Origin of the sequence: Paenarthrobacter sp. YIM B13468 (assembly GCF_042788025.1) — a bacterium.
Classification (GTDB): domain Bacteria; phylum Actinomycetota; class Actinomycetes; order Actinomycetales; family Micrococcaceae; genus Arthrobacter; species Arthrobacter aromaticivorans.
Window position 1 is genome coordinate 1 of sequence record NZ_JBHZPI010000022.1, and the last position, 57282, is coordinate 57282.

Here is a 57282-nt window from a genome sequence, read left to right on the forward strand (position 1 = left end):
TGGGCCATCTCCAACCACCTCAAAGGCCAAGCCGTCTGCGATGACCCCATCGACTTCCGCCACGAAGCCATCGTCGGCTCCAAAGTCTGGGGCGACGGGAACCCCGAAGGCGTCCGCCAACGCGCCGCCGAAGAAATGAAACACACCGCACGCCTCGCCAAAGCCCTCGGCGTGGACACCGTCGTCGGATTCACCGGCTCCTCCATCTGGCAATACGTCGCCATGTTCCCGCCCGTCCCGGAAAAAGTCATCGACGCCGGCTACCAGGACTTCGCAGACCGCTGGAACCCCATCCTTGACGTCTTCGACGAAAACGGGGTCCGCTTCGCCCACGAAGTCCACCCCAGTGAGATCGCCTACGACTACTGGACCACCGTCCGGACCCTCGAAGCGATCGGCCACCGCCCCGCGTTCGGCCTGAACTGGGACCCCTCCCACTTCATGTGGCAAGGCATCGACCCCGTGTCCTTCATCTGGGACTTCAAAGACCGGATCTACCACGTGGACTGCAAGGACACCAAGCTGCGCTTCACTGGCCGGAACACCGTTATGGGCTCCCACCTGCCCTGGGGCGACCCCCGCCGGGGCTGGGACTTCGTCTCCGCCGGACGCGGGGATGTGCCTTGGGAATCCTCCTTCCGCGCCCTGGCCGCGATCGGTTACAACGGCCCCATCAGCGTGGAATGGGAAGACTCCGGCATGGACCGCCTCCACGGCGCCCCCGAAGCCCTCGCCGCACTAAAGAAGTTCGACTTCCCCGTCTCCCAGACCAGCTTCGACGCCGCCTTCAGCAGCAAAGACTAGGACAGTACCGACGTGATCCGCACCCTTCAATCCGGCCAGCGCTGCGAGGTGTGGATCGCGTCGGTGACCGGGGAAGCTGAGCTGGTCTACAGCACCGACGGGATCCTGCTGGAGGCGCCCAACTGGACCCTGGATGGAAGCTCACTCATCCTCAACGGGGATGGGAAGTTATGGCGTTTCGATCTGGACGCGGGTTCTTTGGAGCCTATCTCTCTCACCGGAGTCCCGGACCTGGACAACGATCACGTCCTTGCACCTGACGGTCAGGGCATCTTCGTGTCCGCGAACGACGGCCACATTTACCGTGCTTCACTGGGCGGCGGACCGGCGTTGCGCATCACCGAGGACCACGGCTCCTTCCATTTTCTCCACGGCGTCAGCCCGGACGGCAAGGAATTGGCGTACGTGGGGATCGAAGCGGGAGACTTCACGCAGCCAGGTCGCCTGATGACCATAGCGTCCGACCGCGGCGCTACCGCCAGCATTGACGCCGGCCGCTTTGATGTCGGTTCAGGCCACTGCGACGGGCCGGAATACTCGCCCGATGGGAAATGGCTTTACGTGAACACGGAATCCTTTTCGTCCACGCAGGGTCACGCCCAGCTCGCCCGGATCCGCGTGGACGGCACTGGCTTCGAGCGGCTCCTCGCATCCGAAACAGTCGACTGGTTCCCCCATCTCTCCCCCGATGGCCGGTACGCCAGTTACCTTCAGTTCCTCAGCGGAACCGTAGGACACCCCGCGGACCTGCCAGTCGCCGTCGTACTTGTTTCTACGCAGGACTGGGCCACGCCGCTCCATACATGGCCACTTTTCGGTGGCCAAGGTACCCTCAACGTCAACAGCTGGTCGCCGGACTCCCGGCGTTTTGCGTATGTGGCGTACCCGCTTTCTGACTCGACGAAGGACTAAGCACGTGACCCTCAGCAACGGCACCTCCGATGGAACAATCCGCTGGGGCATCCTCGGCACAGGATTTATTGCCGGACTCCAAACGCAGGACCTGAACGAGAACGGCTTTACCGTGCAGGCTGTTGGCTCGCGCTCCCTGGAGTCCAGCAAAGCCTTCGCTGAGCTGCATGGAGTGATGACCGCCCACGGCAGCTATGAGGACTTGGTGGCGGACCCACTGGTGGACGTGGTCTACATCGCCACGCCGCACCCGTTCCATCATGCCAACGCGCTCTTGGCCCTGAACGCCGGCAAGCATGTGCTGGTGGAGAAGGCTTTCACCATGAACGCCCGCCAGGCCCGGGAGATCGTGCACCTTGCCGAATCCAAAGGCCTTGTGGCTCTGGAAGCCATGTGGACCCGATTTCTTCCGCACATGGTCCGCATCCGTGAACTCATCCAGGAGGGCAGCATCGGCGAGGTCCGGAAGGTAGTTGCCAGCCATAATCAGAGCCTTCCGAAGGACCCGGCCCACAGGCTGAATGATCCCGCCCTCGGCGGTGGGGCGCTGCTGGACCTGGGCATTTACCCGATCTCCTTTGCCTTCGACATCCTGGGGGCCCCGGAACGCATTCTTGCCAGTGCCTCGATGACGGCAACGGGCGTGGACCGGCAAACTGCCGCAATCTTTGAGTACTCCGGTGGCCGGCAGGCGCTGGTTGACTGTGAACTCGACGCCGCCAGCGCCAACCGTGCGATGGTCATCGGCACAGAGGGCTACATCGACATCGAGCACACCTGGTACAACCAAGTGCCCTTCACCGTTTTCGGGGTCAACGGTGAGGTGGTGGAGCGTTTCGAGGAGCCCGTGAAGAGCCGGGGAATGCAGTATCAGGCAGCGGAACTGGAACGCCTGATCCGTGCCGGTGAGACCGCCGGCACCATCTTGCCCCCAAGCGAAAGTGTGGCCATTATGGCGGCCATGGATGAAATCCGCCGCCAGATTGGGCTCAGCTACGAAGCGGACGCTGCTGTTTCAGACGCTGTTGTTTCAGAAGAAGGTGCAACGAAATGACTGAATCTGCCCGCCTTGTCGAGCTCCGCCAGCAGGAGGAAGAACTGGTCTTCGCCAGCTTTGACCACCACGACGCCTGGCGCCTCGGCTCGCTCATTGCCAACCACGCGATCGCTTCCGATTACGGGGTTGCCATCGATATCCGCCGGCACAACCTTGTGCTTTTCCGCTGCGTCCTGCATGGAGCCACGGCCGACCAGGAAGAGTGGATCCGCCGCAAGTCCGCCTCGGTGCTGCGTTTTGAACACAGCACAGCGTTGCTGACTGAACAATTCTCCGCTCGCACCCACAGCCCTCTGGGAGGCGGCTGGCTTGCCCACGACGATTACACGCTCGCCGGTGGCTCGTTCCCGATCCGGGTTCGCGGGGCCGGCGTCATTGGCGCGATCACGGTGTCCGGGCTGACCTCGGACGATGACCACCAGTTAGTGGTCGATGGGATCCGGAATTATTTGAAGACGGTGGCGGGGTAGAGACTAGCCGCCCCGCGCCTTCCGGGTCGCGGCGTCGTTGGCTTTCTGCAGAGCTTCGACCAGTTCGTCCTTGGTCATTTTCGAACGGCCCTTGACGTCCAGTTCCTGGGCACGTCGATAGAGATGCTCCTTGGAGGCGTTGGCGTCCACTCCCCCGGCGGTAGGTTTCGTTGATTCAATGCCTTCTGCCGCGTGCTGATCAGAAGGACCCCGTTCTTCCTTCGCCTCCCAGTGGTCGCCCACCTTCTCGTAACTGTGTTTTACCGCGGCAAAGGCAGTGCGGGCCGCCCGGCTCTCATCGTTGTCGTAGGTCTCCATGGCGGAGTCGTAGGTCTTGGCGAAGGTATCCTGGGCCTTCTGCTCAGAGCGCTGCAGCGTGGATGGGAGTTCGTCTTTGCGGGCATGATCGTTCTTGCCGGTCTTAGGCACGGTACTCACGCTCCTTTGTCAGAAAGCCTGATCGTGGACGTGCACCCAGTTTATCAATTGACCACAAGGTCAAGCCTGACCGGGTACAAGTGCTCCCTATACAGAAGTCAACCAACTGCCGGAATATTCTCCTTGATAAGCGCCGCCAATCTTGCAGGTTTTGCCACCGCGGCCCCTGCTCGAACCAGGCCGCGGTCGAGCCTGTCGCGAAGCATGTGCAGAGCGCGGGCTGCGTCTTTACGATGCCCGCTCGTGCCCCGGCGGCTGTCACTGAACTCCCAGGAGGAGAGCGATTCCTTGTGCCTACGGACGATCTCCAGCAACGCGGTGAGGTCCATCAGGTCCTTGTCAGTGGACCTGTACCTCCAAGCAAGTGCCTTCAGGATCAGGGCGGCCTCTACGTCAGGCACGGGCACGGTGAACGTCAAGTCGTCACCGCCAAGCAGCAATACCTTCACTTCGACCACTAACGGGTCTTGGGACAACGCAAAGGACAAGCCCGGGATGGCATCAAAGCCGCGCCCGTTGATGATCTGAGTCTCAACCTTGCCCACCGAGTCATGCGGCACGAGGAGGTCAATGATCATCTCGCCACCTTGGCCGTCTTTGCGGACATACTGGTTTCCTCTGGTGTCTCTGTATCCCTGGGCCAAGAGGTGTTTGTGCAAGTCCTGGCCCACCGCGGTGGTGTGCTTGATTCCGGCGTCGGCATCGGCAGTGCTACGTTCTCTGGCTTCCGGCGTTGGATATGCGTGGAGAAGCAACTGGACCATGTGGCCGCCAACAATGCGATACGAAGAAGTATCGATGCCGGCACCAGCCACATCAGCAAGGGCACGATATCCGAGATCCGAAGCATTGGACATCGAAATAACGTGGATGGCCCTCATACGGCTGTGCCGCTCAGTATCGCCTTCTTCAAATGATCTGCGGCTTCAGGTCCGTCGGGTGCATCGCTCAGGGTAAGTTCCCAAAGGGTCACAAGGGGATCCACAAGCGGCAACCCCTCACGCTCCATATCCGGGGCTGTCCTCCAAAGGGTTTGATCTTCCGGGATGACAGAGATCAGCGTGGCCTCGTCCTTAGTCGCAGGACTGAAACCGGCGTGGCTGAAGTCCACCATCTGACGAACGTAGAGTGTCGCGCTGTCCGGTAGCCGCCATGGTGCATAGATGTCGGCTGCCACGTCGCCTGACACCAACGGTTCCCCGCCCATTTCTTTCGCGTATTTGGTTGCTTCCCGCACCTGCTCATGTAGCCGATCCAAGCCGTACCAGTAAGTGGCAGCACCCCGCGGACCTGGATACTTCTCCAACAGCAGGGACATAAGATTATTGCGATCCGTGGGTGACCATCCGCCGGACGTTCGTTCTACAAGTCCGTCCAGATACTTCAAGTTCTTCACAACTGCCGGTTGGCTGATACCGGAGCATTCTGCCAATTCCTTTTGAATAAGCGGTTCACTCGCCAGCAGGAGGGAGCGGATGAGGGCATAGCGCCCCCAAGCAGGCATCCCCTGACGGATGGGCACTGCCTTGATCGCTATGGCCTGATTCTTGGGGAGCAGATCCTGTCCACTGATGATGATGGAGGCGGGCTCCAGAGTTATGAGGTTCAGCACGCCGGTGCGCGCCGCATCTGTTAGGGACTCAGTCGGACGGACGGTGACTATTAGGTAACTTGACTCTCGGTGGGCAAAGAGCTTGACCAGGGCACTTGGACTTGGTGGGACACGGTAGGTCTTCACTTGGACGACGAGCCTGGAACCATCGGGCAGGGTTAGGGAGAGGTCATTCAGATCACCGCCGTTGACGTGGACATCACTTCTTCGCAGCAACTCGAAGGCCCTGCTCGTTACAGTATCTTCCACTCCAAGCCCCTTGTACTCACTTCTCTGCAAACCGTCAAATAACCATTTCGGGCAATATGCGATTGTGGTTATATTCTTACCGTCTACAGCGCCATAGTCCATTGCTGCGCTATCAGCCTTCAAGGGCGAGTGATGCACCACACCGGTGCACTCATCACCGCCCCTTCAGCACATACCTTCTTTCAGGACGCCCGACGCCGTACTTCAGCCTCACATCCAGCGCACCTTCGTCATGGAGGTACTCAAGGTATCGGCGGGCGCTCACCCGGGAGGTTCCCAATTTCTCGGCAACCTCGGCGGCGGAGACGTCGCCCGACGCCGATTTCAGCGCGGCCTCCACGAGCTCCAGCGTCTCCACGCTGCAACCTTTGGGCAGCGTACGTTGAGCGGAATCCAGCCCGAATACCCGGTTGACATCCGATTGCTCGGCCACGTCCTTGGAAGCGTCCAGCCCTTGGTAAGCGTTCAAATAGTGTTGCAATCGTTCCTGAAGATCAGCCTGCGAAAAAGGCTTAATGAGGTAATGCACAATGCCGCCGCGCAGCGCCTTGCGAACCGTCTCGGTTTCACGGGCCGCGCTGATCACTAACACGTCAAGGTCCGGGGCAACATCCCGGAGCTGATGCATCAGGTCCAGCCCGTTAATGTCCGGGAGATGGATATCCAACAGCACCAGGTCCGGCTGCAGCCGTTGCGTCTCAAGGATGGCCTGCGCGCCGGTGTGCGCTACACCCACGACGCCGAACCCCGGGGTCCGTTGGATGAACCCTGCGTGGACCTTGGCCACCATGAAGTCGTCATCCACAATCAAGACTTTGATCATGATTACACTGCCCCTTTGTTGAATCGTGCGGTGAAAACTGCCCCATGATCGTTGGCTACTGTCAGGTCGCCACCGGAACGACGGCAGATCACCCGCGAGAGCGCCAAGCCGAAGCCGCGGGCATCGCCAGGTCCCGGCTCCTTCGTGGAAAAGCCCTGCCGGAAAATATCCTCAGCGGAGCCCGAGGGCACGCCCGGACCGTTGTCCCGAACCGTGACTGAAACACCGTCCGCTGAGTTGACCACCAACACACTCACCGCCGCCCCAGCCAGCCCCGTGACGGCGTCGAACGCGTTGTCCACCAAGTTGCCCACCACAGTGGTGAGGTCCCGGGACAGTTCCTCGTTGACGCGCGGGAGCCCGGACTGCGGGTCGATCTGCAGTTCAACGCCGCGCTCAGTGGCCAAACTGGCTTTGGCTATCAAGAGGGCTGCGAGTGCCGGGTCCTGGATGCGGCTGGTCACTTCGTCGTTGAGCCGGGTACGGTCCACGGTGGCGCCGTTGACGAACTGCACCACGGAATCGTATTCGCCAATCTGGATCAGGCCGGAAATGACGTGGAGTTGGTTGGCGAACTCGTGGGCTTGGGCACGCAAGGTGTCAGTCACGGTTCGGGTGGCACCTAATTCACTCTCCAGGGACGACAACTCGGTGCGGTCCCTCAGCGTTGTCACCGAGCCAATGTCCCGTCCACGGGACCTGAGGGCCACCCTGTTCATGACCACCAACCGGTCCCCCACGAGCACCAATTGGTCTGGGTCTGATTGTTCCCGGGTGAGTACCACCTTGAGCGCGCGGTCCACGTGAAGCGAGCCAAGTTTCCGGCCTACACAGTCTGCGGGCAGTCCCAGGAGTTGGCGGGCGCTCTCATTTGCTACGGTAATCCGCTCGTGAGGGTCAAGGGCAACCACCCCTTCCTTCAGGCCTTGCAGCATCGCTTCACGGTTTTCCACGAGTCCCGTGATCTCACGGGGCTCCATTCCCAGCGTTTGCCGTTTGACACGACGGGACAGCAGAAGGGAACCCACCACGCCCAGGACACTCGCAACGCCCAGGTAGGTGAGAAGGTTGGGCACCACGTCTTCCAGCCGTTCAAGGGCGGACGGATAGTTCCTGCTGATGGCGGCAATACCGATCATGGTTCCGGAGTCGTCCAGTACCGGCACGTGTGCTGAGAGAACTTTGCCTTCATTGCCGGCCAGGACTCCGGTCCATGCCCTGCCTTCTTTGACCCTGCTGTCCCCGAGCAGAAGTTGCTTGCCCAGCTGGCTTGGATCCGAGGAGGTCACTACCGTGCCGTCCAACTTTGCCAGTGCCACGTGGGAAGAGCCGGAAACAGTGCGAATGGATTCGGCCACGGCCGGGAGGGCTGACCCGTTGCGGGGTTCGGCAGTCGGCAACAGGGCGCGCACTGTGGGGTTGTTGCCCAAGGTCTCTGCCGCGGACAAGGCGCGGCGCCCTTCAGTGCGTTCAAAAGCAGCGGCAGATTGGGCCAGGGAGATGGCTACAACAGCGACCAGGACCGCCAGGACGATCAACAACTGCAGCACAAGGTACTGCCCTGCCAAGGACATTCCTCTTCGTCGAGTCACTGTTTGGATCCTTTGATGATTCCTTTATGCAAGGGCCGCTAACAGTTTCAAAAGTAGTCCGCCTTGGCGTATCGGAACTATACCCTAAGCACGCTGAGCACCAGCGGGGCCAGGCCCTATGAGACGGCAGAGGCGTGAACGCAATGAACTTAAAGATCACTGCGAACACAAGAGTGATGACCGTCACGCCGGGACCTAGCATCAACTCACGGGGGCACAACGCTGATCGCCCTGCACAGAATTTCCATACTGAGAAGAGGAACACCATGCGCCAGATCCGCGCATTGCGAATCGCCGCCGTTGCTGCCGGCATCGCCCTGATGGCCACCGGTTGCGGCGCCACAGGTAAGAGCTCCACTGGTTCGTCCAGCTCCGGCGCTGCAGCCGGTCCCATCACCGGACTCCAGATCATGGTTCCCAATACTCCCGGCGGCGGTTACGACACCACCGCACGTGCGGCCGCCAAGGTTCTCGACGACGAGAAGATCGCCAACAACACGGAGGTCTTCAACCTTGCAGGTGCTGGCGGCACGGTGGGTCTGGCCCGCGTCGTCAACGAAAAAGGCAACGGGGACCTCGCCATGCTCATGGGTCTGGGCGTGGTGGGTGCCAGCTACACCAACAAGTCCGAGTCGAAGCTGACCGAGACCACCCCGCTGGCACGGCTCATTGAAGAGCCCGGCGCCATCATGGTCAGCAAGGACTCCCCGTACAAGACGATCGATGACCTAGTGAAGGCATGGAAGGCCGATCCCGGATCCATCTCCGTGGGTGGCGGTTCCTCGCCTGGCGGCCCCGACCACCTCCTGCCCATGCAGTTGGCAGGCGCACTTGGAATTGACGCCACGAAGGTCAACTACGTCGCATACGACGGCGGTGGAGATCTTCTTCCGGCCATCCTGGGCAACAAGCTTGGCTTCGCGGCTTCCGGTGCAGGCGAATACCTGCAGCAGATCAAGTCCGGCGAAGTCCGCGTCCTGGCCACCAGTGGCGAGAAGCGTCTTGAAGGTGTTGACGCTCCCACGCTGAAGGAGTCCAACATCGATCTGGTCTTCACCAACTGGCGTGGCATGGTGGCCCCTCCGGGCATCAGCGAGGACGACAAGAAGTCACTGATTGCCGCGCTGGAGAAGATGCACGAATCCGCTGGCTGGAAAGAAGCCCTCAAGACCCACAGCTGGACCGACGCCTTCATCACCGGTGACGAGTTCCAGAAGTTCCTGACGGACCAGGACAAGCGGGTGGCGGACGTGCTCACCAAGCTTGGCTTGGCGTGAGCACTTTAGCAACAGGCCTCAAGGGCCGCGCCGAGCTGGGGGTAGCCCTCCTGCTCGGCGCGGTAGGCGTCCTTGTCTTCCTCGACGCGAACGGCCTGGTAACCCCGTATTCGAAGTCGGACCCCGTAGGGCCCAAGGCGGTTCCCTTCGTCGTTGCCGGGCTTCTGGTGGTCTGCGCAATCTTGCTGGCTATCAACGTTCTCCGCGGCGGCAAGGGCGAGGTGGAAGGCGGCGAGGACATTGACCTCGCACACCCCGCCGATTGGAAGACGGTGCTCCCGCTCGCAGGAGCCTTCATCCTCAACATCCTGCTCATCGACTGGGCCGGCTGGGTCATCTCCGGAACTGTCCTGTTCTGGGGCAGCGTGCTGGCACTTGGCAGCCGGCACTATGTCCGTGACGGAATCATCTCTGTTGCGCTCTCCCTGGCCACCTTCTACGGCTTCTACCTCGGCCTTGGCATTGCACTGCCCGCCGGACTCCTGGAAGGAATCCTCTGATGGACGTCTGGTCCTCTTTGATGGACGGTTTCGCCACCGCCCTCACCCCCATGAATCTTCTGTACGCCATGATCGGCGTGCTCCTGGGAACGGCCGTTGGCGTTCTCCCAGGGCTCGGCCCGGCCATGACTGTGGCGCTGCTGCTTCCGGTCACGGCCGCCCTTGAGCCCACCAGCGCCTTTATTATGTTCGCCGGCATCTACTACGGCGGCATGTATGGCGGTTCAACAACCTCCATCCTGCTGAACACACCCGGCGAGTCCTCGTCCGTCGTCACGGCTATCGAGGGCAACAAGATGGCGAAAGCCGGACGGGCTGCCCAAGCGCTCGCGACTGCGGCGATTGGTTCCTTTATTGCCGGCACCATCGGTACGGCCCTGCTGGCAGGACTTGCACCGTTGGTGGTTCAGTTCGCCGTGAGCTTGGGCGCACCGAGCTACTTCGCCATCATGATCCTCGCCTTGCTGGCCGTCACCGCAGTCCTGGGTTCATCCCGGCTCAGGGGATTTGCTTCCCTGGGACTGGGGCTGGCCATCGGTCTGGTAGGCATTGACTCCGTTACAGGCCAGCGCCGCCTGACATTCGGCCAGCCGATGCTGGCCGACGGCCTGGACATCGTGGTGGTGGCAGTGGCCATCTTCGCCGTGGGTGAAGCACTGTGGGTTGCCGCGCACTTGCGGCGTTCACCACTTCACATCATTCCCGTCGGACGGCCCTGGATGGGCAAGAAGGACTGGGCCCGCTCCTGGAAACCCTGGTTGCGTGGCACGGCCTTCGGCTTCCCGTTTGGCGCACTTCCCGCCGGTGGTGCCGAGATCCCCACGTTCCTCTCCTATGTCACCGAGAAGCGGCTGACAAAACATCCGGAGGAATTCGGCAAGGGAGCCATCGAAGGCGTCGCAGGCCCGGAAGCGGCCAACAACGCTGCAGCCGCCGGAACCCTGACCCCAATGCTTGCCCTCGGCTTGCCCACGAACGCCACAGCCGCCGTCATGCTCGCAGCGTTCACCTCCTACGGCATCCAGCCCGGTCCGCAGCTGTTCTCCAGCCAGGGTCCCCTGGTGTGGGCGCTCATCGCCAGCCTCTTCATCGGCAACCTGCTGCTCCTTCTGATCAACCTGCCCCTGGCACCCTTGTGGGCGAAACTGCTGCAGCTTCCACGGCCCTACCTCTACGCCGGCATTCTCTTCTTCGCCACGTTGGGCGCCTACTCGGTGAACCTGCAGGCGTTCGACCTGGTGATCCTGCTGGTGCTCGGAGCCTTGGGATTCATGATGCGGCGCTTCGGGCTACCTGTATTGCCCCTCATTCTGGGCGTCATCCTCGGTCCGCGCATCGAAGGCCAGCTACGCAGGACCCTCCAGCTGTTCGCCGGTGACCCCGCCGGGCTGTGGAGCGAGCCAATCGCCGTCGTCGTCTACATCATCGTGGCTATCGTCATCCTCTGGCCGCTGCTCTTCAAGCTGGTCCGCCGCAACCGTCCGGTGCCAGCAAGCGTGGTCCCGGCCCACCCCAGCGAAGTGCTCCTGGGCGAGGACGACGCCATCCAAGCCGACCAAAACAGCACACGGATCCACCACAACAGCCACCACAACAAGGAGAAGCCATGACCATCGTGGTGGGATACGTCCCCACGCCTGAAGGCGAAGCCGCACTGACCCAAGCCATTGCCGAAGCGAAGAAAAGCAACGACACCCTGTTGGTGATCAACTCTTCCAAGGGGGACGCCTTGGTGGATAACCGGTACGCGCAGGAACCGGAAATCCAGACCATCGAGGAGCGCCTTGCCCTCCAAGGCATCCAGCACATCATCAAGCAGCCCGTCCGGGGCCATGATGCCGCTGCTGAGGTACTCGATGCGGCCGACGAGCACAACGCCGAGCTGATTGTGATTGGCCTGCGCCGCCGCAGCCCTGTTGGCAAACTCATCATGGGCAGCGTCTCGCAACGGATCCTGTTGGAGGCGGACTGTCCGGTGCTCGCCGTGAAAGCAGACTAAACGTAAACCAGGAGATTGTGTTCAGCTAATGCCCTTAGGATTCGTTCTTAGGGGCATTAGCCGTACACAAACTCCAAGGGGGACCACGTGGCCGAGACCATCCGAACCGCAACAGCAGACGACGCCGGAAAACTGGCCGAGCTTGCGGCCGTCACCTTCCCGCTGGCGTGCCCGCCCGGCGCCTCAGCGGCTGACATCCAGGCCCATCTCGAGAAGACGCTGGCCGAGGCGAACTTCGTGGATTACCTCGCCGATCCGCACATCACAGTATTGGTTCTCGACGACGACGGTCAGCTCAACGGGTACACCATGCTTATTGCCAAGCCGGCAAGCGACCCGGATGTAGCCTCTGTGCTCTCGGCGCTCCCCTCCACGGAACTCAGCAAGTGCTATGTCCACCCGGACCACCACGGCCAAGGAGCCGCATCCCGCCTCATGAGGGCCTCCGTCGCGGACGCTGAGGAAAAGGGCGCGGCAGGAGTCTGGCTTAGCGTGAACAGTGAAAACGCCAAGGCGATCCGTTTCTATGAAAAGAGTGGTTTCCAGAGGGTGGGCACCAAGTCCTTCAAACTGGGCGACACCGTGGAACATGACTTCGTCATGGAGCACACGCTCTAGCCAGCATCCGGGCAGTTAGCCGAACAAGTCCCCAGCCAATGGCGGTCGGGGATCGGAGCGCCGCTGCAGGCCAGCCGGCAATCCCGTCACGGTGCCGTTTCCCCCGGACGCCTGGATCGTGATCCGCGAGCGCCCCAGCAGGACGTTTTCTGCCCTGAACTCCCCGAACGAGTCCGGGAGGATGGGCGCCAGGTGGAGGACTTTCCGGGTGAAATCGGGGTCGAATCGCAGGAGGATGCGAGCCAGCTGAATCGGGGCCGCAGCTGCCCACGCCTGCGGGGAACACGCCGTCGGATAGGGCACCGGCTCCGGAAAGTCCGAGCGGTCAAAGCCGCAGAAAAGTTCCGGAAGCTGACCGCCGAAGTGCTCAGCGGCGTCGAACAATCCGCTCGCCACGCGGCTGGCTTCCTTCACGTAGCCGTAGCGCATGAGTCCGGTGGCCACGAGCGCCGTATCGTGCGGCCATACCGAGCCGTTGTGGTAGCTGACGGGGTTGTAAGCACCCATGTCCGAACCCAGGGTGCGGATCCCCCAGCCCGTGAACATCTCAGGTGACATCAGCTGCTCCGCCACAAGTGCTGCCTTGTCCTCGTCCACAATGCCCGTCCACAAGCAGTGGCCCATGTTGGAGGTGCAGGAATCCACGGGTTTCTTGTCTTTATCCAGGGCAAGAGCGAAATAGCCCTTGTCCGGCAGCCAAAAAGCCTTGTTGAACGCCTCCTTGAGCGCTTCCGCCCGATCCGCGCAACGGCGTTCGACGGCGGTATCACCCGCGGCGCGCGCCAGCAGCGAACGCCCAACATAAGCTCCGTAGGCGTAAGCCTGGACCTCACACAAGGCGATGGGTGTTTCAGCGATCCTGCCGTCGGCGAAGTTGATGCCGTCCCAGGAGTCCTTCCATCCTTGATTGATCAGGCCGTGACTGTTGGGGCGCTGGTATTCAATGAACCCGTCGCCATCCCGGTCGCCGTATTTCTCCATCCAGGAGATAGCACGGTCTGCGTGGGGAAGGAGGGAATCGATGATGTCCGTCCCCAGACCCCACCGGCTGAGTTCGCCCAGCAGCGTGACGAAGAGTGGCGTTGCATCGACCGTTCCGTAGTAGGCGGTTCCGCCCAAGGAGAGTCCGGCCGTGACTCCCAGCCTCACCTCGTGGGGCATGCGGCCGGGTTCCTCCTCGGAGTCGACGTCCACTTTGCTGCCCTGAAGCCCGGCCAGTGTTTGCAGCGAGCCAGCCGCGAGTCCAGGGTCCACCATGAGTGACATGTAGGACGCCAGAATCGAGTCGCGTCCAAACAGTGCCATGAACCAGGGCGCCCCTGCTGCGACGGCAGCACGTCCAGGGTGCTCGTGGTCGAAGATCCGCAACGAACCAAGATCGCTCTGGCTTCGTTCCAGGACTTCTTCGACGTTACTGTCCATGACAGCGATCCGGGGAACGTGCTCCGTCCAGGCCATATGCCGACGGACGCCAATCGTGTGGTGCAGCGCCGTGGTTTCCGTAAACGGTTCGTCCGGCCCCTTTCCATTGATCAGGGGAATGGCAATGACGCTGGTGCTCCATTGGCTACGGGGCGGGATAGTGACGTGGAATGTCAGTCCTTCCGGGTTCGCTTTGGCTCCGGAAGCCCGGAACGCCACTCCCCGGCGTTCCCCGTTCGTGTGAACGGACTCAATATGGAGCTCCTTTTTGCGCGCCGTTTTCTCGGTGGATCCTGCCCTGCTTGCCCTGCCGCCCTTGACGTCGAAGAGGTCGGCGAGGTCGGCGTCGATAAGCAACTCGATCTCGCAAGGCGCCGGCTGGCCCGAGTAGTTCCTGATGGTGAGATCGTCCCGCAGCCCGGCGCCCACATGCCGCTGATGCTGCACAACCAGCGGACTGTCGAAGCGACCATCGCTGGAGCAGGCCCGGCCAACATATTCGGCTTGGAACGCGGTGCGGTTGGTGGTGACCAATGGTTCCCGGAGGGCTCCGTTGATCCTCAGGATCCAACGCGACACGATCCGGGTGTCCTGGTAATAACTGCCTTGGGAGCCTCCGCCGTGAATGTCACCTGAATGTGCGGAAATGCAGAAGGATGAACCTTCGACGACGGTCACGGCACCCAGCTCGGAAGCGCCTGCCTCCGTATCGGCGTTCCAAGCAGTCATGGCCCACGAAGCCTTCCTCGGGAAATGTCCTGCTTATCAGTCACAGGTTGATAGGGGCTTGCCTCTGATTGTCTTGCAACTTGCCGTTACCCGGAAGGCCTCCGGCCTTGAATTCTTCGATGACCGCGGCATAAAGCTCCAGATGGTCCGACGCCATCCGTGCTGCATTGAAATACTCATCCACGGTACGCCGGCACTCCGCACGGCTAAGCCCTTGCACGTCCTGCACAAACCCTGCGAGTTCATTGGTCTGCGCCAGGTATCCCGTGACGCCGTGTTGGACTATTTCCGGGGCGGCACCCATGGGGGTGGACAATACAGGGGTTCCAGTAGCCAGCGACTCGATCATTACCAGCCCGAACGGCTCATGCCACTGGATGGGATTGATCATGGCCATCGCTCCGCCCATGAGCTCGTACTTCTCCGGATCTGAAAGTTCCCCTAGGAATTCTTCCTGTGAACCAAGGACCGGCTCCACGACATCGTGGTAATAGTCCTGCTCATCCTTGGCATGCATCTTTGCGGCGATACGCAGCGGCACCCCGGCCTCGCGGGCAACGGCCACCGCTTCCAGCAGCCCCTTGTCCGGGCACATGCGTCCCACAAAGCACGCGTACCCGCCGGAACCGTCGCCCACGGAAACCGTGGAGAGATCCAGGCCGTGGTGAATGACGGCCGATATTTGCAGATCGGAAATGCGGCTGCATTGGTCATGCGAGATTGCGATGATCCCGGTGTCCTTGGCCATGTCCCGGTACAGCCCTGCGTATCTTGGCGTCAGCGGACCATGCACGGTGGTCACCACGGGTACATCCAGCGGCCGGTGGGCATAGAGAGGTCCGGCAAGGGTGTGGTCGTGGATGATGTCCACGTCCTGCATGCCGGCATATGCCTTGATGACGTGGTGCAGCTCGCTGAGCGTCAACCCCAACTCTTCAGGCTCACTCGGCCCGAAGCCACGCAGCAGCGGAACGGGGCAGGTGCTGTCAGACGCCGCAGCCAGGAGTACGTCATGCCCTGCATCGGATAAGGCACGGGCCAAGGCATCCACAACCCGTTCCGTGCCGCCATACCGTTCCGGGGGGACTGGGAACCATGGTCCAACTATCAATCCAATGCGCATGCTGAAGGCCTCCACAAATATGCGAACCCCACGCACGGGATTCACCTCGTGATCATCGCGGCCCCAGACACACGCGATTCTTGGGGCGAAGAGCGCCCCCACCGGCTAACTGCATAACCTGCTTCACACATTAGGCTGGGCACACCAGCCCCGGCAATGGGTGACGAAAATAACAGACTTTTCCGGAATGCGCGCCAGGCCCTGAAGGTTGACCAAAGCATGAAGATTGAGATCTGGTCCGACGTCGCGTGTCCGTGGTGCTACATCGGCAAGCGCCGTTTTGAGACGGCCCTGGCACAGTTTCCGCACCGTGATTCCGTGGACATCGAGTGGAAGAGCTACCAGCTGGACCCTTCAATCCCGGGACACTATGACGGCACGGAGTTGGACTACCTGAGCAAGCGCAAGGGCATGGCTCCGGAGCAGGTCAAGCAGATGTTCGCCCACGTCACCGAGACCGCCAAGGGCGAAGGCCTGGACTATCACTTCGACAAGGTAGTGGTTGCCAACAGCTTCACGGCCCATCGCCTGATCCACCTCGCCGCAGCCCATGGCCGCCAGGATGCCGCCAAGGAACGCCTGCTCAGCGATCACTTTGAGCACGGCAAGGACATTGGCAACCAGGAGTACCTCACGGAACTTGGCGCCGCTCTGGAACTCCCGGCTAAGGAAGTCGCAGAGCTGTTCACCACCGACAAATATTCGGACGCCGTCAACGAGGACATCAATGAAGCCCGCGCTATCGGCGTCACCGGTGTTCCGTTCTTCGTGATCGACCGCAAGTACGGCATCTCCGGTGCGCAGCCGGCGGCGCTCTTCAGCGAAGCGCTGAACCAGGCGTGGCAGGAAGCCAATCCCCTGATCCCCGTGGGCGCGTCCGATGCCGAGGCATGCGGCCCTGACGGCTGCGCAATCTAGCCAGCCACCCGCCGTCGTACGCGAACCCAACTGAGTCGCAGTAGTGCGCGTTATGAGAGCTCAAAACGCGCTCAAGTGCGACTCAGTTGGGTGCGGCGCTAGTTTTTCACAACCTCAAGCTCGACGACGGCCCAGGACAATGCGGGCAGCGTCAGCCGGAGTTCCGAACCAGTAGCCTTGACGCCTTCCAGCGGCTTCAGGCCGACCCGGCCCTGCTGGTCCTGGGTGTTGGTGGTGAACCTGTCGCCGCCCTCGGGGATCTCCAGGACTTCGGCACGGACAACCTGCCGGGCGTCGAAACCGCGCAGGGCTGCCTCGACGTCGGCCGCTTCCTCCAGCCCGCGATTCGCGAAGAACAGCGCAACGCGCCCTGTTTCCTCGTTCCACGTGGCGCTGACGTCCACAAGGTCCGTGCCGCCGAACCGCTCATTCTCGTACTTGTCCGAGTCCACGGAAAGCCGCAGGATCTGGCCCTTGGCGAGCTCAGCCATCCGGGCGAACGGATGGAAAATGGTCTGCTTCCAGGCCGGCCCGTTCTCTTCCGACAGGATGGGCGCGATGACGTTGACCAACTGCGCCTGGTTGGCGATCTTGACGCGGTCGCCGTGGCGGAGCAGCGAGTTCAGCAGGGTTCCCACCACCACCGCGTCCGTCACGTTGTACTTGTCCTCGATGACACGGGGGTGCTCGCGCCAGCCAGCCTTGATCACGTTGTGAGGCTGGTCCTCAGTGTCCAGGCCACGCTGGTACCAGACGTTCCATTCGTCGAAGGACAGGTTGATGTGCTTCTTGTGCTTGCCCTTGGCCCGGACGGCGTCCGCGGTGGCGATCACTGACTCGATGAAGTAGTCGGTGTCGACGGCGGATGCCAGGAAGCTGCCGACGTCGCCTTCTTCTTCGAAGTAGTAGGCGTGGAGGGAAACGTAGTCCACCTCGTCATAGGTGTGGGTGAGGACCGTTTGCTCCCAGGCACCGAACGTAGGCATCCGGGAGTTGGAACTGCCACAGGCCACCAATTCAATGTCCGGGTCCACGAAGCGCATGGCCTTGGCCGCTTCCTGGGCAAGTCGCCCATACTCCTCGGCGGTCTTGTGGCCGATCTGCCAAGGACCGTCCATTTCGTTGCCCAGGCACCAGAGCTTGATATCGAACGGGTCCTTGTGGCCATTCTTGGCGCGGAGATCCGACCAGTAGCTGCCGCCCGGGTGGTTGGCGTACTCCACGATCTCGCGGGCAGCATCCACTCCCCTGGTGCCCAGATTGATTGCTTCCATGATTTCCGTGCCGGCCTGCTTGGACCAGTCCACAAACTCGTGCAGGCCGAAAGCATTCGTTTCCACCGTGTGCCAGGCGCCGTCCAGGCGGCGGGGCCGGGACTCGCGCGGGCCGATGCCGTCCTCCCAGTTATAGCCGGAGACGAAGTTTCCGCCGGGGTACCGGATGACGGTGGCACCTAGTTCCTTGACGAGCTTCAGGACGTCCTGGCGGAAGCCGCTCTCGTCGGCCTCAGGGTGTCCGGGTTCGTAGATGCCGCTGTATACACAGCGACCCATATGCTCCACGAAGGAGCCGAAGAGGCGCCGGGGTACCTCGCCGATGGTGAAATCGCGATCGAGGGTGATGCGTGCGCGGGACATTTGTCTCCTTGGTTGTGTTTTAGGTCTGGTGATGCGTAAGAAGCGGCCGGTCAGGTGCCGGCGAGTCCCGTCGTCGAGATGCCCTTGATGATCTGGCGTTGGAAGAACAGGAAGACGACGATGAGCGGCAAAGCTGCCAGCAAGGCAGACGCCATGTTCTGCGCGTACTGGACGCCGTAGGCGCTCTTGATGGTTTGCAGACCCACCGGGAGGGTCAGAAGGGAGTCGTCGTTGGTGGAGATGAACGGCCACAGGAAGTTGTTCCACGCACCGATGAACACGAAGATCGCGACGGCGGCCAGGATGGGCCGGGACAACGGCAGGATGATCTGCAGGAAGATCCGGAGACGACTGGCACCGTCCATCACTGCCGCTTCTTCCAGTTCATGCGGGATCTGGTCGAAGAATTTCTTGAGGACAAACACCATGGCAGGGTGAATCACCTGCGGCAGGATGATTGCCCATGAGGTATCGATCATTTTGAACGCGAGCATTTGGTAAAACAGCGGAATCATCAGCACGGGTGGCGGGACAATGATGGCCGCGATGATCACGACCATCAGAACCTTCTTGCCTTTGAACTCGATCCTGGAGAGTGCGTAAGCGATGAGAGCGGAGATCACCAGTGTGATTGCCGTGATGGCCGCGGAGGTGTAGAGCGAGTTCCACGTCCAGAGCGGGATGTTCCCTGCCTGGAACACGTTGACGAAAGCGTCAAAGGTAAAGCCCGACGGCGGAACCCAGCTGATCTTGGACGCTGACGCATCCGCTTCGGACTTGAACGCAGTAACCGTGGCCCAGGCGAACGGGATCAGCCAGAGGACGGCAATGAAGGCGGCCACCGTGACTGCCGCGATCTTGCCCACTGTCGGTTTTTTGCGCGGCTGCCGTATGACTTGGCGGTTTCCGGTGGCTGGAGTGGAACGGGTGAGGGTGATTGCCATGGCTATGCGCTCCTGCGGCGGGTGATGACGAACTGCAGCGCGGAAACCAGCACGATCAGTCCGAAGAAGATGTAGGAGATAGCTGCGGAATACCCCAGCCGGTATCCGGTGAACCCGGTTTCGAAGATGTACTGGACCACGGAACGGGTAGATCCGCCCGGACCCCCTGCTGTCATCTGGTAAATCTGGTCAAAGACCTTCAGGGAAGCCAGGATCTGGAGCAACACAATCATCACGGTGGTGGGCGTGAGCTGCGGCAGCGTGATGGAGAAGAATTGGCGCCAGGCGCCGGCGCCGTCCAGTGACGCTGCTTCATAGTGCTGAACGGGGATGTTCTGCATTGCCGCCAGATAGAGCAGGAAGTTGAAGCCCACAGTCCACCAGAGTGTCGCGATCACGATTGACCACATGGCCACATTGGGATCGTTAAGCCACCCCACTTTTCCGATGCCGAACTTTGACAGGAAATCGTTGATCAGGCCGAGCTGCGGGTTGTACATCCAGACGAAGAACAACGACACAACCGTGGAGGCCAGCAGGAATGGGGCAAAGTAGGAGAGCCGCCACAGCCACTGGGCTGGAAGGCCGATGTTCAACAGCGCCGCCATGACCAATGCAACCAGCACCAAGGGAACTGTACTGATAACTGTGAAGTACAACGTGTTGCCCAGTGAACGCCACATGCCGGCATCGGCAAAGGCTTCGGCGTAGTTGGAAAAACCGATGAGAGCGTCGTTGGCGCCTGTCAGGGATTTGCCCGTGAGGCTCATGTAAAAGCCGTGCAGAATGGGCCAAACAAGGAAGACGAGGAAGAACACCAGGAAGGGCGCTGCAAATGCCCACCCGTTCAGGGTGTCCCTGCTTCTTCGGAGAGATAGCCCGGACTTGATGCCTGGGCTGGGTGTTGTCCGTGGTTGGCTGGTCTGCCGGGACAGTGTAGAGGAACTCATGAAGGACTCCTTTGTCGCTCGGTGCGCTGGTGCCGGTCAGACCGGATTGGGGCGGGATAGGAGGTCGTTGGTGCGGGTCACGAAGCTATCCCACCCGGTGCTTGCCTTATCGCGCCCCAGAAGCACGTTCTGGATATGCTCGGCAAAGTAGGTCTGCCAGTCAGAGCCGGAGCCGCTGAACCACGCCTCGGGATCGTAGGCGATGATGTCCGCCGCGTTGGCGTAGTGGATCTGAGGCGTGAGCTGGCCGTAGGCCGGCGACTGAACCACGGGCTGGAACGCCGGGATATGGCCTGCCTCAGCCCACAACAGTGAACCCTTCAGAACGTCACTGACGAACTTGTACGCATCCTTCCGTTTTGTTTCATCAACGGCGAGCTGCCGCGGGAGGACGAAGGAATGCGAGTCGGCGTAGGAGGCGGGTGTCCCATAAAGAGTGGGGATGGTGACGGCGTCAACCGGCAAGTTTGCTTTCTTCATAGTGGGCAGTTCCCAGCCTCCACTGAAGAGCATTCCCGAATCACCACGGACGAATTCTGCAATACCGGTGTTAATGTCGCCGCTCTTGGCCGCGATGGTGTCGTCGAAGAGCGACGCCATGAACTCCAGCGATTCGATCGCAGCGTCCCTATCCGCCTCCATCTGACGTCCGGGCGTGAGGACAATTTCCGCTCCGTGCTGCTTGTAGAGCGTGTAGAACAGCCGCCACATCTGCGAGCCCAGGTTCAGGTAGCCAAAGGACAATCCGTGGGCCTTGGTGACCTTTTGCATCTCCAGCGCCATGGCCTTAAACCCCTCCGGGGAGCTCACTTCCTGCAGCTGGCCGTTGCTTTCCAACAGCCCGGCTTTACCGGCTATGTCAGTGTTGTAGAACATGATGAACGGGTGGGAGTCCAGCGCCAGGGAAAAGACTTTTCCGCCTTGCTGGCCCTTTTCCCAGATGCGCGGCGCGAAGTTCTCCGGCGTGATGCCATTCTCCGCCAGCAGCCCCAGATCCCAAGGCTCTATGAGGCCGCCCGGGGCATATCCCGGGACTCGGCTGGCATGCATAATGGCTACCTCTGGAGGTCGGCCCCCGGCAGATGCCATGGCCAGCTTGGTGTAGTACGGCGGGCCCCATGCCAGCACGGTGGGGTGCACTTTGAAGCCGGGATTGGCTTGGTTGGCATTGGCGATCATCGTTTGCATCTTGGTACCGTCCCCGCCGGACAAGAGATGCCAGAAGCCGATCTCCCTGACGCCGGTGGCTTGGGCCGCACCTCCACAGCCTGTGAGGCTAGTGGCCAGAAGCCCGCCTCCGAGGAGGGCCGATCCCGTCAATAACTGTCTCCGGGACAACTGTTTCCCGGTTAAAGATTCAAACTGCTTCACCCGTCACTCCTTTGGAAGGGTCCGCTGAAAAGGACACAACTGCTGCTCAAATCCGGCTTCGGTGCATCCCCACTGCCGGGTAAAAGGGTGACCCGGGGGTGACGCGGCTCTCACATTACATCGTTGTAAAAATTGAGGCAAGAGAAATTGTTAGCGCGCACAGTTAAATGTCAGAGACCGCTTAGCGGGTGCTGTCCCGCTCAACAATGGTGTAGTCCACCGTGACGACACGTTGTCCGTGGGTCCTGTCCGCCATGCGCTCAGTGAGGAGGCGCAGCGCTTCGGTGGCGATGGTCCGCTTGTCGAAAGACACGGTAGTCAGCGAGGGAACGGCGTAGCGCCCGTCCGTGACGTCGTCGAATCCGGCCACAGCGATGTCCTCAGGGACACGAACGCCCCTCTTCCACAGCGCATTGAGGGCGCCAATGGCCAGCGAATCCGTGAAACAGAACAACGCCTCCGGCAGCGGGTTGGAATCCAGATAGCGGGCCAGTGATTCGGCTGCAGATCCAGGCGTCCACAGTCCGCACGAAATCAGCAGGGATTCATCGCGTGGGATCCCGAGGATGTGGAGCGCGGCCTCATAACCCCGTCTCCGTTGAATCGAGGTGGCAGACTGCCTGGTCTTGTTAATGCCCAACACCGCGATACGCCGACGCCCGGATTTGGCCAGGGCCAACGTCATATCCCGCGCCGCCGCGAAACTGTCCACGTAAACGCGGTCCGCAAGCTCCTGAGCCACTTCGCCCAACAGCACAACGGGAGGCAAGGCCACCCCAACTTTGACGGCACTTTCATCCAGCACCACCGGGTTGAGAATGAGCCCGTCGATGAGGTTGGAGCGCGCCCGGGTCATCAGCTCCTGCTCACGCTGCGGATCGGAACCTGTTTCCTCGATCTGGACGCTCCAGCCCTGCTCGTGGGCCACTTCCACAATGCTCTGGGCCATTTCAGCGGAGAACGGAGTTGCCAGGTCCGGCAGCGCCAAAGCGATGACGCCCGAACGGCCGTTGCGGAGCCCGCGCGCGGAAAGGTTGGGAACGTAGTCGAGCTCCTGCATTGCCTGCTCGACCCTGAGCCGCGTTGGAGCGCTGACCGGCACGATTCCGTTCATGACGTTCGAGACGGTTTTCGGCGACACTCGCGCACGGCGCGCCACATCCTTGACCGTTGCCCGCAACAGTCCCCCTCATGAATTTAGTGTCCGGTTCCCACGATGTTACGCGAGTTTGTCTACACCTCATGCTCCCGGGAAGGGGCGGTTTCCAACGATCGTCGCAACAGATCTGCTGTGAACACATGTGGTAAGCGGTGAGCTCAAAAGGCTACGGGCGCGGCTTGTTGTACGCCATGCTCACAAGAACGGACAGCGCAGTCGGCGAGATACACTTCCGGATGGACCGACGAGGTTCAGGCGTTATTGTCTGGGCTTCGTCGATTTGATGTTCGGACTGTTCACGGCATGGATAACTGTCGCGAATACGGTTGAGATCAATGGGCAATTCCTGGACTACCAGGCAGCGGGAAAACACGTACCTGTCGGTTGGATCGCAACCGTTGTGGCTGTGATCGTGGGATTCAGTGTGTTGTCCCTTGCGGGCCTCTTCATTGGAATCTGGAATTTACGCGGGTTAGGCACGATGAGCCCGGCACCGCTGGTTGCTGCCATCGTCTACTCATTGATATCCATCGCGATGATGGCGGTGTTCCTCAGCGAATTTGGCGGCACGTTTGGCTTGGTCCTCCTGCATGCTTTGGTGGTCTTCATGACGGTCAGGATCCTTCGTCACGAAGGCATCAAGTCCCTCAGGGACGTTCGCCAGCGAATCGTTTGAAGTGCAAGATACCCAGTGGCTAGGCAGTTGGTTTAGCGCTGCCGTCCCGTTGCGGGATCCCTTACCGGACGGTGAATTCAGCGCTGGCGGAGCTGACGTCTCTAGTGTGAGCATATGACCGAGCTAGGTCGAGAGGTATCCGTCGAGATCGAGATCTCACAGTCCTGCAGTTTTACGGTCATAAGGGCGTCTTGCTCAAAGACATGCAGGTGGGTTCAGAGAAGGAGCCGGCGCCCGCGGGCGGGATCGCCTATCGGATCAGATGGTCACTTGTCTGACTAGAACACGATCGAGTCGAAGACGGCGCGTGCCTCCCTCATCAGCTCCGGATTGATCGATTCGTCGATATGGCCCACCGCGGCGACAGCCCGCTGGCCGTTCAGGTCGACCACCCGGTAGGTTTCGTGTTCATTCCGAGTTAAGTACCAGCGTGAGCAACGTTGTGTATCTTCTGAGTGGATGCATAACTGACCGCCGTTGCAGGCCGTGATGTCCACGTTGCCCTCGACGGAGTGGTCGAACTCGAAGCCGGAGTAATTGCCTACCATGACCTTGGCGGGAGGGGTGCTTGCCGTTGACGACTGCGCCGCCATCGCGTCAACGAAGGCCTCGGCCGACGGACCGGAATCGGCAAGGGCGCCCCTCCAGGTGCATGCGTCCTTCGCCACATAGTACGCGCGCGAAAGAGTTATGTAGACGGCCCATTCAGCCGGGTGATCCGGGTCGTCCTTGCCCAGGCTGTGGCCGTCGAGAGCAAACCAGCCGTCTGGAACGGTGATCTTGAAAGGTTCCGTATAGCCGGCGACGGGGACGAGGTATGTGCCGGCGTCGATGTCGCCGCTCTCCGGCAGAGGTGGGACCGTGCCGGTGTCGCGACTCTCTGGCAGCGGCGGGACCATGCGGGCCTCCGTAGTCGGAGAACTGGCGGACGGCAGGGGGACGTTACCGGGTTCATACTCGCACCCGCCGAGACATCCAATCAGGGCGACAGTCACCAACGGCGCGAGGTGGCGCGACCGCTGAGCGGCGGTTTCGCGCGGTGTCACAGAACTCATTGATCCACCAGCCGCTACAAGGTGCTGTGAGGCCCCCAACCGGGTGGCCCCGAGGGCGGCCCGAGATTGGATGCCGTCGCCCCAAGTCTCCTCCGGCAGAGAACCCATGACAATGAAGAACATTAGAGACAGTTTTCACCGCCCAGGTCTAACTAGCCGGAGAGACTGGCGGTAGGTTACGTCTCTTAACCCTTCGGATTCGAGACGTCTCACTGGCTCAGCGAGCCGACGGTTGCAGCAGCTCATTTTTGTGACTTTCGGCGATAAGTGGCGGCGCTATTTGGCGCATTAGCTCAGCCCGCAAGGGATCGGCTAGCGTGCAGTGGCGCGTCTATCGCTTCGTCGATATCGGTCGCGTTCAGGATGTAGAACCCGGCTACGACTTGACCAGCCGCGTCGTAAGGGCCGTGAGCAGTGCCGGCCAGTCGGACGGTGCGCGCGTGGTCACTCGGCGTGAGCGCCTATTCCGGCTGCCGTGTTCGACCAGTCTCATAATGAAGGGCGCCCTCGTGTTGCAAAGCGAACAATCGGTCGGCAACTTCCTGCGTCTGGGCCTCGCTGGAAGATATAGCGAAGAACCGCGGAGAGATGAAATCAAGAAGGCATCCACGCGCAGCAAGTTCAGATCCTAGAGGCTGCCACCCAACTTTGGTAGCCCCTGGTTTACGACTCCTGTCAGGAAAGAGGTTGACGCCCATTACCCAAAAGCTGTACTGTTTAGTACAGCTTGTACCAGTCGGTACAACTTAGCTTGCGAAGGAGCCATCATGTCTCGTCCCCCTCTCCCCCCGTACACCGAAGAGACCGCTATCCAGAAGGTCCGTGCCGCCGAGGATGGCTGGAACACTCGTGATCCCGAGCGCATTTCCCTCGCGTACAGCGAGGACAGTTGGTGGCGCAATCGGTCGACGTTTGTGCAGGGTCGCGCCGCCATCGTCGAATTCCTCGCCGACAAGTGGGAGCGCGAGCTCGACTACCGGCTCATCAAGGAATTGTGGGCCTACACCGACGACGTCATTGCCGTCCGCTTCGCGTACGAGTACCATGACGCCGCAGGCCAGTGGTTCCGCGCATACGGCAACGAGAACTGGCACTTCGACAAGGATGGACTCATGACACACCGACACGCGAGCATCAACGACCTCGCCATCAACGAGTCCGAGCGCAAGTTCTTCTGGGACACCTCCGGGCCCCGCCCCGCGGATCACCCCGGCCTGAGCGAACTCGGACTGTAATGCCACGCACCCTCCTCGAACGCCCGGACGCCGTGCGCGCCCTCGCCGGTGTCTTCCGCCGGCGAGGGTTTGAGAGCAGCTCCCTGTCTGTCATCCAGCAGGAGGCCGGGATCGGTCGCGGCAGCTTGTACCACTTCTTCCCGGAGGGGAAGACAGACATGGCCAGGGCCGTGCTGGACCAGGTGGGCGACTGGTTCGAGGATGAGGTTTTCGCCCCGCTTCGTTCCGCAACAGACGCCGCTGAGGCGGTCTCGGCTATGACTAAGGCGGTCGCTGACTACTTCGTCTCCCGCGAGAATGTCTGCCTATTCGCCGCAATGACACTCGGCGAGGAGAAGGAGACGTTCGCCGGTGAGGTCAAGGCCTACTTCGTGGACTGGGTCGACGCGTTGGCCGCCCTGCTGCAGCGCGGCGGGCTCAACGCCGGGGATGCGCACGAGAACGCATTGGACGCCGTTGCCATGATCCAGGGTGGACTCATCCTTACCCGCGCCTATGGCGACGAATCTACCTTCCTGGGGGTCATGGAACGTGTCGAGCGTCGTCTGCTCGCGCAGCTCAGCTGACGTCTGGATGCGCCGCCCCATCTCACTTCTTGGAACCCGGACGTCCGGTAAAGGATCGGCTAACGGGCGCGAACTGCTTCGTTGATACCGTGGTCGGATGGGAGAACCGGAACAAACGTGGACCACGCTGGGCCGGCGCGTGTCGCACCAGGGCCGGGTTAGGTTAGTCGAACACACGGTCGTCCTCGCCGACGGATCAGAAGCACGGTACGAGGTCGACGAAAGCATTCCGTTTGCGGTGGCGACACTGGTCGTGGACGGCGACGCTGTCTTGCTCACCCGTCAGTACCGATACCCCATCGGGCGTTGGATCTACGACCTGCCTGCTGGAGCTGGACAAGCAGGCGAGCCGCCACAGTCGGCCGCGCTTCGAGAGCTCGAGGAGGAGACCGGGCTTATAGCCAAGGATCTCCAACCCCTCCACCTCTACTACATGAATCCGGGTCGCTCAGCTTGGCCCGTACACGTTTTTATCTGCACTTCGGGTACAACTGAAGGTCACGCCGACCAGTCTGACCCAGCCGAGCAAGTTCGCCTGGTCCGTATGCCCGTGCGAGAGCTGGATGCACGCATTGCCAGTCAAGAGATCGTCGATCCGACGCTCATCGTCGCGCGTTCAGCTGCAGCAGCTCAAGGAATGCTGCCACCCGTCCAAGCAATCGCGGCCGGTGAAGGATCCCCTTGTGGGATCCAATGAGTACACGAGCCTGACACCCCTCGGTTCCAGCCTCCATATGCCGAAAAACCTGACAGCAAAGACTCCCTGAATTTCCTCTTGCATCCGAGCCGAGCCCTTGCAATCCCATCAAGGGTCCTCTATCACCCCACAACATTGGTGCGGCTGGGATTCCGCTCGCGCCCTGATAAGTAGCGTCCACAAATAGATCCCGATTCGGACACCGGCACCTATAGATTTTCGGGTCGAAGTCGGAGCTGGGCGTCCGACCGTCCTGGTACCGATCACGGTTCCTCCGTCGCCAACGGCCCTGATCAGATCTGGCTCATCGTCTAGGAAAGCGGCATCCATGGCCGAACCAAACGTTTCTCCTCGGGCGTTCTTTGCAAATGAATGTGCCACTTGTCCCTCGTGGATTCCCCGTGCTGTGAGTTGCAGTCGCGCTCGCAAACGAAACGAATCACAGAAATTAAACGAGGTCAACGGCCTCAGAAACAATGGCTCTCCCAGCGTCCACGCCTTCTCAAGCTCTTGACTGTGGCGCATCACACCTTTACAGTTCTGATATATGAGTCATATGTCACAGTTTGCCGACCTCGACTATAGGTCGTGATCTCGATGGGTCGGCACAAGGGCGCTGGTAACGAAGGCCTTGCCATATGAATCTCGAAAGCAGTGATACATGACGACGCCGAAATCATCTCGCGTCCCGCGGCCATGTCGGCTGGCATCGAGCCAGTCGGCATCGTCCACCGGGCGCTAAGGGCTGCGGCTGTCCGAGCATCTAAGCAACGGCGCTCTGGTGCCGTCAGCGGTTTGCGCTGAAGCCAGAAGGGAACAAATCTCAATGATCCATCCGACCAAGACGACGGCCTCCGTCGACACCCCCATACCAAAAGAGACCAGCTCCAAGTTCAAACGCCGCTTCATGGTGCGGCTTGTCGCAGTCTTCATCGGCGGGATGTTCCTCGACGGTTACATTCTCGGAATCATCGGCCCTGTCACCGGACTCATGCGGTCAGATCTCCAGCTCGACGCGCTATCGCTGGGCATGATCGCTGCAGGCCCACTGGTTGGTATCTTCGTAGGCTCCCCGCTTGCCGGCTGGGCTACTGACAAGTTCGGACGCAAGCCCATGTTCCTCGTTGACATGGGCCTGTTCCTGGTCGCCTCAGCGGCCCAGTTCTTCGTAACTTCCGGAGACGGGGCCGTGATACAGCTGGCCGCCATCCGGTTCCTGATGGGCGTCGCGATCGGAGGAGAGTACTCAATCGGTGGGCCATTGCTATCAGAGTTCTCCCCTCCAAAGCTCCGCGGGCGTTTGCTCGGGCTGACTCTGATCGCTTGGTACGTCGGTTTCATGATGGCATTCATCATCGGCACGCTCCTGCACGACGCCGGCACCCCCTGGCGCCTAGTACTCGGCACGAGCACGGTACTCGCACTCGTCCTGTTCCTCGCCCGCATGGGCCTCCCCGAGTCGCCGAGCTGGCTCATTACGAAGGGCCGGCATCAGGAAGCACTCGCGATCGCACGCAGATACGTCGAATCGCCCCAGATGCACGACAGCATCACCGGAGAGATGGATCTGAGGATGATCCAGGAGGCCGAAGCCGCGAAGAGTGGGACCAAAATCAAGAACGCCTCCTTCGGCATGCTGTTCTCCAGGCAGTACTGGCGCGCCACCGTCTTCACTGCAGGTTTTTGGTTCTGCGCGGTCACTCCCTACTTCGCGATCGCGACCTTCGCCGACGAGGTGCTCAACCAATTCGGCTTCGGAGGCGGCTGGGCCGGTGGAGTCGGCCTGTCCGCACTTGCGGTCGCGGGCGTGGTCACCAGCGTACTTCTGATTGATAAGCTCGGCCGCCGAATCCTCACTGTGCCCGGGCAGTGGCTCTGCGCGGGCATCCTGCTGGTCATCGGAGTCTGGGGGAACGCACCAGCGCTCCTCGTGCTCGTCCTGTTTCTCGCCTTCTCCTACTTCAATGCCGGCTACACCACGATGACCCAGGTCTATCCGGCCGAGGTATTCCCCGGCCACCTGCGTGGCGTCGGCATGGGCTTCGCCGCGTCCTTCAGCCGCATCGGAGCCGCACTCGGCACCTTCGCCCTGCCCTGGGCGATCGCCAACATCGGCATGGGCGCAACCATGGTCGTAGCCGCCGCCGTCGCATTACTCGGCGCAGTCCTCTCGCAATGGCTCGCGCCGGAGACGAAGGGGCGCACCCTCGCCGAGATCTCAGCAGACTTCTCCCACTGACACCGGGACTGCACGTGACTTCGAGTCAGAGCTAAGAGTCATCATTCTTGCCCTGATTGGGGTAGGCGTGTCTACAGCACAGCTGTAGACACGCCTACGTTCATTTAGACAAACAAACCGGCGGTACTTGGTGACACATCACTGTAAAGTGTCTATATGCCCAGGATCACGGCCGCCACGAATGCTGCCCAACGCGCCGAGACCCAACGCCGTATTCTGACCGCCTTCGGTGAACTCCTCTTTACCCACGGCCTGCCTGGCCTCACCATGACGGACGTCGCGCGCCATGCAGGCGTTGGCCGCACCGCCGTTTACAACTACTACGCAGACATGGAGCAGTTGCTCATTGCGTACGCGCTGGACGAAACCGAGCGTTTCATCGTGGACCTTCGTGATTCGCTGGCAGCTCTTGAAAATCCAGTGGACAGGCTGGCCCTCTATGTCCGCGCCCAGGTGGAGGACCTCAGCCGCCGCCATCTTCCGCCAGGGCCAGCGATGGCCGCCGTTCTTTCCCCGGCCTCGTTCGCGAAGCTCGCGGATCACGTGGGCGACCTCAACCTCCTCCTCCAAGACATCCTGACTGACGGCGTCCAGCAGGGCTACCTCCCGGACACGGACGTCGCCCAGTTGGCGCGGCTCATTCACGGCACATTGTCTGCCAGTGCCGCACGACGCAATAGAACGCCCGACGGCGAGACTCCGGCGCCTGCCCCAGCCTCCGACGTCGAGCTCCAGACGGCGCAAACGGTGCGATTCATCCAGCTAGGTGCGGGAGCGCAGTTCGACGATGCGGGCAAGCCCGTCCGCGTGGATGCTGCAGTCCCGGACACCTTGGCCGGCTAACGCCACAGCAAACAGGGCGGCGACCCATATCCGGGCATCGCCCACCACTTTGAGTGGCGAAAATCGAGCTGCGCGTCCTACTGAGCCGGGCGGGTGGGGATGATCGGCCACCGGGAGCTATCCGCGATCCTCAGGTCCTCGCGCGGACAGCTGAGCTTGCCTGGAGTTTGATCCACGAGTTGCGGTTCCACCAAGCCTTGATATCCCCGGGTGAGGACGAGGTCCACTGATTCGTCCTCGCGGTTGTCCTGGAAGTAATCCGTTCCGGCCACATTCCGCTGAACGTTGAATGCAGCCGCCTGGCCCTTTACTCCCGAGACCACCACGCCGATCCCCGAGTACGCGGTGTCGCTGTTGTCCACGGATAGGACCTTGTACCCCCGTGCTTTGAACTCGTCGGCAACAGTAGTAGCCAGCCCAGCCCGCGAGGTGGCATTGAAGACCTTGATGTTCACGGTTTCGTTCGGTACGTAGTCGAACGTCGTGGCAGGGCAGAGGCTGGTGGGCGCTTTGCTGGCGATCGCCGTGGGAATCTTGATGACACCGTTCATGATGGCCCAGGCACCAACTGCTCCGGCAGCTATGACACCAACCAGCAGGACAAGGACAATGGCGTGGAAGACGCTGCGCCGGAAGCGGCTGCGTTGGGCACGGGCGTCCTCGGCGAACGTCGCACGAAGCTCAGGTCCGGTCACCACATGGTGCCCGTGCAACTGCGTCACATCTTTGGGACGCTTGGGCTGCCTAGCCATCGATCACCAGCACGCGTGCGTGGATGGCCGTCCTCTGGTGGAGTGCGGTGCGGACTGCCCGGTGGAGCCCATCTTCGAGGTACAGCACGCCTTGGTACTGGACCACGTGCGGGAACAAATCCCCAAAAAATGTTGAATCTTCTGCGAGCAATGCCTCCAGATCCAGGGTGCGCTTAGTGGTGACAAGTTCATCGAGGCGAACGGGCCGCGGTGGAAGGGCAGCCCAGTCACGCGGCGCGGAATATCCATGGTCAGGGTACGGGCGTCCCTCGCCCACAGCTTTGAAGATCACCCTGCAAGCCTATGGAAGTTGCTGCGCTAACGGAACTTGTGACCCCCGGCACATGCAGGTTGTGGCCAAACGGTGACTATCGGACGTCAGGCGTCATAGCTGTGATGCACACCTCGGGGACTGACAGAATAGGGGCATGACTCAATCGCTCCAAGGTACCGACCGGACCGCTGCCCATACGGCCCCAGCCCTCGCGCTGCTGCTGGACGTCGACGGCCCCATCGCCAGCCCTGTGACGCGCGACGTCAAGCCGGATATCATCGCGGACCTCGTGGCGCTGGCTTCGGCCGGCATCCCCGTCATCTTCAACACGGGCCGCTCGGACGCCTTCATCAGCGAACAGGTCATGGGGCCGATGATCGAGGCCGGAATGCCGGCCGGGACCATCATCCACGCCATCTGCGAAAAGGGTGCCGTCTGGTTCAGCTACACAGCTTCCGGCCCCGGACCCATCCACGTGGACCACGAGCTCGCCGTGCCCAAGGCATACGGGGATGACATCCGCAGGCTCGTTGCCGAGGAATACTCCGCGCACATGTTCTTCGACGAGACCAAGCGCGCCATGGTCTCCGTTGAGCAGCACGTTGAGGTGGCCAGCGAAGATTACCTGGCCGAGCAAAAACTCTTCGACGCCGATGCCCTGAACATCATGGACCGTCACGGCCTGAACGCAGCCATCCTGGACCACCACGCCCCTGAGTCCGATGACACCGTGGACTACCGCCTGGACCCCACCATCATTTCCACGGACATCGAATCCGTCCGCTTGGGTAAGGACCTTGGCGCCAGCCGGGCAGTGGAAATGTTGGCCGCCCAAGGGATCACCCCGCTCTCCTGGCGCACCGTGGGTGATTCCCGTACGGACTACGCCATGGCAGACTGGCTTCACCACAACGACCACGATGTGAAGCACGTGGACGTCCGGCCCGCAGACGGCGTTCCGGTGAAGCCTTACACCATTCTTACCGCCGCTGACCTCGAGCTGGCGGACGACGTCATTCACGACGACGCCGGCGGAGCCTTCCTGCGCAGCTGGCGCGAGGCCCTGGACATCTAGACTCCCGCATTCCCCAGAAACGACTCACAACAGTACGGAGAAAAGCCATCACGCAAGCACAGGTCGATCCGATTTACCACGGCAGCCCCACCGTAGAGGAAGATGCGATCGCCGAGGCGGTCTCACCTGCCGTCGTTGCCCACCTGAAGCACAGGTCCGACGTCGTCCGTCACCGCGGGCGGTACGCCCTCCTTAACGGGGACCTCACGCCCCAGCAGGCAATGGTTGCCGACCTCCTGGCCATCCGCGCCGCTTTGGACGCCGCCGGCGTGGACTTCATCCTGGTTCGCGGCAACGACGAAAGGCCGGTCATCGCGGTCGACTGGGAGTCGCGCAAGGACGTTCGCGAAGCACTGGTTGCCGCCTTCCGCAATGAGCCGTTCTACTCCATGACTGTTGATGCCAAGAAGAAAACCTCGGTCCTGGTGGCTGACGGCGAACTCTCGGCCAACCGGAAGGCACGGATCTTCCGTCTGTACCGGCCCAGGGTGGAACTCGGCGGCGGGCTTTGGTACGGCCCTGCCCTCGGTGTCCAGTTGGAACTGTGGAGGTTCGAAGGCGACCACCTTGAACTCCCCGTGGAGAATTCCCTGACCCGGCGCACCATGCTGCGCCAGGACGCCGTTCGCGGTACCGTGCAACGGCACGGCCTCACCTGGCCGACCATCGAGAACATGTTTGCGGACCACGCCAGCGACATCGACTTCGACATCGACATCGTCTTCTCGTGGGTGGATGGCAGCGACCCCGAATACATCGCCAGGAGGCGCGCCCAGCAGGCCGGGGCTGTCCTCGGCGAGGGCGACGACCATGAGGCCCGTTTCCGGCAGATCAACGAGCTGAAGTATGCGCTGCGCTCGGTCCACATGTTCGCACCATGGGTCCGCCGGATCTTCATCGCCACCGATTCGCCTACCCCGGCATGGCTGGCCGACCATCCCTCGGTCACGATCGTGCGCAGCGAGGAGTTCTTCGCGGATCCGTCGGTATTGCCCACCCACAACTCGCAAGCAGTGGAGTGCCAGCTGCACCATATCGAGGGATTGTCCGAACACTTCCTCTACTCCAACGACGACATGTTCTTCGGCCGTCCCGTGGGCCCAGACATGTTCTTCACCCCCGGCGGAATCACCAAGTTCATCGAGGCTGACACCCGCATTGGGCTCGGAGAGAACGACGCCGAACGCAGTGGCTTCGAGAACGCTGCCCGCGTTAACCGCAAGCTGCTGTGGGAACGCTTCGGACGCATCACCACCAGGCACCTGGAACACACGGCCGCTCCCCTGCGCCGGAGCGTGGTGGCCCAGATGGAGCACGAATTCCCTGCTGAGTTCTCCAAGACCGCGGCCAGCCGCTTCCGTGCAGCGGACAACATCTCAGTAACCAACTCGTTCTACCACTACTACGCGCTGCTCACCGGCAAAGCAGTGACCCAGACTAATGCCAAGGTCCGTTACGTGGATACCACGCTGTGGTCTGGACTCCACTACCTTCCGAAGTTGCTGGCTAAGCGGCACATGGATCTCTTCTGCCTCAACGATGGCAGCTTCCCTGAGGTTGAAGCGGACGAACGCGCGGAACTGGTGACCGACTTCCTGGAGAAATACTTCCCCGTCAAAGCCCCCTGGGAGAAATAGAAACGCTGGGTCAGTCCCGGTGGCGCGAATGGGAGACGAGTTCCTGCGACGTCGGGGCTGGTACCCGCCGCGAACGGCTCGGAATCCGGATGCCGGCTTCGGTGAGGCGGCGCTGCACTTCGGCAGCGTCCACCGGCTCGCCAACAGTGACGCCACCGGACATGGGAACAACCGAATGCACGATCGTGTGCTCGTAGACGTGCACCATGTTGTAGGACTGGGCACCGTCCCGGCCACGTTGTCCCCCGGCGCGCACGCCGAGGTCCTGCGTGTAACAGGTCGCCGAGGCGACTGACACCGGGATGCCCGCGAAGCCCGCCGTCGTGGAGTAATGCAGGTGACCGGCCAGGATGGTACGGACATCGGAATTGCGGACGACGGCGGCCAAGGCGGCTTGGCCGCGCAACTCCACCAACACTGCGAGGTCCTGGACGCACGGGACCGGCGGGTGGTGCAGGGCAAGGATGGTGCCGTCCGGGGCGGGAGTGGCCAACTCTGCAGCCAGCCACTGAAGCTGCGATTCGGACAACTCGCCATAGTGGCGTCCGGGGACCGTGGTGTCCAGGGTGATAATCCTGAGCCCATTGACGAAATAGCTACGGTCCACAGGATCCTCGGGCCTGCTCACGGCTGAGGCATCCAAGAACGCAGAGCGGAAGTTCTTGCGGTCGTCGTGGTTGCCCATGGCCCAAATGGCCTTGGCGCCCAGCGAATCGCACACCGGCTCAATCATGTCCCGGAGGCGCTTGTAGGCTTGGAATTCGCCCTTGTCCGCAAGGTCTCCAGTGAAAATGATGGCCTCTGGCTTGATCTTGGAGGCAATGATCTGATCGCAGATCTCCTGCAGCCTGGCAGCGCTGTCAACAGACCCGTGGAGCGTGCCTGGACCGGCCACCAGGTGAAGATCGCTCAAGTGTAAAAGCACATGACCTGGTTTGGGGTACTCGGCCTCGATGAGCTCCATAGCTGCCTTAGCGTTTGGTGGGAGACGGTGTCCCCCGTGTCATTCCAGTACTGCCAATCCAACCAGACAGCAAGCCAACAACAGGCTAACTGCTGGCGGAATGTTGGAAAATTACTTTCTCCTTTCGAGATCGACCACTCTTATGACAACGCCTTTTCAACGGCGTCAACCAATTCCTGCGCGTCAGGTTCTACCGCGGAGGGGAACCTTGCAACCAGCTCGCCGTCACGGTTTATGACGAACTTCTCAAAGTTCCACTTGACCTTGACCGGCTGCCCGGATTCATCCCGGGTCAGCTCGGCAAACAACGGATGCTGCTCTTTGCCCAGCACGTTGGCCTTGCTGGTGAGTGGGAATGAGACGCCAAAGTTGCGTTCGCAGAACTCCGCGATTTCCTCGTCAGCGCCGGGCTCCTGGCCACCAAACTGATTGCAGGGGACGCCAAGGACTTCAAGGCCCTCCTCGCGGTACTTCCCGTAGAGCTCCTCAAGGCCCGCATACTGGCGGGTGTAGCCGCATTTGGAGGCGACGTTCACCACCAGGACCGCCTTCCCTTCAAAGCGTCCAAAGTCTGCTTCAGAGCCATCATTGAAGGTGAGGGGAATGCTGTAGAGGGTTCTCATGTGATCGCTTCCTGACGACGTCGTCTGGCGGGATTGCCGCCATCGAGCTTACGGGGAGCTGCCCAAGCCATGAAACGTAGGGGTACCTACTCGCTGGCTTATGACGCGGGAAGGATGAGCGCAGACAACGGCACGATCACGCCGTCCGGCCGCTGGACCATGTCCGGGCCAACGAGGACATATCCAGGCGGAAGGACCACTGCCGGAGTAGTTGATGGAAGCACAGCGACGGGGCTTGGCGCCGGAACAGGAGCCGCCGGCACCGGAGCCACTGGCTCCACTGTCTGAGTGACCGCAACCGGGGCGGGAGCAACCAGCACGGGCTCTGGTGCAACCACCACGGGCGCTGGTGCAACCACCACGGGCGCTGGTGCAACCACCACGGGGGCCGGTGCAACAGCCACGGGTGCGGGTGCAGGGGCTACCGGAGCAGGAGCCGGATCAGTGGGCGCCGCTGGAGCGACGGGCGCCACGGGCTCGACGACGGCGGGCGCGGTGGCGGTGTTGGGGACCGCCGGCGTCGTGCTGGGCGCAGTAGTCGTCGTGCCCGGTGTGGCTGTGCCAGGTGTCGTTGTGGTGGACGTCGGTGTGGGCGTCGGTGTGGAAGTCGCCGTCGGGCTTGGCGTCGCCGTGGCCGTAGGCGTTGGCGTCGCTGTAACCGTAGGCGTTGGCGTTGCCGTGGGTGGAGGTGTAACAGTCTGCGTAGGAGTCGAGGTAGCCGGTGGCGTTTGCGTGGCAGGCGGCGTCTGGGTAGCCGGTGCCGTAGTGCCCGAAGTGGCAGGCGGCGTAGTGCCCGAAGTGCTCGGCTGTGTGGCCACCGGCGGAGCAACGGTCTCTTCGTCGTCGCCACCGATGACGGCCCGGTTGGTGCTGTCTGACACCGGCACGGCCCACTGCGGCGACGCAGTGACGCCTGTTCCAACTCCAGGCTGGTAGTTCACCATGGTGATCTTCTGCAGCGGATCGAGCTGCCTGAGGGGCAGATAGGTCCAGCCGTTGGGGTTGGTGTGCAGGCCGTTGACGATCGTCTCAAAGTGCAGGTGGCACCCAGTGGACCATCCGGTGGTTCCTACCTCGGCGATGACTTCTCCGACGCGCACGGACTGGCCCTGCGTCACACCAATTCCTTGAAGGTGGTTGTAGGTGGTGACCAGGCCGTTGCCATGTTCAATTTCAACACGGTTGCCTCCACCCCAAGGGTGCCAACCGACGGCCCTGACAACACCGGCGTCGGCGGCGTAGACGCGCGTGCCGCATGCGGCGGCGTAATCCTGGCCCCAGTGGAATTCGCCGGGAAGTCCGGTCAACGGACTGTAGCGGTATCCGTATGGAGAGCTCGGATTGAGGACTTCAAGCGGCGCGTAGAGGCTGCCGGCCGGTGGACGCGACAAGCCGGACGAAGCGACCGTCAGGCCGGACGATCCGTCCTTGGCCACAGTCCGGACAAGTGCGCGGTCGAAGTAGACCATGGGCGTGCCGGCTTCTTGGGCCGGCGGCTCGGGCATGGTGTCTATCACTGTGGTTTCGGCTTCCGGCGGCACAAGGCTGCCAAGCGAGAAAGGTCCAACGACGCCTTGCGCCACAGAACCATCCACGGAGCCGGTAGAAACGGAATTTAGGGGTTGGAAACCAAAAGCGAAAAAGGCTACGGCTGCCAGGATTCCGGCGATGAGCATTCGACGAAAACCGTCGCTGCGCACCAAGTCTACATATCGGTCAGATTCACTATGCTTGCCCACAAGAACACTCCCCAAAGCCAGCGGCACCAAACCCCAGCCTGGCGTGCAAGCACCATTGTTGCGGGAATCAAAATGAAAATAAAGGCTTTCGGGCCCCAGCGAAGCGCAGGGTTTCCTCAGTTTTTGCTCAAGGGATCTTGAGGTTCGGGCAGGACGCCCTACCCGAGGTTTTCCTTGAGCAGCGCACGGTGTTCCACGGCAGCAGATTCATGCAGCGCGCGGCCTGCGTCTGTGAGCTCCAGAAACAGGGAGCGACGATCATCGGCGCACGTCTGGCGGGAGACCAGACCTGCTTTTTCGAGTCTGTCCACCACCTTGGACACAGCGCTTTGGGTCATGGGCGTGCGCTCCCCCAAAGACTTCATGCGGCAAGCGGCGTCCGTGCTTTCGGCGACGAGGTCCAGGATTTCGAACTCGTTCAGGCCGATGTCGAACTTGGCTTCCAGGGCGCGGTCGATGGCTCCTGCGGTACGGAAGTAGGAGTCCTGAATGCTGCGCCACTGCTCAACGAGCTGGCGATCACGCGTCGTTGCCATGCCCTGATTCTAGTCCATTCCGCCTTTAGAATCCACGTCATAATATTCCGTGTCATATTCCTTGTCATTCAATGACGTGTCATATAGCTTGGATGCATGACATCACCCACCACCCTTCAAAGATCCGCCGAACCCGTGGTTTCAGCCGTCCGTTGGACGCGCGCCCAGTGGCTCCTGCTGATGGTTGTGTGCACCGTCCTCGCCCTGGATGGGCTGGATGTTTCCATGGTTGGCGTGGCCCTGCCTTCGATCGGACAGGAACTCAACCTCGGAACCGATTCCCTCCAGTGGATCGTGTCCGCCTACGTCCTTGGGTACGGAAGCCTCCTGCTCCTGGGCGGCCGGCTCGCGGACCTGTTGGGCCGCCGTCGCATATTCCTCATCGCCTTGGCGGTGTTCGCCGCAGCCTCGCTCCTGGGTGGCCTGGTGGACGACCCCGCAATCCTGATCGCCACCCGGTTCGTCAAGGGCCTCGCCGCAGCGTTCACCGCGCCAACAGGTTTCTCCATCATCACTACCAACTTTGCCGAGGGCCGCGAGCGCAACAAGGCTTTGTCCATCTTCACCACATTCGGCGCCAGCGGCTTCTCATTGGGCCTTGTGGTCGGTGGACTGATGACCAGCCTGAGCTGGCGGTGGACGTTCCTGGTGTCCGTGCCGATCGCCGTCGCCGTGGTCCTGCTGGGCATGAAGTTCATTCCGAAAGACAAGCCGTCCGCTGAAAACAGCGGGCACGACATCTGGGGTGCCGTAACGCTCGCACTGGGCATGCTCGGCCTCGTCTACACCTTGGTTTCAGCGCCCGAGCAGGGCTGGGGATCTGTGGCAACTATCGCCGGATTCGCAGTATCTGCGGCCATTCTTGCGGCCTTCGCGGTGATCGAGAACAAGGTGAAGCACCCCCTGATCCGCTTCGGCATCCTCAAAGAAGGCTGGGTAGCCAGGGCCAACCTCAGCGCAGTAGGACTCTTCGGTTCTTACCTGAGCTTCCAGTTCATCGTCACCATGTTCCTGCAGTCTGTACTGGGTTGGACGCCCTTGGGCATGGCCCTGGCGCTGCTGCCCGCCGGACTGCTGGTGGCTACGAGTGCACCTTTTGCTGACCGGTTGATCGAGAAATTCGGTGCCACCCAGCTCATCCTCACAGGCCTCACGGCGCTTGGATTGGGCTACGTCCTGTTCCTCCGGGTGGGCACAACGCCCAACTACGCCCTGGACATCCTGCCCTCGGTCATCCTACTGGGCATCGGGTTCGCCCTGGCCTTCCCGTCCATCAACGTCCAGGCCACCACCGGCATCAAGGACTCTGAGCAAGGCCTGGCTGCCGGTTTGATCCAGACCAGCACCCAGGTGGGAGCAGCATTGGTCCTGGCTGTCACCACAGCATTGGTGAGCGGCCACGGACGGGCGACTGGAACCGTCAGCGCCCAGGCCATGCTGGAACAGTACCGCCCGGGCCTCATCCTCAGTGCCGTCGTCGCCATCGCGGCCCTCCTGGTGGCGGCAGCACCTTCAAGGCGCCGCATCCGCTCCTAGATTGTGCGCGGCTCCTGTCCTTTCGACAGCTTCATGAGGGCAGGAGCCGTGCACAAATTTCTCTGTACAGGTTCCGCGAAGAGCGGTCTCATGGGATGCATGAGGAATTACCTCACCGAGTACAGGTACGACCTGCAACGCACGTTCACGGGAACATCCGGAACGCCACCTGAGTGGGTGCCGCGCCTTGCAGAAGGGAACGACGCCGGATATCACCTTCCGGGCTCGGCCGTCTGGGCTGTGCATGGCTCCATGGCCACCATCGTGGCAGGAATCAGGGTCCTGCTGATGCAGTCCCTGCACCCCGGCGCGCTTGCGGGTGTTTACGAGCACTCCGGCTTCAAGGAGGACCCGCTCGGGCGGCTTGCCAGTACCGTGCGCTGGATCTTCACCGTCACGTATGGCTCCAAAGAGGCCGCTGAGGCAGCAACCTACCGTGTGCGGAAGATCCACGAGCATGTCCGGGGAAGCTATGTGGACGGAACCGGCGCATCCCACCACTACTCCGCCAATGATCCCGAACTCCTCCGCTGGGTCCACGTCACCTACGCGGATTCCTTCCTAAGGGCCAATCGCATCTGGGGCCGCCCGATACCCGGCGGTCCGGACGCCTACGTCCGTGAGTGGGCCCAGGCTGGCCGGCTCATGGGCGTGGAAGATCCACCGCTCACCGAAGCCCAGGTGCGCCAGGAGCTGGAAGCCTGGTATGCCTCCGGGATTTTGCGCTCGGATGAGCGGCTGGCAGAGACCATTGCCTTCATCCGCCGCCCACCCCTGAGCCCGTTGCTTCAGCCGGGCTACCGGATCCTGTTCGCTGCCGCCGTCGCAAGCCTGGAACCTAAGTACCGGGACATGCTGGGTCTGCGGCCTGCCCGACTGGGCCCGATCCCCCTGCCTGCTGTCACCACCGCCCGCGCTGTTCTGGGCATGGTACGGCTGGCCCTGGGTTCACATGGGCCCAGCGAACTCGCAGCGCGACGGCGGCTGCAACGCCTGGGATACGCGGTTTGAGACCCCCTCAAAAGAAGCCCGCACACAGGTGCGGGCTTCTCTTTTTGAAGACAGCCAGGCAGGACGTCGTTATGGACGTCCTGCCTGGCTGTTTGTGCAAACTCCGGCGTGTCTTGGGGGGACTAGATCAGGTGGTCCGAAAGGTGGTTCGGGGTACCGAAGCGATGTGCCGTAATGGACACGGCCTGCTCGCGCAGGAACGGGAGCATCTCGATGCGGCCGGCCTGCGTCACTTCACCGTGGTAGACAGCAACGTCCGGGCGGCCACCCATGGCTGCGCTCAGCGCGGCGAAGTCGCCACCGATCAAGCGGAGCCGACCGGCGTCGAACTTTGCTGCACGAGCCAGCCAAGCGGCGTCGTCCTCGATCCGGACGCTGACGCCCAGGTTCGCGAACACATTCACCACAGCATCGGGAAGCACGACGGCGGCGCTCACCTTGACGGCCGATCCCGCCACTGCACCGGCTGCTACTACGCGCAACAACTCAGCGAGCCGCTCGCCTTCGGACAGGCGGACCGTGACCGGGATCGGGCGGTAGCGGAACACGTTGCGCTCTGCCGTGAGCTCCGAGACGTCCTTGCGGGTGCCGAATTCTGATTCCCAAGCAGCGGCGTCGCTGAAGAGTGCCTGCTGGAGGGTCTGAATTTCTTCAGCGGATACGTCTACAGACTTTGCGGCAGAGAGAATCTGCGCGGCAGCACCCTGAAGCACCGTGCCACGCTTGGCCTTGGCTTCGGCGGGGAGCCAGCTGCCCAGACCGATGAGGTAGTTCGGTCCGCCGGCCTTGGTTCCGGCGCCGACGGCCGACTTCTTCCAGCCGCCGAACGGCTGGCGCTGGACGATCGCACCAGTGATTCCGCGGTTGACGTACAGGTTCCCGGCCTGGATGGTGTCCAGCCAGACGCCCATTTCAGCGGAGTCCAGGGAGTGCAGGCCAGCCGTGAGGCCGTACTCGATCTCGTTCTGGATGGCGATGGCCTCCTCGAGGGTCTCTGCGGTCATCACGCCAAGGACCGGGCCGAAGAATTCGGTGAGGTGGAAGTACGAGCCACGCTTGACGCCCGAACGGATGCCCGGGGACCACAGGCGGCCTGTCTCGTCCAGGCGCTCAGGCTTGATGGCCCAGGTTTCGCCTTCGCCAAGGGTGGTAAGGGCGTTCAGGAGCTTGCCGTTGGCCGGCTCAATGATCGGCCCCATCTGCGAGGTGGCGTTTTCCGGGTAGCCGACGGTCAGCGATCGGGCGGCATCGATCAGCTGGTTGTGGAAACGTGCACTCTTCGCCACCGAGCCCACCAGGATCACCAGCGATGCGGCCGAGCACTTCTGGCCGGCGTGGCCGAATGCGGAGTACACGACGTCCTTAGCGGCAAGGTCCAGGTCAGCGCTCGGGGTCACGATGATGGCGTTCTTGCCGGACGTTTCCGCGAGCAGTGGCAGGTCCTGGCGGAACGAGCGGAACAGCTCAGCGGTTTCGTAGCCGCCGGTGAGGATGACGCGGTCGACGCACGGGTGCGAGACCAACTGGGTGCCGAGTTCACGCTCTTCGAGCTGCACGAGCCCTAGGACTTCGCGCGGCACGCCGGCTTCCCAGAGTGCGTCCACCATGACGGAACCGGAGCGTCGTGCCTGCTTTGCAGGCTTAATGACGACGGCGGAACCTGAGGCGAGCGCTGCGAGAGTCGAGCCTGCGGGGATCGCCACCGGGAAGTTCCACGGTGGGGTCACCACGGTGAGGTTCGCTGGGACGAAGGTGGCGCCGTCGACCGTTTCCAGGTCCTTGGCACGCTCGGCGTAGTAGTGGGCGAAGTCGATTGCTTCGCTGACCTCGGGGTCGCCTTGGTCGATGGTCTTGCCGGTCTCGGAAGCCATAACCTCCAAGAGTTCAGCGCGGCGGGCTTCGAGGACCTCGCCGGCGCGGTGCAGGATGGCTGCCCGCTCGGCAGCGGGGCGGGCACCCCAGGCCTTACCGGCATCCACAGCGGTGGCGATGATGCGGTCCAGTTCGGCGGCGTCGGAGACCTTGGTGGATTCCACGATCTTGTTGCCGGCCGTGGAACCGGGGATGCGCTTGAGGATGTCACGGCCCCAGGCGCGGTTTGCCGGGAGTGCCGGGTCCGTGTCCGCCGTGTTGCGGAAGCCCTCCAGCGGGGCCGGCTCGGCTGGCAGGCGGCGGTCCTGCTTGCGGTTGGGACCCGGGACCTCGTCCGTCATGCGGGCCAGCGAGTTCAGGAAACGCTCCTGCTCGCGCTTGAAGAGAGCTTCATTTTCGCTCAGTTCGAAGACCGCGGACATGAAGTTTTCCTGGCTGGCGCCCTCTTCCAAGCGGCGGATCAGGTACGCGATGGCGACGTCGAACTCGCCCGGGTGGACCACCGGTGTGTAGAGCAGAAGGCTGCCGACGTCCTTGCGGACAGCCGTGGCCTGGCCGGTTGCCATACCCAGAAGCATTTCAAACTCAATACCCTCCGTAACCCCGCGCTGCTTGGCGAGCAACCATGCGAAGGCGACATCAAACAGGTTGTGGCCGGCTACACCGATGCGGACGGCGTCGATGTGCTCCGGGGTAAGGGCGTAATTGATGACGTTCTTGTAGCTGGTGTCCGAGTCCTGCTTGCTGCCCCAGGTCGCCAGCGGCCAGTCGTGCAGGGAAGCTTCTACCTGTTCCATTGGCAGGTTGGCACCCTTGACGACGCGGACCTTGATGGGCGCGCCACCCTGTGCGCGGCGTGCAGCGGCCCATTCCTGCAGTTCCTGCATGGCACCGAGCGCGTCCGGGAGGTATGCCTGGAGCACGATACCGGCCTCGAGGTTCTTGAACTCCGGCATGTCCAGGATCCGCTTGAACACGGCAATGGTCATGCTGAGGTCCTTGTACTCCTCCATGTCCAGGTTGATGAACTTGGGCTTGGGGAAAGACGCGGCCAGGCGGTACAGCGGAGTGAGCTTCTCCACCACGTGATCCACGGCCTCGTCGAAAGCCCATGGCGAGTGCGGTGCCACGGTGGAGGATTCCTTGATGGAAACGTAGTCAACGTCTTCGCGGGCCAGGAGCTTGAGCGTGCCATCCAGGCGGCGCTGTGCCTCGTGCTCACCGAGGACAGCCTCACCCAGGAGGTTCACGTTCAGGTGAACGCCGTCCTGCTTGATTTTGGCGATGGCCGGGCCGAGCTTGGCATCGGTGGCGTCCACAATGAGGTGGCCCACCATTTCGCGGAGTACCCGGCGGGCGATCGGGATAACTACCTGCGGGACGATCGGAGCCATGACGCCGCCCACGCGGACAGCGCTGCGCATGTACCACGGGAGGAACTTGGGCACCTTCGGGGCCAGCTCGGCGAGCTTGCGGCCGGCGACCGACAGATCCTCAGGGCGGATGACGCCGTCGACGAATCCGACCGTGAAGTCAAGGCCATTAGGGTCCTTCAAGACACCTGCGAGCCGCTGGGCGGACACGTCCACGGGAATCTTGCTGGCTTCGGTAAGCCAGTGGCGGACCAACGCGATGGCTTCCTGTGCCAGTGCATCGAACTGCCCGGAATCCTGGGTGCGCGGGGCGGCGGCAACCGGGAGGGTGCTGGTCATTGGAGCTCCTTCTGAGGCGGAGAAGTTTGTTTGTTTCCATCAGTATGGATCTACAATCACGTTAGGAAAAGCGATCTTTTCTGACGAATATTCATTACCCATTCCGATTCTTTGGAGGCCGCCTTGCTGGACGTCCGCAGGCTGCGTTTGCTGCACGAATTGAAGATCCGCGGAACCCTCGCTGAGGTGGCCGACGCCATGCAGTACAGCCCCTCTTCCGTGTCCCAGCAACTGACCCTGCTGGAGAAGGAAGCAGGCGTCGAACTGCTCCGCAAGGCCGGCCGCCGGGTGCAGCTGACACCTCAAGCCGAGATCCTGGTTGCACACACCGCTGCCCTCCTGGAGACACTGGAACGCGCGGAAACCGAGCTGGCGGCGTCGCTGTCCACGGTCACGGGAACCGTCCGGCTGGCCGTGTTCCAGTCGGCTGCACTTGCGTTGCTGCCTGACTTCCTCAGCATCATGCGCCAGGAGTACCCGGAAGTGCGCGTGGAAATGACCCAGCGCGAACCCGAGACGGCTCTCTACGAAACTTGGGCGCGCGACTTCGACATCGTGGTCGCGGAGCAATACCCCGGACACGCCGCGCCGCATCACCCGGGGTTGGACCGGGCAACGCTGACCAGCGACGCCATCCGGCTGGCAACTCCCCCGATAGGACTGGGCGGGGAGCTTGTTAGCTCACTGGCCGACACCGCTGACATGCCCTGGGTCATGGAGCCCCGTGGCGCTGCCTCCCGGCACTGGGCCGAGCAGGCCTGCCGTTCCGCTGGCTTCGAACCGGACGTCCGATACGAAACGGCCGACCTCCAAGCGCAGATCCGCCTCATTGAATCGGGAAACGCCGTTGCCCTCATGCCGGACCTCGTCTGGACAGGTCGGACCCGCCCCGTCCAGCTACTGGACCTCCCCAGCCTGCCAACGCGGACAGTCTTCACGTCCACCAGGACGGCCGGCCGGATCCACCCCGCGATTCTTGCGTGCCGCGAAGTACTGGAGCGCGTGGCCGCGGCGCAGCAAGTGGACGCCGGGCAACAAGTGGATGCCGGTCAACAAGCGGATGCCGGTCAACAAGCGGACGCTGGCTAGTCTCCGGGAACGCAAAAGGCCCCGGTCCAGGGACCGGGGCCAAACGCGGAGAATGGGGGATTTGAACCCCCGAGGGCGTTAACCCAACACGCGTTCCAGGCGTGCGCCATAGGCCGCTAGGCGAATTCTCCTTGCTTCCGAATCGAAAGCAGATACTACTGTACCTGAGAATTTCGGCATCGTGTAATCGGGCTGGCGGGACCTCCAAGCGGGTCGGTCAAAACCCCGCCTTAACGGAAAAATGGACGCCCCCAACGCGCCCATTCTTGCGGTATCACCGTTGAGCTGCCGGGTCCGGCCCCTCGCCCCCAGGCCCCGCAGCTCACAATCTTGAGATTGCCCCAATCGGTGTACATACCCATGGTCCGCTGTGACCCGGAGATATGCAATGGTGTGGACCGCTTTGGAGCCGAAGTTACTGACAGGATGTTCCCATGACGCAGCTCCACGCCCTGGTCGTTTACGTTCCCGAGACCCACACTCCAGCCCTCCTGAAAGCGATCGGGGACGCCGGCGCAGGACGGATCGGCGACTACTCGCATTGCTCATTCACTTCGCCCGGCACTGGCCACTTCACTCCCCTGCCGGGCGCGCAGCCGTTCATCGGCGACGTCGGATCAAGCGAACAAGTCCCGGAGACGCGGGTTGAGTGCGTGGTTGAGGAGGACGTGCTCGACGCCGTTGTGCTGGCTCTGCGCGCGGCCCACCCCTACGAGGAGCCGGCTTTCATGACGTGGCCGGTGAGGGGGTGGCGGTGATACCGGACGAGGTTTTGTTTTCAAGGATTGTCGGCCTTGGATTCCGGGAGTACAGTCGCCCCATTGCCGGAAGTACCTGCCTTGGAGGACCCGATGAAGCTGCGCAAATTCTGGTTGGGATTCGCTGCCGCACTGCTGTCCATGGGGCTCATGTCCCCGCAGGCTGCAGTCGCCGTCCAATACGACATCGACTCGGCCAACAGCCTCCAGGTTGTGGTTAACAAACACCGGATGCTGAATCCGCCGAGCTATGTCCCGGCGTCACTTACGCGGGTTTCAACTGAACGGCTTCGCTCGGAGGCTGCAACCGCATACAACTCGTTCGTGAAAGCAGCCAAGGCGTCAGGGGTCAACGTCCGGGCCACCAGCGGATACCGCTCCTACTCTCAACAACAGAGTCTCTACGCTGACTACGTCGCGCGATACGGCCAGGAGACCGCCGATACCTTGGCTGCGCGCGCAGGTTACAGCGAACACCAGACCGGCCTGGCCATGGACATCGGCAACGCCAGCGGCGTCTGTGCTCTGCAAGCTTGCTTCGCCGATACTCCTGTTGGACGTTTCGCGGCCACGGACGGTTGGAAGTACGGGTTCATCATCAGGTATCCGGCCGGGGCGCAGGACATCACAGGCTACGAATATGAGCCGTGGCATCTCCGGTTCGTGGGCGTGGAGATCGCCACAGATATGAAATCCAGGGGAATCACAACGCTTGAGCGATATTTCGGGCTAGAGGACGCGCCTGACTATCTGCCTTAACGCCCACGGAATCCGGCCCCGACCACCCGTCGTCGAGCGTTTTCCACAGCCCTCTGCGCCGATTCGAACCAATAACCAAGTTCAGGTAAGCTTGTCGACGGCCCCTCATGTGGCGTCATCCTGTTGAACTCCCCCAGGACCGGAAGGTAGCAAGGGTAGATGGGCTCTGGCGGGTGCATGAGGGGTCTCTTATTTAAAATGTCAGTCCCTATAGGTAGGTTTCACTTGTGACTGTTACAACTGCCCTGTATCGAAGGTATCGCCCGGACTCTTTCGCGGACGTTATCGGGCAGGAACACGTCACCGAGCCCCTGATGACGGCCCTGCGGAAGAACCGCGTGAATCACGCCTACCTCTTCTCCGGCCCCCGCGGCTGCGGCAAGACCACCTCCGCGCGCATCCTGGCCCGTTGCCTTAACTGCGCCGAGGGACCCACCGACACCCCCTGCGGCAAGTGCCCCAGCTGTATCGAACTCGCGCGCGGCGGCTCCGGCTCCCTGGACGTTATTGAGATTGACGCCGCCAGCCATGGCGGCGTGGACGACGCCCGTGATCTTCGCGAGCGCGCAACTTTCGCCCCGGTGCGGGACCGCTACAAGATCTTCATCATCGACGAAGCCCACATGGTCACGTCGGCTGGCTTCAATGCGCTCCTGAAGATCGTCGAAGAGCCGCCGGAACACATCAAGTTCATCTTTGCCACCACGGAGCCGGACAAAGTCATCGGCACCATCCGCTCGCGCACGCACCACTACCCCTTCCGGTTGGTGCCGCCCGAGCCGCTCATGAAGTACCTTGAGTTGCTCTGCCACCAGGAGAACGTTCCCGTGGCTCCGGGCGTGCTTTCGCTCGTTATCCGAGCCGGCGGCGGTTCCGTCCGCGATACCTTGTCCGTGCTTGACCAGCTCATGGCGGGCGCAGGACCCAACGGCCTCGACTACGAGCTCGCGGTTGCGCTTCTCGGCTACACGCACGCTTCCTTGCTGGACGATGTCGTGGACGCCGTCGCAGCTGCTGATTCCTCAACTGTCTTCCGTGCCGTTGACCGCGTCATCCAGACCGGGCACGATCCCCGGCGTTTCGTAGAAGACCTCCTGGAACGCTTCCGGGACCTCATCATCGTCCAGGCGATGCCGGAGAGCGCACATGCCATCCTCCGCGGCGTGCCCGAGGACCAGATTGCCCGGATGCGCAACCAGGCTACAAACCTGGGCGCTGCGGAGCTTTCCCGCGCGGCGGACGTCACCAACACGGCGCTCACGGAAATGACCGGAGCCACGTCCCCGCGGCTGCACTTGGAACTTCTCTGTGCGCGCATCCTGCTGCCAAGCTCCGAGCAGACTGAACGGGGCATTGCGGCCCGGATCGACCGCGTGGAGCGTCGGCTGAACTACGCCGGCGACGCCGGGGTCCCGGCTGCCGCCTCTGGCACGCCTTCCGCCGCGGCTTCTGCACCGGCGGCTGCCCCCGTCGCCCAGTCGGCTCCCGCGCAAGCGCCGGCGGCAGCTGAATCGGTCGCGACTGGGGCTCCAGCACCCGCACCAGTTCAGGCACAAGCACCTGCACCAGCACCAGTTCAAGCGCCTGCATCTGCACCTGTGCCTGAAACGTCGTCAACGCCCGTGTCCCGCGAGCAACTTTCCGCGCCCCGCGTCACCACAAATGACTGGCCGGTGGACGAGCCGACGGCTACACAGCGTCCCGGCCAGAATGCTCCCTCGACGAAGCCACCCGCTGCGACGGCCCCTCCCGCCGCACCGCAACCGGCTCCGCAGAGTACACCCGCCTCACAGACTGCACCCGTTTCCCAGCCGGCCCCCACGTCAAAGCCGGCGCCAGCCGCTGGCGGAGACGTCGAAGCACTCCGTCGAGCCTGGCCCGAAGTCCTGCAGACGCTGACCAAGATCAAACGCAGCACCTGGGCCTTGGTTGAACCCAATGCCCAAGTGGCACAGTTCGACGGTCAAGTGCTGACACTCGCCTTCACCACCGGTGGGCTCGCCGGTGCTTTTGGGCGCGCAGATCACTCCGAGAACCTTCGCCAGGCAATCCACAAGACCATCGGCATCGACTGCCAGATCGTCGCAGTGGCTGGCGGCAACAGCTCAGCGAGCTCTGAGCCAAACCCAAAAGCACCTACTAGCCGGGATGTTCCGGCGTCACCTGGCGCGGCAGCGCCGTCTGCTATCCCTGTCCCTGCCCCGACGCCTGCATCGTCAGTCGACTCTGCCTGGGGCCTGGCCCCCACCGCCCCTGAGGTAGCAACACCGGTTCCGGCCAGGCCAGAGTTAGCGGCTCCAATCGCAGCCAGCCCAATCGCAAGTAGCACTGTCCAGGCAGAATCAACGACGCCGGCATCCTCGCCAGCTCCTGCCGCAGAGGCGGCGGCTTCCGTAGAAACTCCGGTTCCTACCCAGGAACCAGCTGGAGACTACGCCTACCCTGACGAGGATTGGGGTCCTCCGCTCGACGAAGATGCGCCGCCGCTGGACGAAGAACCGCCGGTGGATTGGGAACCGTCACCCGCATTTTCCGCCTCGAACAGCACGCCGGCGGCCGCTTCCGGGGAACGTCAGGCTACGTCGGGATCATCGCAGCCAACACGTGAGCCGCATGCCGCTGCAACCTCGGCCACTGCAGCTACCACGTCCTCACAGCCATCGGCCTCGCAAGATCCCTGGTCAAGGGCAGTAGAACAGGCACCTGGCACATGGGTAGTTGGCACTGAATCCAATGTGGGCGCCAGGCCCCAGTCACCCGTCGAGTCCGACACTGGCGCGTCGAATGTCCCTGCCTACGAACCGGCGGCGGCGCAAGTCCCGGCGGCTGACATTCCAGACACGCCGGCGACCACCAGCTATGGCCACGCAACCAACACCGATCAAAACGGCTCTTTGGGCTGGGACGTCGCCCCGGCGTCGAGTTGGCCCGGCACGGCACCGGCGACCACCCCAGCACCTGCGGCGTGGCCCACTACAGCCACGGAAACCCAGCCCGCTGGCGGCTCCCTTGCGACGCTTGAGGAGGGCACGCCGTCGAGCGCTCCGTCGGCTCGTCAGAGCCTGTACCAGCGCTTGACCAACAGTCCCGAAGCCCAAGCCGGACGGGTGCAGGCGCCCGTGCGGACGCAAGCCAGGCCGGAGCCGGCGCCGGAGGATATCCCCAGCCCTGAGGACGAGACGATCGAGGAATCGAGGGTCTTTGGGCGGGCTGCCGTCGAGCGTATTCTGGGCGGAAAGCTGATCGAAGAGCGCGCCTTGGACGGTTCTCCCCTGCAACCCCGCTGATGACAGCATCAATACCAAACAAACGAGGACATTTTGTACGAAGGTGCAGTTCAAGAGCTGATTGACGAGCTCGGCCGGCTTCCCGGTGTGGGCCCGAAATCGGCACAGCGCCTGGCGTTCCACATCCTTGAGGCAGATCCCGAGGACATGAAGCGGCTCGTTACGGCCATCACCACGGTGAAGGAACGGGTCAAGTTCTGCACTGTGTGCGGCAACGTCACCGAGCAGGAAATGTGCAACATTTGTCGCGATCCTAGGCGGGATCCGTCCGTCATTTGCGTGGTTGAGGAGTCCAAGGACGTTCTCGCTGTAGAGCGCACGCGTTCCTTCCGCGGCCGGTATCACGTGTTGGGAGGAGCCATCAATCCCATTGCGGGCATTGGCCCGGAGCAGTTGCGGATCCGCGAACTCCTCACACGCCTCAACGACGGCGCCATCCAGGAAATCATCATCGCCACGGATCCCAACCTTGAGGGCGAGGCCACTGCCACCTACTTGGCCCGCATGCTCAAGTCGATCGGGATCACCGTCACGCGGTTGGCTTCCGGCCTGCCAGTGGGTGGGGACCTTGAGTACGCCGACGAAGTCACGCTTGGCCGGGCGTTTGAGGGCCGACGGAACGCGCTGACGTAAGGCGGCGCGAGGACAACCAGCGCCCCGGCAGGAGCACCGTGCGGGTACTCGCCTGGAACTAGAAGCAAAGCTTCTTGATAATCGTCAATTACCGAGCACTTGGGATGCCGAAAAAGGCCCTTCCCTTTTTCTACTAGTGCCATGTACCATTTCACATATCACGTGACATGGCCCACATCTATCGACGGCCTCCAGGTCCCCACATGGAAGATCGCTATGACCCTTTCAGACATTGCAGACGGCAAACTCGCACCACGTCTGGGCATTAGGCTCGACAACATTTCAAAGCGCTACGGTGCCCACACTGTCCTCGACGACGTATCCCTGCACGTCGAACCAGGTACGGTCACCGCTCTCATTGGCCCCTCCGGCGCAGGAAAGAGCACCTTCCTGAGGTGTATCAACCTCTTGGAACGCCCGGATTCCGGCAGCATCCAGGTGGCCGGACACATCATCGAACCCGGCAAGGACGTCAACGGCCGCGACCTCGCTGCACTCCGGCAGACGGTGGGCATGGTGTTCCAGTCCTTCAATCTCTTCCCCCACATGTCCGCCTTGAAGAACATCAGCTTCCCGCAGCAGAAGGTGCTCGGGCGGAGCAAGGACGAAGCGGACGCCCGCTCCATGGAATTGCTCAAGCGCGTTGGCCTTGAGGAGAAAGCCACCCAACACCCCGGCAGGTGCTCCGGCGGTCAGCAACAACGCATCGCCATCGCCCGGGCGTTGGCGCTTGATCCGAGCATCATGCTGTTCGATGAGCCGACGTCGGCGCTGGACCCTGAGGTGGGGCTCGAGGTCCTGGCCGTCATGCGCGAACTGGCGGCCGATGGCATGACGATGATCGTGGTCACTCACGAGATGCAGTTCGCCCGGGACGTTTCAGACACCTTGGTGGTCATGGCCGACTGCAAGATCATCGAACAGGGCGATCCTCGTGCCATCATGAGCGACCCCCAGGAGGCACGGACCCGGCGCTTCCTGCGTGCAGTCCTGGAGCGCTGAAATGGACGCCTTTTCCGCAGTACTCCAAGGCCTGCCCATGACCATCATCCTGACACTGTCAGCATTCGCCATCGGATTAGTAGGTGCCATTCCGCTGGCCGTCGGATTGTCGTCGTCGAACATCATTGTCCGCCTGGCTTCACGGCTCTTCGTGGACTTGGTCCGGGGAGTGCCCATCATCGTCTGGTTGTTCCTGCTCAAGTTCGGCATTCAGATCGGAACCTTCAAATTCAACCCAGTCAGCGCAGCAATCGTTGGCCTGGGCGTCGTCTCGATTGCCTACCTCGCCGAGATCTACCGAGGCGGATTGCAGGCCATTCCACGCGGACAGGGCGAAGCGGCCAACGCACTGGGCTTGAATCGCGGCGCTGCCTTCTACGGAGTGATGGTTCCGCAAGCTTTCAGGATCGTGTCGCCATCCATCGCCACCTACCTGACGGGCCTGCTCAAGGATTCGTCGATCGCCTCCACCATCATCGTCTCCGAGATGGTCTTCCAGTCCCAGGCATTTGCCCGGCAGCACCCCACGGTTGAAGGGATCCTGCCATACATCCTGGTGGGGGTTCTGTACATCGTACTGAGCCTGCCGGTCGCTTACCTGTCCCGCAGACTCGACTCCCGAATGAGGAAGGCTGTCTTCGCATGACTTGGCTTACGGAATGGGCGGGCTACCTCCCGCAGATGATGTCCGGCCTCAGTGTCAGCATCATGATCGCCGCTGTTTCGATCCTGGTGGGCTATCCGCTGGGACTTGGGCTCAGCCTCATGGTGGGCGCCAGGAACCTCGCGGTGCGCACCCTCGGCCTGGTAGTGGTTGAGGTGGGACGAGGGGCGCCCGCGCTGGTCATTCTCTACCTCTTCTACTACGGCCTGCCAAAGTTCGGAATCGCTTTCGAAAGCATCACCGCAGCGTGCCTGGCGCTCACGTGGAACGCAGCTGCCTACTCCAGTGAGATCATGCGGGCCGGCCTCCAGTCCGTGTCCCTGGGACAACTCGAAGCGTCAAGCGCGCTGGGACTCGCACGACGTGACACGTTCTTCAGGGTCATCCTGCCCCAAGGCATGCGTTCGGCCACCCCCGGGCTCATGGGCGTGGCCATCCAAATGTTCCAAGGTACGTCGCTGGCCTACGTCATCGCCGTGCCGGAGCTGATGAAGACCGCGTACAACATGGGCAGCCAGGACTTCAACTACCTCCAAGTCTTCACACTGGCGGGCCTCTGCTACGCCGCCATTTCGATGCCGGCCACGTGGATCACCGTCTTTTTCGAGAAGCGAATGGCCCGGCATGCCTGAGCACAACACTTTCAACCGTTACCAACCCAACATCACAGGAGCAATCATGATCAGCAACCGCATCAAGACAGCCGGACTCCTTACGGCGAGCGCGCTCACTCTGGGCTTAAGCGTCTCTGCCTGCGGAGGGACTTCGGACGCCAGCAGCTCTGGGTGTACGCCCAAGCACGCAGACATCCAAACCGTCGCTCCAGGCAAGCTCACCATCGGAGTCATTGATATCCCACCCTTCAGCAGTTACGGCTCCGGCAACCCGACGGGCATCGACATCCAGATCGTCAACAAGATCGCCAAGGATGAATGCCTCACTCCGGCCTACCAGCAGGCCACCTACGCCGACGCCGTCCAGTCCATCTCAGGCGGAAATATCGACCTCGCCCTCGGCACGATTGACGCCACCGAGAAGCGGCTCAAGGCCGTTGATTTCTCTGCCTCCACCTACCTCGACGGCATGGGCATCGCTTCCAAGTCCGGGGCCACCACGGTTACCGACTTGGAGAAGATGAACAAGGTGGGCACCATCGACGGCTACCTCTGGGTGGAGGACCTCAAGAAGATCTTGGGCGACAAACTGGTGACCTACCCCAGCAGCGTGGAGTTGAAGGCCGATTTCGATGCCGGTCGACTTGACGCGGACGTCGACGCCTACGGGGTTCAGGTGCTCCAGTTCAAGGATGTCCAGGGCGTGACGGTGGCCTTGGCCAACGAGAAGCCGGATCCGCGCGTCGGCGCTATCAAGAACGCCCCGGAAGCCGCGTTCCCCATCACCAAAGGCAACACGAGCCTCAAGGAAGCCCTCGACGCCGGAATTGTCGCCCAGCGCGAGGATGGAACCATCGCGAAGCTGCTCACTGATGCCGGCTTGTCAGAAGCCCTTGGCAAGGTCGCAGCCAAGCAGTACGTAGTTCCCGCCAGCTAAGGCTGGCGGAACCTCACGTCAACGAATTCGATCAGCAAAAACCAACGACCTGTGCAATGTCACATGGTAGATTTGGCCGTGAGGTACGTCACGGCCGCAGCACACGCGCCAAGCGTGCCAACCGAGAGGACCAACCATCATGACCGAAACCCGCAAGCCGTGGCACGGAGTGCTCGTCGCCACCGCTCTGCCTTTCAACGATGACCTGAGCGTGGACTACGACGCCTTCGCCGAGCATGTTCGCTTTCTGGCAAATGCAGGCTGCCAGGGTGTGGCCCCCAACGGTTCCCTGGGTGAATACCAGACCCTGAGTGAAGAAGAACGCGCCCGCGTCATCAGTACGGCGGTGGAAGCTTCCCCCGAAGGGTTCACCGTCATGGCTGGCGTAGGCGCCTATGGTGGCCTTCAAACCCGCAAGTGGGCAGAACAGGCCGCAGAGGCGGGCGCCGGAGCCCTCATGCTGCTCCCTCCCAACTCTTACCGCGCCAATGAAGAAGAGGTAGTGGAACACTACCGCCTCGCAGCCGATGCGGGACTGCCCGTCGTGGCCTACAACAATCCGATCGACACCAAGGTTGACCTCACCCCGCAGCTGATCGCCCGGCTACACGGGGAAGACCTGATCGTCGGCGTCAAGGAGTTCAGCGGTGACGTCCGCCGGGCCTACGAAATCAAGGAACTCGCACCGGACGTGGACCTCCTGATCGGGACCGACGATACTGTGGTCGAAATGGGCCTTGCTGGTGCCGTGGGCTGGGTGGCCGGCTACCCGAACGCCATCCCGGAGTCCACGCTGGAGCTCTACCGCCTCTCCACCTCCGGCGATGTGGCGGACCTTGAGCGGGCCCTCGAGATCTACCGCGACCTGCATTCGCTGCTCCGCTGGGACAGCAAGACGGAATTCGTACAGGCCATCAAGCTGTCCATGGACATCGTTGGCCTCCGTGGCGGTGCATGCCGCCCACCGCGCGGGCCGCTGAGCCCGGCGGTGCGTGACGCCGTCGTCCGCGATACCGAAACAGCCCTGGGTAAGGGCTACAAGTAACCAACCAGGTCATCCACCGCTCCGCAGCCGCCCTTGAGGACTCCTAAGAGGGCAGCTGCGGAGCAGCAGAAGGAAAGGTCCTCCATGAGAACAAGCCGCATTTTCCACGCCGTGGACTCGCATACCGAAGGCATGCCCACGCGCGTCATCACCGGTGGAATCGGGACGATCCCCGGCTCCACCATGGCCGAGCGCCGTCTGTGGTTCATGGAAAACAGCGACTGGATCCGCACCCTCCTGATGACCGAGCCGCGCGGACACGCATCGATGAGCGGGGCGATCCTCCAGCCATCCACCCGGTCGGACGCGGACTTCGGCGTGCTCTACATCGAGGTTTCCGGCCTCCTGCCGATGTGCGGCCACGGCACCATCGGCGTCGCAGCCGTCTTGGTCGAGACCGGCATGGTGGAGGTGGTGGAACCGGTCACCACTGTTCGGCTCGATACACCTGCTGGCCTTGTGGTGGCCGAGGTAGCAGTCAAGGATGGGCACGCCGAGTCTGTAACCATCCGCAACGTCCCCTCGTTCGTGGACCGCCTGGACGCCACAGTGGAAGTACCCGGGTTCGGCCTGGTGTCCTACGATCTGGCGTTCGGCGGAAACTTCTACGCAATCGTGGACTTGGACAGCCTGGACTTGCCGTTCGAGCGCGGCCGCAAGGACGATCTGCTTAAGGCCGGGTTGGCGATCATGGATGCCATCAATGCCTCAGACGAACCTATCCATCCAGAGCGTGAGGACATCCGCGGCTGCCATCACGTGTACCTCAAAGCGCCCGGCTCCACGGCGGAACATTCCCGGCATGCAATGGCGATCCACCCGGGCTGGTTCGACCGCTCCCCCTGCGGCACAGGTACCAGCGCCCGGATGGCACAGTTGCACAGCCGCGGCGAGCTGCCAATGAATACGGACTTCATCAACGAGTCCTATATAGGCTCGCGCTTCGTCGGCCGGCTGGTGGAGGAGACCACAGTGGCTGGCCGCCCGGCGGTGGTTCCCACCGTTACCGGTCGGGCCTGGCTCACCGGAACCGCGCAATACTTCCTCGACCCCACCGATCCCTTCCCCGCGGGGTTCCTGCTGTGAACCTTCCGTACTTTGACTCGACGGCGGTGCGGGCAGCCGCTCCCTGGACCGCGGCCATCGCGGCCCTTGAGCAAGCGCTCCTGAACGTGGTCGACCCCGAGGACGACAGTCCACGGCTGTTCAGCCCCGCGCCAAACGGCGAGTTCCTGCTCATGGCGGCATCGAACCGCGAGTACAGCGGGATCAAGGCACTCACGGTCGCACCCGCCAACCCTGCGAGGGGCCTGGAAAAGATCCAAGGGGTTTACATCCTCTTCGATTCGGACACTTCGGCGCCACTGGCCACGATGGACGGCAACGAACTGACCGCCATACGCACGCCGGCCACCACACTGCTGGCCATGAAGCACATCCTTGCAGCTGACACCGGCGCCGTTCACCCACGCCCCGAGAAGGCCCACGTCCTCGTGTTCGGCACCGGCGTGCAGGCGCTCAACCACCTCCGGGCGGCGGGCGCCGTGCTCCCGGAGGCGAGCCTCGCCGTCGTGGGTCGCCGTCCGGAGCGGGTAGCCGCGCTCATCGCACAGCTGGCCAAAGAGGGCGTTCATGTCCGGCAGGGAACTTCTGCTGAGGTGGCCAGGGCCGACGTGGTCATCTGCGCAACCTCCTCCCCTACGCCGCTGTTCGACGGCGGCCTGGTTGCGCCGGGCGCTGTGGTGGCGGCGGTAGGCCAGCACGGATTGAACGCCCGGGAAGTGGATGCCACCCTCGTGCTCCGCAGTGACGTCGTAGTGGAAGGAAGAGCCTCGGCATTGCGCGAGGCCGGGGATCTTATACCCGCGCGGTCAGCTGAAGAATGGGAAGCGATCCATCCGGCCAACCTCCGAGATCTTGTCAAAGGCGAATTCGAGCGCTCGGCGGGCAAACCCTGCCTGTTCGCAGGCGTGGGGATGGCATGGGAAGACCTCGTGATCGCCAGCCTGGTGTATGAAGGAGGCACTCGACCATGAATTCCGTACAAGGAGTACTTACAGTGCCAACCAGCAACCAGCTTCCTATCGCACCGCTCGGCCGCCAGCATAGCCTTCGCGAGTCAGTGACTGAGTCACTGCGCACAGCGATCATCGCAGGGACGCTGGAAGAGGGAACCCTGTACTCCGCACCGGCACTCGCCGCTGCTTTTGGCGTATCGGCCACACCGGTCCGTGAGGCCATGATGGACCTGACGCGCGAAGGCTTGGTGGAAACCGTCAAGAACAAGGGCTTCCGCATCACTACCATGAGCGATCGGGAACTGGACGAGCTGACAGAGATCCGCCTGCTGATCGAGCCGCCGGTGGTTGGCGATGTGGCAGGGACTGTCCCGCCCTCCGGAATCAAGATCCTGAGGTCCATGGCCGACGACATTGTGGACGCCGCCCGGGAGGGCGACCTCACCGCCTACTTGGCCGCGGACCGCACATTCCACGCAGAGCTTTTACGGTATTCCGGCAACGGCCAACTGGTCGAACTGGCTACCAGCCTTCGGTCCCGTACGCGTCTGTACGGCCTGAAGGCCTTGAGCGAAAGCAACCGGTTGGCCGATTCCGCCCAGGAACACCACGTCCTGCTTGAGCTCGTCGAGGCCGGAGATGGTGCCGCCGCCACTGAATTGATGCGCCAACACATCAGCCACGCCCGTGGCCTTTGGGCTACCGGCGAGAATGAGACCCCGCAGGAGCAGCAGACATGAGCACTACGAGCGACGTGCTCGTCATCGGCGCAGGGGTGGTCGGGGCCGCCACTGCGTACTTCGCAACCCAACAAGGCCTCACGGTAACTG

The 57282-nt window shown here is 62.1% G+C and carries 54 protein-coding genes, 1 tRNA gene and 1 other RNA gene (1 of these 56 only partly in view); 35 read left to right on the forward strand and 21 right to left on the reverse strand.

Features of this window, described 5'->3' with window-relative positions; all coding sequences use genetic code 11:
• From ACFX4T_RS19045 to ACFX4T_RS19060, 4 genes are all read left to right on the forward strand, one after another.
• On the forward strand, positions 1-804 hold an 804-nt coding region (locus ACFX4T_RS19045), incomplete at its 5' end, for a sugar phosphate isomerase/epimerase family protein (RefSeq protein WP_377653343.1).
• 12 nt (positions 805-816) lie between these two features.
• Entirely contained in the window at positions 817-1716 is a 900-nt protein-coding gene (locus ACFX4T_RS19050) for a TolB family protein (RefSeq protein WP_377653344.1), read from the forward strand.
• A gap of 4 nt (positions 1717-1720) precedes the next feature.
• On the forward strand, positions 1721-2770 hold the full coding sequence (locus ACFX4T_RS19055; protein WP_377653346.1) for a Gfo/Idh/MocA family protein: 1050 nt from the start codon (positions 1721-1723) through the stop codon (positions 2768-2770).
• A complete protein-coding gene (locus ACFX4T_RS19060; RefSeq protein WP_377653348.1) occupies positions 2767-3243 on the forward strand; it encodes a heme-degrading domain-containing protein in 477 nt (158 codons plus the stop codon). Before ACFX4T_RS19055 ends, ACFX4T_RS19060 begins: the two co-directional genes overlap by 4 nt.
• A 3-nt stretch (positions 3244-3246) precedes the next feature.
• Here the strand turns inward: ACFX4T_RS19060 and ACFX4T_RS19065 are convergent, their stop codons facing one another.
• From ACFX4T_RS19065 to ACFX4T_RS19085, 5 genes are all read right to left on the reverse strand, one after another.
• Positions 3247-3672, reverse strand: coding sequence for a ChaB family protein (locus ACFX4T_RS19065; protein ID WP_216922786.1), 426 nt, complete (start codon positions 3670-3672; stop codon positions 3247-3249).
• Positions 3673-3779: 107 nt separating this feature from the next.
• Positions 3780-4538: a hypothetical protein gene (locus ACFX4T_RS19070; RefSeq protein WP_377653350.1), complete on the reverse strand. Its 759-nt coding sequence runs from the start codon at positions 4536-4538 to the stop codon at positions 3780-3782.
• A 20-nt stretch (positions 4539-4558) separates the two neighbouring features.
• Entirely contained in the window at positions 4559-5542 is a 984-nt protein-coding gene (locus ACFX4T_RS19075) for a hypothetical protein (protein ID WP_308169261.1), read from the reverse strand.
• A gap of 154 nt (positions 5543-5696) precedes the next feature.
• Positions 5697-6365 (reverse strand): response regulator, encoded by a 669-nt coding sequence (locus ACFX4T_RS19080; protein WP_377653352.1) that lies wholly within the window; start codon positions 6363-6365, stop codon positions 5697-5699.
• A gap of 2 nt (positions 6366-6367) precedes the next feature.
• Entirely contained in the window at positions 6368-7939 is a 1572-nt protein-coding gene (locus ACFX4T_RS19085; protein WP_216922790.1) for a sensor histidine kinase, read from the reverse strand.
• Positions 7940-8223: 284 nt separating this feature from the next.
• On the opposite strand from ACFX4T_RS19085, the gene ACFX4T_RS19090 reads away from it, so the two are divergent.
• From ACFX4T_RS19090 to ACFX4T_RS19110, 5 genes are all read left to right on the forward strand, one after another.
• Positions 8224-9234 (forward strand): Bug family tripartite tricarboxylate transporter substrate binding protein, encoded by a 1011-nt coding sequence (locus tag ACFX4T_RS19090; RefSeq protein ID WP_377653354.1) that lies wholly within the window; start codon positions 8224-8226, stop codon positions 9232-9234.
• Positions 9231-9734 (forward strand): tripartite tricarboxylate transporter TctB family protein, encoded by a 504-nt coding sequence (locus ACFX4T_RS19095; protein WP_216921747.1) that lies wholly within the window; start codon positions 9231-9233, stop codon positions 9732-9734. Before ACFX4T_RS19090 ends, ACFX4T_RS19095 begins: the two co-directional genes overlap by 4 nt.
• Positions 9734-11344, forward strand: coding sequence for a tripartite tricarboxylate transporter permease (locus ACFX4T_RS19100; protein WP_216921750.1), 1611 nt, complete (start codon positions 9734-9736; stop codon positions 11342-11344). The genes ACFX4T_RS19095 and ACFX4T_RS19100 overlap by 1 nt, the downstream gene beginning before the upstream one ends.
• A complete protein-coding gene (locus ACFX4T_RS19105) occupies positions 11341-11733 on the forward strand; it encodes a universal stress protein (RefSeq protein ID WP_216921753.1) in 393 nt (130 codons plus the stop codon). The genes ACFX4T_RS19100 and ACFX4T_RS19105 overlap by 4 nt, the downstream gene beginning before the upstream one ends.
• A gap of 87 nt (positions 11734-11820) precedes the next feature.
• Positions 11821-12351 carry a GNAT family N-acetyltransferase gene (locus tag ACFX4T_RS19110; RefSeq protein WP_377653357.1) on the forward strand — a complete coding sequence of 177 codons (531 nt, stop codon included), beginning with the start codon at positions 11821-11823 and terminating at the stop codon, positions 12349-12351.
• 15 nt (positions 12352-12366) lie between these two features.
• Here the strand turns inward: ACFX4T_RS19110 and ACFX4T_RS19115 are convergent, their stop codons facing one another.
• Positions 12367-14502, reverse strand: coding sequence for a glycogen debranching N-terminal domain-containing protein (locus tag ACFX4T_RS19115; RefSeq protein ID WP_377653359.1), 2136 nt, complete (start codon positions 14500-14502; stop codon positions 12367-12369).
• Between the two features lie 40 nt (positions 14503-14542).
• Positions 14543-15625, reverse strand: coding sequence for a glycosyltransferase family 4 protein (locus ACFX4T_RS19120; protein ID WP_216921762.1), 1083 nt, complete (start codon positions 15623-15625; stop codon positions 14543-14545).
• 219 nt (positions 15626-15844) lie between these two features.
• On the opposite strand from ACFX4T_RS19120, the gene ACFX4T_RS19125 reads away from it, so the two are divergent.
• Positions 15845-16543, forward strand: a complete 699-nt coding sequence (locus ACFX4T_RS19125; protein WP_223947890.1) for a DsbA family oxidoreductase — start codon at positions 15845-15847, stop codon at positions 16541-16543.
• A gap of 98 nt (positions 16544-16641) precedes the next feature.
• Here ACFX4T_RS19125 and ACFX4T_RS19130 read toward each other — a convergent pair whose 3' ends face one another.
• The 5 genes from ACFX4T_RS19130 to ACFX4T_RS19150 form a co-directional block, all read right to left on the reverse strand.
• A complete protein-coding gene (locus tag ACFX4T_RS19130) occupies positions 16642-18180 on the reverse strand; it encodes an alpha-N-arabinofuranosidase (RefSeq protein ID WP_377653361.1) in 1539 nt (512 codons plus the stop codon).
• Between the two features lie 50 nt (positions 18181-18230).
• On the reverse strand, positions 18231-19124 hold the full coding sequence (locus ACFX4T_RS19135) for a carbohydrate ABC transporter permease (RefSeq protein ID WP_377653363.1): 894 nt from the start codon (positions 19122-19124) through the stop codon (positions 18231-18233).
• A gap of 2 nt (positions 19125-19126) precedes the next feature.
• Positions 19127-20074 carry a carbohydrate ABC transporter permease gene (locus tag ACFX4T_RS19140; RefSeq protein ID WP_377653365.1) on the reverse strand — a complete coding sequence of 316 codons (948 nt, stop codon included), beginning with the start codon at positions 20072-20074 and terminating at the stop codon, positions 19127-19129.
• Between the two features lie 36 nt (positions 20075-20110).
• A complete protein-coding gene (locus ACFX4T_RS19145; RefSeq protein WP_377653367.1) occupies positions 20111-21445 on the reverse strand; it encodes an extracellular solute-binding protein in 1335 nt (444 codons plus the stop codon).
• 181 nt (positions 21446-21626) lie between these two features.
• Positions 21627-22625: a LacI family DNA-binding transcriptional regulator gene (locus tag ACFX4T_RS19150; RefSeq protein WP_377653369.1), complete on the reverse strand. Its 999-nt coding sequence runs from the start codon at positions 22623-22625 to the stop codon at positions 21627-21629.
• Between the two features lie 262 nt (positions 22626-22887).
• Between ACFX4T_RS19150 and ACFX4T_RS19155 the strand changes: the two genes are divergently transcribed.
• Positions 22888-23280 (forward strand): hypothetical protein, encoded by a 393-nt coding sequence (locus ACFX4T_RS19155; protein ID WP_377653371.1) that lies wholly within the window; start codon positions 22888-22890, stop codon positions 23278-23280.
• A gap of 278 nt (positions 23281-23558) precedes the next feature.
• Here the strand turns inward: ACFX4T_RS19155 and ACFX4T_RS19160 are convergent, their stop codons facing one another.
• Positions 23559-24335, reverse strand: a complete 777-nt coding sequence (locus ACFX4T_RS19160) for a hypothetical protein (protein WP_377653373.1) — start codon at positions 24333-24335, stop codon at positions 23559-23561.
• A 767-nt stretch (positions 24336-25102) separates the two neighbouring features.
• Here ACFX4T_RS19160 and ACFX4T_RS19165 point away from each other — a divergent pair.
• The 5 genes from ACFX4T_RS19165 (at position 25103) to ACFX4T_RS19185 (ending at position 29915) form a co-directional block, all read left to right on the forward strand.
• Positions 25103-25570 (forward strand): nuclear transport factor 2 family protein, encoded by a 468-nt coding sequence (locus ACFX4T_RS19165; protein ID WP_216921805.1) that lies wholly within the window; start codon positions 25103-25105, stop codon positions 25568-25570.
• A complete protein-coding gene (locus tag ACFX4T_RS19170; protein ID WP_216921819.1) occupies positions 25570-26136 on the forward strand; it encodes a TetR/AcrR family transcriptional regulator in 567 nt (188 codons plus the stop codon). The genes ACFX4T_RS19165 and ACFX4T_RS19170 overlap by 1 nt, the downstream gene beginning before the upstream one ends.
• Before the next feature lie 97 nt (positions 26137-26233).
• Positions 26234-26833 carry an NUDIX hydrolase gene (locus ACFX4T_RS19175; RefSeq protein WP_377653376.1) on the forward strand — a complete coding sequence of 200 codons (600 nt, stop codon included), beginning with the start codon at positions 26234-26236 and terminating at the stop codon, positions 26831-26833.
• Positions 26834-27659: 826 nt separating this feature from the next.
• Positions 27660-29072: an MFS transporter gene (locus tag ACFX4T_RS19180; protein ID WP_216921822.1), complete on the forward strand. Its 1413-nt coding sequence runs from the start codon at positions 27660-27662 to the stop codon at positions 29070-29072.
• A gap of 156 nt (positions 29073-29228) precedes the next feature.
• Positions 29229-29915: a TetR/AcrR family transcriptional regulator gene (locus ACFX4T_RS19185; protein WP_377653378.1), complete on the forward strand. Its 687-nt coding sequence runs from the start codon at positions 29229-29231 to the stop codon at positions 29913-29915.
• Positions 29916-29992: 77 nt separating this feature from the next.
• Here the strand turns inward: ACFX4T_RS19185 and ACFX4T_RS19190 are convergent, their stop codons facing one another.
• Together ACFX4T_RS19190 and ACFX4T_RS19195 are read right to left on the reverse strand one after the other, a co-directional pair.
• Positions 29993-30667, reverse strand: coding sequence for a LytR C-terminal domain-containing protein (locus ACFX4T_RS19190; RefSeq protein WP_377653380.1), 675 nt, complete (start codon positions 30665-30667; stop codon positions 29993-29995).
• Positions 30660-30959 carry a type II toxin-antitoxin system VapB family antitoxin gene (locus ACFX4T_RS19195; protein ID WP_062069994.1) on the reverse strand — a complete coding sequence of 100 codons (300 nt, stop codon included), beginning with the start codon at positions 30957-30959 and terminating at the stop codon, positions 30660-30662. The genes ACFX4T_RS19190 and ACFX4T_RS19195 overlap by 8 nt, the downstream gene beginning before the upstream one ends.
• A 136-nt stretch (positions 30960-31095) precedes the next feature.
• Here ACFX4T_RS19195 and ACFX4T_RS19200 point away from each other — a divergent pair, with 136 nt between their 5' ends.
• Positions 31096-32016, forward strand: coding sequence for a hypothetical protein (locus ACFX4T_RS19200; protein WP_216921846.1), 921 nt, complete (start codon positions 31096-31098; stop codon positions 32014-32016).
• Between the two features lie 47 nt (positions 32017-32063).
• Positions 32064-33653, forward strand: a complete 1590-nt coding sequence (locus ACFX4T_RS19205) for a stealth family protein (protein ID WP_377653502.1) — start codon at positions 32064-32066, stop codon at positions 33651-33653.
• 10 nt (positions 33654-33663) lie between these two features.
• Here the strand turns inward: ACFX4T_RS19205 and ACFX4T_RS19210 are convergent, their stop codons facing one another.
• The 4 genes from ACFX4T_RS19210 to ACFX4T_RS19225 form a co-directional block, all read right to left on the reverse strand.
• Complete coding sequence (locus tag ACFX4T_RS19210) at positions 33664-34617, reverse strand: phosphodiesterase (protein WP_377653382.1); 954 nt, start codon at positions 34615-34617, stop codon at positions 33664-33666.
• Positions 34618-34757: 140 nt separating this feature from the next.
• Complete coding sequence (locus ACFX4T_RS19215; protein WP_377653384.1) at positions 34758-35240, reverse strand: glutathione peroxidase; 483 nt, start codon at positions 35238-35240, stop codon at positions 34758-34760.
• A gap of 98 nt (positions 35241-35338) precedes the next feature.
• The gene (locus tag ACFX4T_RS19220; RefSeq protein ID WP_377653386.1) at positions 35339-36940 is read right to left on the reverse strand and encodes a peptidoglycan DD-metalloendopeptidase family protein; all 1602 of its coding nucleotides are present in this window, start codon (positions 36938-36940) and stop codon (positions 35339-35341) included.
• A gap of 197 nt (positions 36941-37137) precedes the next feature.
• Positions 37138-37515, reverse strand: coding sequence for a MarR family transcriptional regulator (locus ACFX4T_RS19225; protein WP_216921859.1), 378 nt, complete (start codon positions 37513-37515; stop codon positions 37138-37140).
• A gap of 96 nt (positions 37516-37611) precedes the next feature.
• Between ACFX4T_RS19225 and ACFX4T_RS19230 the strand changes: the two genes are divergently transcribed.
• Positions 37612-39051, forward strand: coding sequence for an MFS transporter (locus ACFX4T_RS19230; protein ID WP_223947876.1), 1440 nt, complete (start codon positions 37612-37614; stop codon positions 39049-39051).
• Positions 39052-39141: 90 nt separating this feature from the next.
• A complete protein-coding gene (locus ACFX4T_RS19235; RefSeq protein ID WP_216921865.1) occupies positions 39142-40062 on the forward strand; it encodes an oxygenase MpaB family protein in 921 nt (306 codons plus the stop codon).
• Between the two features lie 122 nt (positions 40063-40184).
• Here the strand turns inward: ACFX4T_RS19235 and ACFX4T_RS19240 are convergent, their stop codons facing one another.
• Positions 40185-43646 carry a bifunctional proline dehydrogenase/L-glutamate gamma-semialdehyde dehydrogenase gene (locus ACFX4T_RS19240; RefSeq protein WP_377653389.1) on the reverse strand — a complete coding sequence of 1154 codons (3462 nt, stop codon included), beginning with the start codon at positions 43644-43646 and terminating at the stop codon, positions 40185-40187.
• A 123-nt stretch (positions 43647-43769) separates the two neighbouring features.
• On the opposite strand from ACFX4T_RS19240, the gene ACFX4T_RS19245 reads away from it, so the two are divergent.
• On the forward strand, positions 43770-44735 hold the full coding sequence (locus ACFX4T_RS19245; RefSeq protein ID WP_377653391.1) for a LysR substrate-binding domain-containing protein: 966 nt from the start codon (positions 43770-43772) through the stop codon (positions 44733-44735).
• Between the two features lie 46 nt (positions 44736-44781).
• On the opposite strand, the gene ACFX4T_RS19250 is transcribed toward ACFX4T_RS19245, so the two are convergent.
• A tRNA-Ser gene (locus ACFX4T_RS19250) sits at positions 44782-44866 on the reverse strand.
• 303 nt (positions 44867-45169) lie between these two features.
• On the opposite strand from ACFX4T_RS19250, the gene ACFX4T_RS19255 reads away from it, so the two are divergent.
• From ACFX4T_RS19255 to ACFX4T_RS19320, 14 genes are all read left to right on the forward strand, one after another.
• Positions 45170-45493: a hypothetical protein gene (locus tag ACFX4T_RS19255; RefSeq protein WP_377653393.1), complete on the forward strand. Its 324-nt coding sequence runs from the start codon at positions 45170-45172 to the stop codon at positions 45491-45493.
• A 36-nt stretch (positions 45494-45529) separates the two neighbouring features.
• A complete protein-coding gene (locus ACFX4T_RS19260; RefSeq protein ID WP_377653395.1) occupies positions 45530-46252 on the forward strand; it encodes a D-alanyl-D-alanine carboxypeptidase family protein in 723 nt (240 codons plus the stop codon).
• Positions 46253-46348: 96 nt separating this feature from the next.
• Positions 46349-46445: signal recognition particle sRNA small type (gene ffs / locus ACFX4T_RS19265), an RNA gene on the forward strand.
• A 34-nt stretch (positions 46446-46479) separates the two neighbouring features.
• The gene (locus tag ACFX4T_RS19270; protein ID WP_377653397.1) at positions 46480-49539 is read left to right on the forward strand and encodes a DNA polymerase III subunit gamma and tau; all 3060 of its coding nucleotides are present in this window, start codon (positions 46480-46482) and stop codon (positions 49537-49539) included.
• Positions 49540-49572: 33 nt separating this feature from the next.
• Entirely contained in the window at positions 49573-50172 is a 600-nt protein-coding gene (gene recR, locus ACFX4T_RS19275) for a recombination mediator RecR (protein WP_216921891.1), read from the forward strand.
• A 216-nt stretch (positions 50173-50388) separates the two neighbouring features.
• A complete protein-coding gene (locus ACFX4T_RS19280; RefSeq protein ID WP_377653399.1) occupies positions 50389-51174 on the forward strand; it encodes an amino acid ABC transporter ATP-binding protein in 786 nt (261 codons plus the stop codon).
• A 1-nt stretch (position 51175) separates the two neighbouring features.
• A complete protein-coding gene (locus ACFX4T_RS19285; protein WP_377653401.1) occupies positions 51176-51820 on the forward strand; it encodes an amino acid ABC transporter permease in 645 nt (214 codons plus the stop codon).
• Positions 51817-52470 (forward strand): amino acid ABC transporter permease, encoded by a 654-nt coding sequence (locus ACFX4T_RS19290; RefSeq protein WP_377653403.1) that lies wholly within the window; start codon positions 51817-51819, stop codon positions 52468-52470. The genes ACFX4T_RS19285 and ACFX4T_RS19290 overlap by 4 nt, the downstream gene beginning before the upstream one ends.
• Positions 52471-52516: 46 nt before the next feature.
• A complete protein-coding gene (locus tag ACFX4T_RS19295) occupies positions 52517-53389 on the forward strand; it encodes a substrate-binding periplasmic protein (protein WP_377653405.1) in 873 nt (290 codons plus the stop codon).
• 139 nt (positions 53390-53528) lie between these two features.
• Entirely contained in the window at positions 53529-54434 is a 906-nt protein-coding gene (locus ACFX4T_RS19300) for a dihydrodipicolinate synthase family protein (RefSeq protein ID WP_377653407.1), read from the forward strand.
• Between the two features lie 84 nt (positions 54435-54518).
• Complete coding sequence (locus tag ACFX4T_RS19305; RefSeq protein WP_377653409.1) at positions 54519-55520, forward strand: proline racemase family protein; 1002 nt, start codon at positions 54519-54521, stop codon at positions 55518-55520.
• A complete protein-coding gene (locus ACFX4T_RS19310; protein WP_377653411.1) occupies positions 55517-56470 on the forward strand; it encodes an ornithine cyclodeaminase family protein in 954 nt (317 codons plus the stop codon). The genes ACFX4T_RS19305 and ACFX4T_RS19310 overlap by 4 nt, the downstream gene beginning before the upstream one ends.
• Positions 56467-57192, forward strand: coding sequence for a GntR family transcriptional regulator (locus ACFX4T_RS19315; protein WP_216921913.1), 726 nt, complete (start codon positions 56467-56469; stop codon positions 57190-57192). Before ACFX4T_RS19310 ends, ACFX4T_RS19315 begins: the two co-directional genes overlap by 4 nt.
• Positions 57189-57282: the start of an NAD(P)/FAD-dependent oxidoreductase gene (locus tag ACFX4T_RS19320; protein WP_377653413.1), read on the forward strand. Its footprint extends 1088 nt past the window's final position; the window shows 94 of its 1182 coding nt (coding positions 1-94); its start codon is at positions 57189-57191; the stop codon falls past the right edge of the window. Before ACFX4T_RS19315 ends, ACFX4T_RS19320 begins: the two co-directional genes overlap by 4 nt.

Coding starts and splice junctions, on each gene's coding strand:
- ACFX4T_RS19240 (WP_377653389.1), bottom strand. CDS start 43,646: ATGACCAGCACCCTCCCGGTTGCCGCCGCCCCGCGCACCCAGGATTCC.
- ACFX4T_RS19185 (WP_377653378.1), top strand. CDS start 29,229: ATGCCCAGGATCACGGCCGCCACGAATGCTGCCCAACGCGCCGAGACC.
- ACFX4T_RS19210 (WP_377653382.1), bottom strand. CDS start 34,617: ATGGAGCTCATCGAGGCCGAGTACCCCAAACCAGGTCATGTGCTTTTA.
- ACFX4T_RS19100 (WP_216921750.1), top strand. CDS start 9,734: ATGGACGTCTGGTCCTCTTTGATGGACGGTTTCGCCACCGCCCTCACC.
- ACFX4T_RS19115 (WP_377653359.1), bottom strand. CDS start 14,502: ATGACTGCTTGGAACGCCGATACGGAGGCAGGCGCTTCCGAGCTGGGT.
- ACFX4T_RS19085 (WP_216922790.1), bottom strand. CDS start 7,939: ATGTCCTTGGCAGGGCAGTACCTTGTGCTGCAGTTGTTGATCGTCCTG.
- ACFX4T_RS19295 (WP_377653405.1), top strand. CDS start 52,517: ATGATCAGCAACCGCATCAAGACAGCCGGACTCCTTACGGCGAGCGCG.
- ACFX4T_RS19090 (WP_377653354.1), top strand. CDS start 8,224: ATGCGCCAGATCCGCGCATTGCGAATCGCCGCCGTTGCTGCCGGCATC.
- ACFX4T_RS19080 (WP_377653352.1), bottom strand. CDS start 6,365: ATGATCAAAGTCTTGATTGTGGATGACGACTTCATGGTGGCCAAGGTC.
- ACFX4T_RS19130 (WP_377653361.1), bottom strand. CDS start 18,180: ATGTCCCGCGCACGCATCACCCTCGATCGCGATTTCACCATCGGCGAG.
- ACFX4T_RS19105 (WP_216921753.1), top strand. CDS start 11,341: ATGACCATCGTGGTGGGATACGTCCCCACGCCTGAAGGCGAAGCCGCA.
- ACFX4T_RS19070 (WP_377653350.1), bottom strand. CDS start 4,538: ATGTCCAATGCTTCGGATCTCGGATATCGTGCCCTTGCTGATGTGGCT.
- ACFX4T_RS19140 (WP_377653365.1), bottom strand. CDS start 20,074: ATGAGTTCCTCTACACTGTCCCGGCAGACCAGCCAACCACGGACAACA.
- ACFX4T_RS19170 (WP_216921819.1), top strand. CDS start 25,570: ATGCCACGCACCCTCCTCGAACGCCCGGACGCCGTGCGCGCCCTCGCC.
- ACFX4T_RS19290 (WP_377653403.1), top strand. CDS start 51,817: ATGACTTGGCTTACGGAATGGGCGGGCTACCTCCCGCAGATGATGTCC.
- ACFX4T_RS19180 (WP_216921822.1), top strand. CDS start 27,660: ATGATCCATCCGACCAAGACGACGGCCTCCGTCGACACCCCCATACCA.
- ACFX4T_RS19165 (WP_216921805.1), top strand. CDS start 25,103: ATGTCTCGTCCCCCTCTCCCCCCGTACACCGAAGAGACCGCTATCCAG.
- ACFX4T_RS19225 (WP_216921859.1), bottom strand. CDS start 37,515: ATGGCAACGACGCGTGATCGCCAGCTCGTTGAGCAGTGGCGCAGCATT.
- ACFX4T_RS19060 (WP_377653348.1), top strand. CDS start 2,767: ATGACTGAATCTGCCCGCCTTGTCGAGCTCCGCCAGCAGGAGGAAGAA.
- ACFX4T_RS19215 (WP_377653384.1), bottom strand. CDS start 35,240: ATGAGAACCCTCTACAGCATTCCCCTCACCTTCAATGATGGCTCTGAA.
- ACFX4T_RS19300 (WP_377653407.1), top strand. CDS start 53,529: ATGACCGAAACCCGCAAGCCGTGGCACGGAGTGCTCGTCGCCACCGCT.
- ACFX4T_RS19155 (WP_377653371.1), top strand. CDS start 22,888: ATGTTCGGACTGTTCACGGCATGGATAACTGTCGCGAATACGGTTGAG.
- ACFX4T_RS19235 (WP_216921865.1), top strand. CDS start 39,142: ATGGGATGCATGAGGAATTACCTCACCGAGTACAGGTACGACCTGCAA.
- ACFX4T_RS19280 (WP_377653399.1), top strand. CDS start 50,389: ATGACCCTTTCAGACATTGCAGACGGCAAACTCGCACCACGTCTGGGC.
- ACFX4T_RS19315 (WP_216921913.1), top strand. CDS start 56,467: ATGAATTCCGTACAAGGAGTACTTACAGTGCCAACCAGCAACCAGCTT.
- ACFX4T_RS19200 (WP_216921846.1), top strand. CDS start 31,096: ATGACTCAATCGCTCCAAGGTACCGACCGGACCGCTGCCCATACGGCC.
- ACFX4T_RS19305 (WP_377653409.1), top strand. CDS start 54,519: ATGAGAACAAGCCGCATTTTCCACGCCGTGGACTCGCATACCGAAGGC.
- ACFX4T_RS19190 (WP_377653380.1), bottom strand. CDS start 30,667: ATGGCTAGGCAGCCCAAGCGTCCCAAAGATGTGACGCAGTTGCACGGG.
- ACFX4T_RS19125 (WP_223947890.1), top strand. CDS start 15,845: ATGAAGATTGAGATCTGGTCCGACGTCGCGTGTCCGTGGTGCTACATC.
- ACFX4T_RS19120 (WP_216921762.1), bottom strand. CDS start 15,625: ATGCGCATTGGATTGATAGTTGGACCATGGTTCCCAGTCCCCCCGGAA.
- ACFX4T_RS19230 (WP_223947876.1), top strand. CDS start 37,612: ATGACATCACCCACCACCCTTCAAAGATCCGCCGAACCCGTGGTTTCA.
- ACFX4T_RS19160 (WP_377653373.1), bottom strand. CDS start 24,335: ATGAGTTCTGTGACACCGCGCGAAACCGCCGCTCAGCGGTCGCGCCAC.
- ACFX4T_RS19175 (WP_377653376.1), top strand. CDS start 26,234: ATGGGAGAACCGGAACAAACGTGGACCACGCTGGGCCGGCGCGTGTCG.
- ACFX4T_RS19285 (WP_377653401.1), top strand. CDS start 51,176: ATGGACGCCTTTTCCGCAGTACTCCAAGGCCTGCCCATGACCATCATC.
- ACFX4T_RS19135 (WP_377653363.1), bottom strand. CDS start 19,124: ATGGCAATCACCCTCACCCGTTCCACTCCAGCCACCGGAAACCGCCAA.
- ACFX4T_RS19255 (WP_377653393.1), top strand. CDS start 45,170: ATGACGCAGCTCCACGCCCTGGTCGTTTACGTTCCCGAGACCCACACT.